Raw genomic sequence first — 57671 nt, forward strand, 5'->3', positions numbered from 1 at the left:
ATTAGCTAAACGACAGTTATATTATAAGACCAAAGATTTGATTCATAACTGCCTTAATACCTATAGTACTTTAAATAATTTGATTTTTAAATTTAGAAATTAAAATGTACCTGGGAATTAAAAATCTAAGTTGTTATGTATGGAGTATTTGGGAAAGTACTTTTAATCCTAAAAAATAATCAATAAAAACTTCACATAATATCTCTAAGTGATGAATAATTGTATTTTTTAAGAAAATATTAGGTTTATTAAAAACAAACTAAATATATAAATATTAAAAAGAAAGCATTTATTTTTATTAACTCAAAGGAGTTAGACTTAATAAGTAAAATAATTTTAAGAAAAATTGCCTGTTAAAGATCATCTAACTCAAATAACAAACGTTCTTGTCATAGGTTGTGGCGGAGCGGGTCTAAGATCAGCCATCGAGATAAAAAAGTCAGGTCTTGATGTCACTATTCTGGGAAAAAGACCAAAGACTGATGCTCATACCGTTTTAGCAGCAGGTGGAATTAATGCTGCTTTAGGAACTTTAGATAAAGAAGACACCTGGGAACAACATTTTATTGACACTTACTTAGAGGGATATGGAATAGGAGATCCTTTAAAGGTTGAAATAATGGCGAAAGAATCACCATCTTTAGTTAAAGAAATAGATAAATGGGGTGCTGATTTTGCAAAATTAAAAAATGGTGAACTAGATCAAAGGTTTTTTGGTGCACACAAATATCGTAGAACTTGTTACTCAGGGGATTTTACAGGATTATCAATTTTAAAAACTCTCCTAAAAAAATCAGATGAGTTAAAAATTCCTATTTATGATAACCAGTATGTAACTGAATTATTAATTAGAGAAAACACCTGCTTTGGCGCAATGTCATTTAATTTATCTACGTCGGAAAGGACTGTACACTTTGCTGATGCAGTAGTTTTATGTACAGGGGGGCATACAAGATTATGGAAAAAAAGTTCCTCTAGAAAAAATGAAAATACAGGGGATGGATATTATTTAGGACTTAAAGCGGGATGTGAATTAATAGATATGGAAATGGTACAGTTTCACCCATCAGGTATGGTTTCACCTGAAGAAATTGAAGGTACTTTGGTTACCGAAGCTGTAAGAGGTGAGGGTGGAAGGTTAATAAATAAAAAAGGAGAGAGATTTATGAAAAATTATGATCCAAAAAGAATGGAATTATCAACTAGAGATAAAGTAGCAATAGCTAACTACACAGAAATAATTGAAGGTCGAGGAACAAAAAATGGAGCGGTTCTTCTTGATATTAGCCACAAAAGTAGAGAGTTCATTATTGAGAAACTACCAAATATATATAGACAATTTCTTGAAACTCAAATGCTTGATATTTCAAAATCACCCATGGAAGTTTCGCCTACTGCCCACTATTCTATGGGTGGAATTTTAGTTAATCCAGAAGATTTATCTACTTCAGTAAAGGGCCTTTTCGCAGCAGGAGAAGTAGCAGGAGGACTGCATGGAGCTAATCGTTTAGGTGGAAATTCTTTGGCAGAAATTCTTATTTTTGGCAAACGTGCTGGTATTGCATCCTCAAAATATTCAAAAAGAATTGATCAACAATTAAGATCTAATGAAACTATTGCCTTTGCGCATGAAAACATTAATAAGTTCATCAAAAATGGAGATGAACTAGTCAGGCCTCTTCAACACGAATTACGATTAATAATGTGGAAATATTGTGGCGTAATCAAAAACGAAACTTTACTTAGAGAAGGATTATCAAAAATTGAAACTATCAAAACCAAAATAGATAAAATCGATATCAGAATCGATAAACATAATTGCGAAGATCTAGCTTTGATTTTTGACTTACAATCTTCTTTGATAAGTGCAAAAGCTACAATTCTTTCAGCACTCCAAAGAAATGAAAGTAGGGGGGCACATCAAAGAAGTGATTGCCCATCACTTGACCCTTCATTTAAATATAATTGTCTAGTCAGAATGGACGAAAATAATAATTTAATAATATCTAAATCTCCTCTAAAAGAATTAAACGAAAAGTTAAAGACAATTATTGTAAGTGAAAAAAGAGAAGAAGACATAAAGAATAAATTGCTTGAGTAATTTCAAAATTTAATATCAAATTGAAAGACACATATTACATACATCTTTTATAGAAAGGTATAATTTTTGACTTTAACTAAACCTTTCTCCAGACAGCTAATAATTTTCCTTGAAAAACCACCTCATCTAAATCTAGCTCAATAGGTTCATAAGCTGGATTAGCAGCTTCTAAGTAAATTTTTTGACCTTTTTTTGAAAAATATTTCAAAGTCGTACCTAGTCCTGGGACCATAGCGCTAACAATCATTCCATTTCTTAGCGAATAAGAATCTTTAATAGGTTCCATCAAAACCATATCTCCATGCGCAATACAAGCATTTATCATTGAATCACCATTTACAGTTAAGGCAAAAACATCTTTTTTTTGTAAAACTTCAGATAGATCCAAATTTTCATTAACATCAGAAAAAGTTTCAATTAAACCTCCTGCAGCGACAGAACCCATAATTGGAACTCCACCAGTAATTTCGTCTACTATTTGCATAGTTCTAGCTTTGCCTTCTTGCCAAGAAATGTAACCTTTTTCCTGCAAATGTTTCAATCTACTCTGAATTGGTGCAGGAGATTTTAATCCCATTGCCTGCATCATTTGTCTAATGGAAGGACTATGCTGAAAATTCTTCATATAATCCTTTATCCATACATAAAGCTCATTTTGAGCATCTGTAAGATTTTCCTCAGAATAATAATCCACTAAAACAAATGTACTCTAATACATTTGTACCTTTATTTAGAATATATTGCAAGTACTTTAGCTGAGCAAGCATGCTAAAAGAGCTTGCTGCGCATGCATTCTGTTTTCTGCCTGCTGAAAAATTCTACTTTTTTCACTTTCAAAAGCTTCATTTGTTATCTCCTTACCTCTATATGCAGGAAGGCAGTGGAGAATAATCGCATCTTTATTAGCTTTACTTACTAAATTATTATCGATAGTAAATTTATCAAAATTTTTATCTTTATCTTCTTTTAGATTTTCGTCTCCCATAGAGGTCCAAACATCTGTATAGAGAACATTTGCTCCTAATACCGCAGTATTAGGATCGTTAGTTATTTTTAGGAGATTACTATCTTTATATATTTCTAGAGCTTTTTTAATAACTAATGAGTTTGGCTCATAACCTTTAGGGCATGCAATTCTGATTTCTACTCCTAGTAAAGCCCCACACAAAATTATCGAGTTAGCAACATTATTACCATCACCTATAAATGTCAAAACCGTATTTTTAAAATCAACAAATTCCTCTTTAATCGTCATGTAATCAGCTAAAGCTTGGCAAGGATGTTCTAAATCTGTGAGTGCATTAATAACTGGCTTAGAGGACCATTTTGCATACTCTTCCAAATCAGTTTGTTTAAATGTTCTTATCGCAAGAACATCGCAGTATCTACTTAGCACTCTTGCTGTATCTCTAATTGGCTCTCCTCTCCCAATTTGTGAAGTAGTAGGATTTAGGTCAACTGTGGTGCCGCCAAGTCTTGACATTGCCACCTGGAAACTAACTCTGGTACGAGTTGATGACTTATCAAAAATTAATCCTAAAACTTTTTCTTTAAGTTTTATATTGAGATCTTTATTTTTAAAATTTTTTGCTATTTCTAAAATATGATGAAATTCTTCACACGAGGTATCCAAGCTTGATAAAAAATTTTTACTTGCAAGCTTGATTGGGTTTAACATCTAACTTTATAAGAAAACTTAAATTCTACTATGCAGGCATTTTACTCTCTGCTAAGAGGGTTTTAAGATCCTCACCTTCAATAACTTCTTCTTGGAGAATTTTTTGAGAAATAGATTCAAGAAGAGGTAAATTATTCCTCAAAATATTAAGTGCTGTTTCGTGTGCATCATCGACTAAATCTCTAACCTCTTTGTCTATTGCTTGAGCAGTAGCATCACTAACAGATCTTCTTGGATTGTTTCCATTTCCTAAGAACTGACCTCCACCTTGTTTGTCATAGGCGAGGGGACCAAGAATATCACTCATTCCAAATGTACCGACCATTTGTTCTGCTATATCAGTTGCTCTTTGCAAGTCATTTGAGGCTCCGGTAGTAATTTTTCCAAAAACCACCTCTTCCGCTGATCTTCCTCCAAGGAGTGTAGCTATTTGTCCTTTTAATTCCTCTTTAGAATTCAAAAATCTTTCTTCTGTTGGCAATTGAAGAGTATAACCCAATGCACTCATCCCTCTTGGGACAATTGAAATTTTTGCTACTTTAGATCCTCCCGGCATTAGATGGCCAACAATAGCGTGCCCTACTTCATGATAAGCAACTACTTTCTTCTCATCATCTTGAAGAACTCTACTTTTCTTCTCTAGACCAGCTACAACCCTTTCTATAGCCTCGCTTAAATCTTGTTGTTCAACACTTTTTCTTTTAGCTCTAGCAGCCAACAAAGCCGCCTCATTTACCATGTTAGCCAAATCGGCCCCAGCAAACCCGCTAGTAGCTTGGGCAATAGAGTCCAAGTCAATTGAATCAGCAAGTTTAACTTTTTTGGTATATATCTCCAAAATAGTTTTTCTACCAGACAAATCAGGTCTATCAACTAATACTTGCCTATCAAATCTTCCAGGCCTTAATAACGCTGCGTCTAGGACTTCTGGTTGGTTAGTAGCGGCAAGTACTATAACTGGCTTATCTGCGGAAGCAAAGCCATCCATTTCGGTAAGAAGCTGATTTAATGTTTGTTCTCTTTCATCGTTGCCGCCAACGACACCCATAGATCCAGAACGACTTTTACCAATAGCATCTAATTCATCAATAAAAATAATACATGGAGCTTTTTTCTTGGCCTGCTCAAATAGATCTCTAACTCTAGCTGCACCTGCACCTACAAAAAGTTCAACAAATTCAGAACCAGAAATAATAAAAAAAGGAACTTCTGCTTCGCCAGCAACTGCCTTTGAAAGAAGAGTTTTTCCCGTCCCAGGAGGGCCTACAAGAAGAACTCCTTTAGGGATTCGCGCACCGATATCTGTGTATCTCTCAGGTTTTTTTAAAAAATCAACTATTTCCGTTAATTCATCCTTAGCTTCATCAACTCCAGCTACATCAGCAAATGTTACTTTTGATTCATCATCGGGAACGTAAACTTTTGCTTTACTTTTAGTAAAACTAAGCGCACCCTGGGCACCTCCTCCACCCATACTTCTTCTAGCGAAGAACTGTAAAACAAGTATAAAGATTAAAGGAGGAACAACCCAACTCAATATAGTTGAGAAAAAATTAGGTTTTTTAGGGGGAGCGGCAGCGAATTCAACCCCTTTACTTTCTAACCTTTGTGGAAGGTCCATATCAAAAATTGGGGTTGTTGCTAAAACAGAAGGTGCGCCTTCTTCAGCTCCATTTAACTCATATCTAATCTGTTCTTGAGTGATATATGCACGCTTAACTTCTCCATCATTAACCTGATCTATAAATAATGAATAAGGAACCCTAGGGATTTGCATATTTTGATTAGGGAAAAGGCTGCTAAATAATAGTAATGCTCCAACTCCTATCAAAATGATATTTACTATTCCAAATCTTCTATTAGGTTGATTATCGTCTTGTCTTATTGGCATAGTTATGGTCAGGTTTGAACTTATTATAAACTAAACGAAGAGTTTCCGTATCTGTATTATTTTTTTTGGGTAAGAACCGTACGGTACTTTGACTCATATAAATTAGTACAAAAATTAATTTTTAAATGAACTTTTAACACATATATCATTTCCAATCAAACTAAACTGAGAAGCACTTAATTTAATAATTTCGTGCATTTCTTTAAATTCAAAATCACTTAGAGGATTCATACTATTTTCTCCACCTAAAATTTTTGGGGCAATAAAAGTAATAAGTTCCTGAATACAATTAGATTGAATAGCGGCAGTAGCCAATCCCGGGCCACATTCCCAAAGAACTTTATTACATCCTCTTTTTGCAAGTATTTTTGAAATTAACTCTGGATTATCTGATAATACCTTTTCAACCTCTACACATTTTGGAATTCTTGAGAGGTAGCTTTCATTTGCTGTAGAAGAATCATAAATAACTAGTGTTTTTGCCTTACTACAATCCCAAAGATTAGATTTTAAAGGGAGGTCTAAACTTTTTGTGAAAACAACTCGCAAAGGCTCGGGACTTTTGGAACCTCTAGTAGTCAAAAGTGGGTTGTCTCTTCTTAATGTGTTTCCCCCAATGATTATTGCATCAAATTCTGCTCTAAAAGAATGAACTAATGATCTTGATTCATCATTAGTAATCCATTTACTTTTTCCATTTTTTAAAGCTATTCTTCCATCTATACTCATTGCCCATTTAAGAACACCAAATGCCTTTTTAGTAATATTCCTATGAATGAAAGCTTTATTTAGATCTAAGGATTCTTTTTTACATAATCCTAAGTGAACTTGTATTCCAGCTTCTTTTAGAAGCTTAATACCTTTACCAGAAACTCTTTTATCAGGGTCTTCAATAGATATATATACCTTTTTTAACCCAGAAGATATCACCTTATCTACACATGGAGGTGTTTTACCTTGATGGCAACAAGGTTCAAGATTCACATACATTGTTCCACCTTTAGCATCCTTTTTTAAATTATTAAAAGCCATTGCTTCTGCATGAGGCATCCCTGCCTTGAAATGAAATCCTTCTGAAATAAGGCTTCCATTCTTGTCAAGTATCACAGCTCCCACCCTAGGGTTAGGACTCGTTGTATTTTTGCCTAAGGAAGCCAAAAAAATTGCTCTCTTCATCCATTTTGTATGGCTTACATTTATTTCAGACATCTCCAAAAATCAAATTCAGTTTATTGATCTCCACTCTTTAACAACGAAAGGCGGAACAGGTAACTCAGAAAAAACTCCTGACAAAGATAATCTTAATGGTCTATTTTTATCTAAATTTTTAATCAATTCATCAAGATCGAATTCTGCTGCAGCTTGTCTCCCATCATTTGCCAATTCCACATTAAGTGATGTTTTATCATCTAAAAGCCACTGTTTTCTACCTGATTCAACCTTCAAGTCAGTAGGATGATCAATTCTGAGATTTCCTGGATATCCTATTACTCTTAAGATCAATTTATCTTCAAAAAGAGTTGATTTATAAGCTACTAATTGCCAAGTTTCAAAGTCCAAGTCCCTTAAGAACTCACTGCTAGCATTAATTAATTCACCATTTATTTCTGTTTCTGCAACTTCTGCAGATACTTTTAATGGGTTAAAAATAAAGGAGATTAGTAAAAGTAAAGGTAATATTCCTTTTAAAAAAATATTTTTATTTGATTTTGTAATTTTCTTCATTTTCAGAATCCATCAGGGCATCAAGAGTTACAGCTGTTCTTACAATAGCTTGATATCTTTTGATTATTTTACGATTTTTTTCTATAACTCGAGATAAATTCAAAGTATCTTTTTCAGAATAGCTAGATGTTAAATCGCTAGAATCTTCTTCAATAAACTCAAATTCACTATCTTTATTAATTAGAGTTAACAATAAATCATGTAATCTCTTTCTCCTTTCAGACAATTAACTTACCATGATAGCTCGAATAATAATAAGATAACTTAATAAAACATTCAAACAATTTAGTTCCATTTCATTAAATATTGATGACTGAAGTTAATAGAAAAATTCATGTAATTGGGATTAATTCTTATAAATTTGAGCATCTATCTTTCAAATTACAAAATCTATTTTTAGAAACAGAAATTATAATAGCTCCAAATTCATATTTTGAAGAAATTAAATCATGGAGCGAAAATGGTTTATTAAAAAAGAAATTATTTATTTCGAGCAAAAGTAATAACGAACTTGTTAACTTGCTTAAATCTCAAAAAACTGATGTTATTTTAATTTCTAGAGGAGATCCCCTTTGGTTTGGAATTGGGAGAATATTACTAGAAAATTTTTCAAAAGATGAATTAAGTTTCTACCCTTCAAATACTTGCATTCAATTAGCATTTAGTAAGTTAAAGATTCCGTGGCAAGATACTGTTAATGTAAGTATTCACGGCAGAGATTCTAATAAGTTAGTCGAGGCTCTTAAAGCAAGGCCTTCAAGTTTGTCTATTATTACAGATTCAAATAATAAAAGTTTAGAAATAATCAAAAGGAACTTATCAGAATTAAATCTTATTGACTTCTATGATTTTTGGCTCTGTGAAGAAATAGGATTCGACAAAGAAAATATAAGAAAATTAAATCTTAACGAATCATTGCCCTCTGACATATCAAGTTTGAACATTGTTATTCTTACAAAAACAAAGGGAAATAACTCAATTAATAATCTCCCTCCTTTCGGAATTAGCGACCATATTTTTAAAACTTTTGATGATAGACCAAATTTATTTACTAAAAGAGAGGTTCGCATTCAAATCTTAGCTGATCTAGAGCTCCCTAAAAATGGTGTCATATGGGATATAGGAGCAGGTTGTGGATCAATTGGCTTAGAGGCATTAAAGTTGAGTCCTAATTTAGATTTGTTTTGTATCGATAAAAGGATTGGCTCAAAAGAATTAATAGTTGAAAACTCAAAAAGGCTTGGAGTTAAACCTAAATTTATTTGTGAAGAAGACATAAATAATATCTTGAAGACAAAAAATTTAAGTTCTTTTGAAAAACCTAATAGATTAGTAATTGGGGGATGTAGTAAAAAGACTAAACTTCAAATTATTAATTCCTTGGCTCAGTGGATGAGCATTGGAGATATTATAGTTATCCCAATAATTGATATTCAAACTATTAAAGACTTGAAAGAAGAATTAGAAGATAAAAAATTCATAACAAATTTAAATTTAATTCAGACCTATAAAAGCTTAAGTATCGCTGAAGGAATAAGATTAGAACCAAATAATCCTGTTTTTCTTTTAAAAGGGAAAAAATAAATTCAAATAATTGTTATTTGTTTGGTTTAGCCACATGGGGCAACCCCCAACCTAGTTTATTTCTTAAAACTTGGAAAAATTCATGATCTTCAAGTCGAATAAACTTTACTGAATGTTTGCTTTTTCTTATTAAAACTCTATCTTCAGGCCAAACATAACAACCAGCATTTCCATCAACAACCATTACCAACCTCTCAGGAGTTGCAGGGAAAACAGTTACTGGCTCTGAATCATTAAAAACTAATGCCCGAGACGCCAATGAATGTGGAGCAATTGGAGTTAATTGAACTACTGGGCAATCGGGGGTAATAACTGGCCCTCCAGCGCTAAGAGAATAGGCAGTAGATCCAGTTGGAGTAGATAAAATTACTCCATCAGCTGAAATATCTACAGGAGCATGTCGCCCTATAGAAATCTCAAAATGACACATGCTTGTTAGAGGTTCTCTATGAAGAGCCATCTCATTAAGGCAGAGAGACTCCCATCTCCTCTGATCATTCCTCATTACACTAATAATCAAGCATGTTCTTTCTTCAATATCCCAATTTCCAGAAATAATTTTATCTATTGCTTCATCAATATTAGATAAATAAGCTTCCGCAAGAAAACCTAAATGACCAGTATTTATTGTAAGGATTGGAATTTTTGCAGGTGCTGTTTGCCTTGCTGCAGAAAGAACTGTTCCATCTCCACCAAGAACAACAGCAAATTCCATGGACGCGTCAAACCCCTCAGGAACACAATTCTTATATCCCAAAGGACGAACATGTTGATCGGGATTAGCAAATCCAACCATTCCACCAGAGCTACTAACTCTCACAACTTCATAATTAGATTTTTCCAATTTTTTCTGCACAGAACTTGCAGTTTGAACAGCAAGTTCTTTCCCATCATTTACTATCAGCCCAGCTTTAAGTACCAATCAAACAAATAAAACTACTACTATCTTAAACTAATTTGCTAGACAATCCTAATTTAAAATTTCGATTTTATTAGAACTGTTCTAAGAATCTAAGATCATTTGTATAAAATTTTCTGATGTCGTCAATCTGATGTCTTACCATACAAAATCTTTCAACTCCCAAGCCAGCTGCGAATCCAGTCCATTTCTCAGAATCTATTCCTAATTTTTCTAAGACCTTAGGATCTACCATTCCGCATCCCATTACTTCTAACCATTTACCTTTCCATTGAACATCTACCTCCGCAGAAGGTTCAGTAAATGGGAAATAACTAGCTCTAAATCTTACAGGAATATCTCCAAAAAAGGTCTTTAAAAATGTAAGAACTGTTCCTCGTAAATGACTAAAGTTAATATCTTTATCGATACATAAAACCTCAACCTGATTAAATACAGGCGAATGGGTAGCATCTACTGCATCTCTCCTATATACTCTCCCGGGGGCAATGATTCTTACTGGAGGTGGATTTTTCTCCAAAAATCTTATCTGTACGGGAGAAGTATGTGTCCTTAAAAGTCGATTTTCATCTAAGTAGAAAGTATCCTGCATATCTCTTGCAGGATGATTTTTGGGTATATTGAGAGACTCAAAATTATAAAAATCTGTTTCTATTTCAGGGCCACTTTCAACTGAGTATCCTAAACCACAAAAAATATCTATTATTTCATCTTGAGTTGAAATCAAAGGATGTTTATTTCCAGGGGGGGTTCCAATTGGAGGAATAGTTACATCAATTTTTTCTTTCTTAATCTTTTCATCTAATCTTTGACTGTTTAGTTTATTTTTTCTTTCAGTAATTAATTCTTGCAAATTTATCTTTATTAAATTTGCCATCTTGCCAATAATCGGTCTATCAGTAGCAGATAATTGACCCATTGTTTTCAAGATAATTGACAAATCACCTTTTTTTCCTAGTAAAGAAACTCTCAATTGATCCAGTTCTTCATGAGTATTAGAATTATCTATATTATTTTTTGCTTTTAGAGAAAGATTATTTAGTTTTTCCTCAATTTGACCTAATGATTCAATTTCACTCACTGATATAGTAAAAATAAGTATTGCTTTATCTTACTTAATATCGTCCATAAATAAAATGTATTGATTAATGAAACCGTTAAATATTTTAATTAGCAATGATGATGGCGTTTTTGCAGCAGGTATAAGAGCTTTAGCAAAATCAGCCCAAAAGAGAGGTCACAAAGTAAAAGTCGTATGTCCCGATCAAGAGAGATCAGCTACTGGTCATGGTCTCACTTTGCAATCTCCCTTAAGAGTTGAGAAAGCGGACGAATTATTTGGGGAAGGAATTGAAGCTTGGGGATGTTCTGGCACTCCTGCTGATTGCGTCAAATTAGCACTATCTGAACTCTTGGATGATAAACCTGATCTAGTTTTATCAGGCATAAATCACGGACCCAATTTAGGGACTGATATTTTTTGTTCAGGCACAGTCGCAGCAGCCATGGAAGGTACTTTAGAAAATGTTCCATCCATGGCAATAAGTGTTGCCAGTTTTAAATGGAAAAATTTTGAATTTGCTGGAGAAATTGCAATGAATATTGCTGAACAAGCAATTATTGATAGTTGGCCAGCTTCACTCCTATTAAACTTGAATATACCGCCTTGCGAGAAAAGCAAAATAAAAGAATTATCCTGGACAAGACTATCGGTAAGAAAATATAAAAATCAATTTTCCAAAAGGGAAGACCCAAGGGGTGACGATTATTATTGGTTAGCAGGTGAGGTAGTTTTAGATTTACAATCAAAAGGTTATGGGCCAAGAAACTGGCCCAGTGACGTATCTCAAATACAAGACAATAAAATATCGCTTACACCTGTAGAGCCAGATTTATTTTGGAGGGGTAATATAGAAGACTTACCTAAAATTAATAATTCATTTGTAAATCCTTCTTAAAAGCCATAAAGAAAAACAAAGTCCAAAAAAATGAGCAGCAATAACTTGTGTGTTACTGAGAACTGATAATATTTCAAGTCCAGTAATTGGGATGTCAGATGTCGCTGTTATCAATTGTCCAGTTGTTTGAGAGGATGCTTGTATAAATAGGGCACCCATGAGAGCTTGATATCCAATTAATCCGAATAAAATTCCAAATAAATCAACTATTAGACCTCTTTTTATTAATTTACTGGTTTGTCCTCTTGAGGGTCTTGCGTTGCTTGCAATTGCTCTTCCTGTTCTGACTAGTAACCAACCTTGCCAAAGGCTAAAAAGTAGTAAAATCAAGGATATTGTTGTAAGTGATAATCCAGGCGCCAAGCCAAGCTGTCCTTCGCTATTATTTACAACATTTGAAAAAAGTAAAACAGCTGCAACTACAGCACCTAAAATGGATTGAACCCAAAAGCGTATCCATCCAATGCGCCTCATTCCAAATGAAAGGGACTGAAAATCAATTTTGTCAGACATTCATTTGATTGAATAAACTATAATCTATTTAAATTTGCCATCAAAATCATAAAATTGCACGTAATCTTTTGATCTCTTTAATATCGCCATCTGAAGTTAAAAATCCCACATCAATAGCTATTGGGAGTTTTGATGGACTACATGCTGGCCACAGAAAATTAATAAAAAGTGTCGTGGAAGAAAATCAATATACCCCAACAATTGCAAGCTTCTGGCCTCATCCCAGAGAAGTGTTATACAAAGAGACGCGTCTTAGACTCGATCTCCCTGATGAAAAATTACCCATTCTTGAAGATCTCGGGATTGAACAATTAGTTCTTATTCCTTTTGATGAGGAACTATCTAAATTAAGTGCAGAAGGATTTGTAAGAGATATTTTAATTAATCAATTACAAGCCAAAAACATTTCTGTAGGCGCTAATTTTAAATTTGGTTTTAAAAGAAGTGGAGACATAAACACTATAAAAAAGATGATTAAAGATACTGATATAAAATTAAAAATTACTCCAATTCTAGAAGACAAAGAGGGTAGACTAAGCAGCAGTAGAATAAGAGATTTATTAGAAAAAAGTGATCTGAAAAAAGCTTCCAAAATTCTTAAAAGACCTTACAGTTTTAATGGGAAGGTTGTTAAAGGTAAAGGCATTGGGGAAAGTATAGGATGGCCCACCGCCAATCTTGAAATAGATGGCAGAAAATTCCTACCTGGAGAAGGAGTCTACGCAGCTTGGACAACTTTAGAAAATTCCAACCAAAAATTTGAATCTGTTATGAATCTTGGCTCTCAACCAACAATAAATCCTTTATCGCCATCTGCAGTTGAAGTCCATTTAATAAATAAAGAAATCGATCTATATGGTTTAAATCTATCTGTAGAACCTGTTGAAAAGCTTAGATCTCAAATACAGTTCAAGAATACAGATCAACTTTCTAATCAAATAAAAAAAGATAGAGATAACACTCTAAAAATTTTAAAAAATTGCAAATGCTGAATTCCAATACTACAAACGCCGAAGATTTAAGAATTTATCAAATTATTGACGCCAATCTAGATCGAGCTAGAGAAGGTCTAAGAGTACTAGAGGATTGGGCTAGATTTGGCCTAGGCAATGAAAAACAAGTTGAAAGGATTAAAAATTTTAGACAAATTTTAGGTAAAAATCATTTAGAAGTTTATAAACAATCTAGGAATCATACTGAGGACAAATGCAAAGGAATAACTCATCAAGAGCAAAACAATAGAAAAACCTCTGAGCAAATCATAAGTTCTAATTCAGGAAGAGTTCAAGAAGCACTAAGAGTCATAGAGGAATTCTCAAGGATACATAATTATGAACTTTCAAAAATCGCATCGGGAATTAGATATGAAATTTATACTCTAGAGGTCGACTTATTAAGTTCAAGCAAGTGTAAGAATTTAGAAGAAATTTTAAAAGAAAATGACTTATATGTCATAACAGATCAAAAGGAGAACTTATTAGAGATAATTGAAGAGATATTAATTGCGGGAGTAAGAATTATTCAATATAGATTTAAAAAGGGAACTGATAAAGATCATCTTCAAGAAGCAATTCAAATAAAAAATCTATGTAAAAGATATAATTCGTTGTTCATCATTAACGATAGGGTTGATATAGCTTTAGCTTCTAATGCGGACGGGATACATCTTGGACAAGATGATTTAGACTTAAAAACTGCAAGAAAATTACTAGGATACTCAAAAATTATTGGTATAAGCGCAAATAATGAAATTGATATTTCAAATGCTCTGAAAGACGGTTGTAATTACATAGGCATAGGACCAGTATTTGAAACTGCAACAAAAAAAAACAAAAAACCTATAGGTATTGAAAAGATCAAATCATTAACAAAAAATTTAAATATTCCTTGGTTTGCTATCGGAGGAATTAAATCGAATAATATTTCATATTTAAAAAAAAATGGGTTTAAGAAAGTTGCCTTAGTTTCGCAGTTGATGAATTCAGAAGATCCTAAAGAAGAAGCTATTATGATTTTAAAAGAGTTGTCTCATGAAAATTAAGGTAAATGGAGAGGAAAAGAAAATAGAGCTTGACCAAGAAAATGCTCTACTATCTAAAGTACTTGATTTAATGGGATATAAACCCAATACAATAGTTGTCGAGTTAAATAATTTAATTATTAATTCAATCAATTGGGAAAAAGTAAAACTCAAAGATGGGGATAATTTAGAAATCGTTTCAATAGTTGGTGGTGGATAAAGGAGAATTTTTTGTAAATTAAAAATCTTCATAATATTTTAAGTTTAAGCTTGAAACAATAGCCTAATTTTTTATGTTTTCGTTTTATATTTTTAATACTTATACAGAAAGATGAAAGGAAAACCTGATAGCAACTCAAGTTCCTTAAAATGGGAACAAAATGGGGAGTTAGCCCACAAAGACCTCTCTGAGTTAATCGAAAGATTAAAAAATGTAGAAAGTGAACATGCCTCTTCTGAGCTGTCTAGATTGAGTACGAAATCAAATTTAAAAGATTAAATTTGTTACTTAGATCTTGTTTTTTTAAAAATTTGTACCAAATTATAATTACTGAATATAAAAATAAATGCCGAAGAGATTCCCAGAGTGGGTAAATACAGAAGTTGTTATTAAGGCAATCAAAATGAGAGAAGAAGGAATGCTTTCAAAACAACTGAATTTATGGATAGAAAACCTTTTAGAAATAGAAAAAAAGTAAATATTTAGGAAATACTTTTAACAATTCTTAGAGCCGCCATTGCTGCTCCGTAACCATTATCTATATTCATAACCGTAATACCTGGAGAGCAACTTGACAACATACTATTTAAAGCAGTTTCTCCATCCTTGCTAACACCGTAGCCGACCGAGACAGGTACTGCAATTATAGGTTGCGCCAACAATCCTCCCACAACTGTTGCCAAAGCCCCTTCCATTCCAGCACAAACTATTAATACATCATATTTATTAATTTCTTCTAACTGACTCATTAATCGATGAAGTCCTGCAACACCGACATCTATAAAAGATTGACAAGTCACTCCATATATTTCTAGCGCTAATTGAGCTTCGCGTGTTACTGCTAAATCACTTGTCCCTCCTGAAATTATGGCAACTTTTTTATTTGTATTTAATTTATTGAAGTTATCACCAATTATTAAGCATTGTGCTTCTTCATAGAATCTTGCGTGATTATACAAATCCAAAAGAAAATTGGCTTTTTCACTATTAATCCTAGTAATAAAAACAACCTCATTTTTATTTAATACATTTTCAGATAATCTCTTTAATTGATCGATACTCTTGTCTTGACCCCAAATTGCCTCAATAAGTCCTAGCCTTTCTCTCCTTTCGAAGTCAAACTTTATGTCAAAATTCATCTTTGCTTATCTAACTCTCCCTCATAAATTAATTCAAAAGGATTTTCACTTACATTTAAAGCAGTTTTAACATTGTCTTCAAACTTTTCTTGGATTACATTTACATCTGACATTGGTATACTTTTCCATAATTTTTTACTTTTCCAATTTACCAATATTAAAGCCTCTTCTTTTTCTTTATCCCAGAATAATTGTCTCCCCAAATAACCCTCTTTAGAAGATAACCATGGCTCCCAAATTTCTTTTTCGGCATTCAACCATGCTATTTTTGCATCGGCAGGGACTTTTAGCCTTAATTCTTCTATGACTGTTTCACCTGGATAATTATTCATAGAGAGAGCTCTTAAAATTTGAAAATCTGTTTGAAAAATTAAGATAAAAAAAAAGATTGTCAAAAAACAAAATCTCAATAAATTATGTTTGAAGCCAATAAAAAATTTCATCTCTTATAAAGCAATACTACAGAATGACAACTTATTCCTTCTTCTCTACCTTCTGGACCCAATTTTTCATTAGTAGTTGCTTTAATCCCTATCATATCTAAATCAATTTGTAAGATCTTAGAAATATTATTTTTCATTAATTCTACATAAGGTTTAATTTTTGGTCTTTCAGCCACAATAACACTATCAATGTTATTAACATCCCATCCTTCATCCCTGATTAATTCGATAACTTTAGATAACAAAAATAAACTATCGGCATTTTTCCATTTCCCATCAGTGGGGGGGAAATATTTACCGATATCTCCAAGAGATAGTGCTCCCAATAAAGCATCCATTATTGAGTGGCTTAAAACATCAGCATCACTATGTCCATCTAATCCTAAATCTTCTGGATGTGTTAGTTTTATACCACCTATAATTAAATTTCTACCTTTAACAAGTCTGTGAATATCGTATCCATTACCGATGCGGAACTTTAGTGTTTTGCTCATATCGACTGCCTCGCGACAGTTTTCCAACAAAGAATTATCATATTAAATTTGAAACTTATTTGTAATAGTAAGTGGCAATTAGAAGTTCGAAATATACCTAATTCATTCTACTAAATAATGACAAACATCAAATAACTTCTTTTATTTTCTATTTATTCTCCTATTTTTCAACTTTATCCATGTTTTTCTAAAAGTTTGATTGTCTTTTTTGTTTAATCCAAGGTCACTTAAAAGTAAAAAGCTAGTTATTTTTGATTCTAGTTAATATAAATCAATTCTAAAAATTATCTATTAGTTCTTTTGTGAAATATATTCCTTGAAGAGGAGCAGTTATTTCTTGTATTACACCACTAGTTTTCCCTAGAACACTATTAGTTACAGTTATTAGGTCACCTTCTTTAATGAAAGGATTTCTTTTTGAACCTCTTGGTGCTTTAGCAGAGTAAGAAATTTTTTCTTTTTGAATTGATCCATCACTTTTATATCTAATCAAAACAACCTTCCCTGATAATGGTTTTATTGGTCCAGTTATATCTATTGCATCAGATAATGTCCCTTCCAAAGGAAGTTTAAATGTTCCTGGATTCTGAACTCTTCCATAAACATTTACCTCTACAAAACGTGGAGACAAACCAGTAACAACTGATTTAGCAACTTGTTCTACATTTTTATTTTTTAGAGATGGAATAAATATCCTGTCCCCATCAAAGATTCTTAAATTATTGTCTGAAGCATGATCGCTGAGAAATTCATTTAGATTTAAGACAGCGACCTTTTTCCCTCCTCCTTTTCCTAAGGGAATTCTTCTTATAACTTTAACTCTAGACAAATCACTTGATGAAGTTATTCCTCCCGCTTTTCGAATAACATCTGAAATATTCTTAGTATTTCTAGAATCTTTTCCAACGGTATATTGATCATTAAGTATATTTTCATTTTGAAAATAATTTTTTCTTAATCTATTTGAATTTTTAAACTTTCTAAGATCCTCAGAATATTTGGATTCAATATCAATATTTTGAGATTCTTTTTCAGCATTCAAAAAGTTAGGAGCAGATGCAGATATGTACGAGGGGAATAAATAACTTCCAGGATATCTAACCTCTCCAGTAACAATTACTTTACTTTCTTTAAAGACTGCAATCTTAATTTTAACAGTTGGTGTAATAAGAAATTCTGCATAATTTTCCTCTAATAATTTTTCCAATTCTGATGTAGTTAAGCCACTTACATTTACTTCGTTAAGTCTTGGAAGATAAACTTCACCTTCCTCATTAACTGTGAATAAACCACTTAATTCTAAAGCAGGATAGAATTCGATAAAAAGCCCATCACCTGCCCCGATAATATAATCTTCCAATTCATTTTTGGAATCTAAATAAGAAGTAGAGATTTGTTTTTCGCTTATAAAAAAAGGATCATTTATTTCTGATTTTGCAACTTCAAGACGAAATAAGGCACTGCAAAAAAATAAAATCGACAAATATTTATAAAATCTTCCAGACAATAAAAACAAGTTTTTAAAAATTACTATAACTATAGTATATTGAATTGTTAAAATTCACTATTCCTAAAGTATATTATTTTGTCTATCAAGTTAATCGAAATCAAATTTTTTTATTTAATCACTTTGCATCAAATCTCCTCTTCTTTTATAAGTTCTTTTTAACTGCTGTTCTTTTCTCCAAAGTTTTATATCTTTATGATTACCATTTGTGAGGACATCAGGTACTTTCATATTTCTAAAAACTTGAGGTCTAGTGTATTGTGGATACTCTAAAAGGGATGAGTTATGACTCTCATTAATTAAAGAATCTGGATCACCAAGAGTACCTGGCAATAACCTCGAGACACCATTAATAATTGTAATAGCAGGAATTTCACCACCAGAAAGTACATAATCTCCTATCGAAATCTCTTCATCAGCTAAGCATCTAATCCTCTCATCAAAACCTTCATATTGACCACAAATAATTATTATTTGATCGAAAGTGGACCATCTCGCAAAATCCTTTTGCTTTAAGACTTTACCCTGTGGAGTCATCAACAAAGTTTTACTTTTAGGTGATTGTTTAATTGATTCATATGCCTTATAAATAGGCTCAGGTTTTAATACCATACCTGCTCCTCCCCCATAAGGCTTATCGTCTACTTGTCTGTAAGAGCCTTCTCCGTATTCTCTTAAATCATGTAAATTTACATCGATCAATTTCTTGTCTAGAGCTCTTGTTATAACACCTAAATTATTTATTAATTCAAAAGCTTTTGGAAACAATGTAATTACATCAAAATTAAAACAACTCATCTAGAACTCTTCCTCATAACCAAACTCAATTAACCTTGATTCTTTTTTTCTCCAATTTGGAACAACTTTCACAAACAATTCCAAATGAACTGGACCATCAATCAATTTTGACATATTTGATCTTGCTGACTGACCAATAATTTTTAACATTGAACCTTTCTTTCCAATGAGAATACCTTTTTGAGTTGTTCTTTCAACAATAATGGTAGCCAAAATAGCTGTAAAACCTTTGCCATTTTTTCTTTTCATTTCCTCTAGCTTTTCTATCTTTACTGCAACACTATGAGGTACTTCTTCTCTCGTATTTAGTAATACCTGCTCTCTTACTAAATCAGATAATAAATTATCTAATGGTTGGTCGCATATCGTCTCTTCGCCATAAAGTTTTGGTCCCTCGGGAAGAAAATTAAGTGTCTTATCCACTAGTTCAGAGCATCCTTCTCCTTTAGAAGCACTTACAATTTGAAAATTTCTTTTAATTCCAAAAAATCTTCTATATTGATCTAATCTTAAATTCCTAAATTCTTTATTAACCAAATCCCACTTATTTAACGCCACAATAAAATCAGTTTTATTGGCGGTTAAAAAGTTCAATATATATTCATCACCTCTGCCAGGTTCTTCACTTGAATCAATTACAAAAATCACCATATCAACTCCATTAATTGCAGCTTTTGCGTTTTTTACTAATATCTCTCCGAGTCTATGATGAGGTTTATGAACACCTGGTGTATCGACAAAAATTATTTGCCCATTGCTTGTAGTAAGTATTCCTTTTAATTTATTTCTAGTAGTTTGCGCTATTGGAGAAGTTATTGTTATTTTTTCTCCAATCAATTTATTAATTAAAGTAGATTTACCCACATTTGGTCTTCCTAGTAAAGTTACAAACCCAGATCTATAATTGGTCAAAGACTTTTAATGCATCAATAATAAAATTCTGATCAAAAATGGAAAAAAAAACCATAAATTCTCTAGAAGCTTCTTTCGCGCAAGCAATAAACATATCAGCACAATGGTGTAAGGAGTGGGGGGAAGATTTACTAAGCGAAGAGGTTTTAGCTGATAGAATTGCAGAGCTAATTAAAACGAGAGAGGGTCTCAGAGGTTTTTTTGCGTACGCTTTGTCAGATAAAGATTGTTTTTTGTTAGATAAACTTCCGTTTTCACTAATTTACAAACTTAACGAAAGTGGGGATGCTGTAACAGAAATAGTAGTAAAAAATTTAATAATGAGTTCTGCTCAAATCATTATTCATCGAAGAAATAATAAAAATGAATATGAGATAACATCAGAAAATATTTCAGAAAGATGTAAAGCTATTTTGAGACTGCTAAAAACTAATTCAGTTACGAAGTCTGTCAATCAAGTCCTTAAAGACTTAGATAATATGGGAAATAGTTTTGATAATTCAGTAAAATATGATTCAGAGCAAAAGGAATTTATAAAAAAACAAATTCTTGATATCTCCCAATAAAAAAGTGCAGAAATAATCTACACTTTAAGTTAGTTATTTAAGAAATTTGATTAATCCCTTCTCCCTCCTCCTTGAAGTGCAATCATTAATCTTAATATAAAAACAAAAAGATTTATATAAGTTAAATACATGCCCAAAGCTCCTGCAAGATATTGATCATCATTATATCTTCTTGGCATTGTATAGAAATCGACGAAAGACATTGCAACAAATAAGACAGTTCCAAATCCCGCAATTATCAATTCAAGCCCTGAACCTCCAAAAAATCCTGGAGCAAAGAATCCTCCAATTAGTTGGACAAACATTGCTATAAGCAGTCCAATCAATCCAAGACCAACTACCCCGCTTAGTGCTTGGCCAACACTATCACTCATTCTTTGGCCAGTGTAAGAAGCAATAACGAAAGTTATACCTGTAGCAAGAGCAGCCGTTCCCACTGAACCAATACCAATAGTTCCTATAGCTAAAGCAACTATTCCACTTAAGGTGAAACCGGTTAGCAAACTAAATCCTGTTAATAAAGGCAAGGCTTTTGCATTATTTGCACTATTTGCAGCGTTTGTGGCTATAAAAAACAATATCAATTCTGCTATTAAAGCAACAATTGAGAGAGGCTGGAAAAGTCCAGGATTTGTTGCTATTAGCGAGATACCTGCCAAAACGCCTAAAGAAGTTAGCACCATTCCTCCACCTACGTAAGGTAAAGCTTTTTGAACAACATTAGGTCCGACGATTGAACTTGTTTGTGCTTCACGAATAGCTTGATTAAAATTACTACTTGCTGGCATTTTCATAATATAAATATGATTTTATTCTACTTGATTTTTAAAATTTCAGGGTACGGATCACCAGAGTTATCAAATTATTGATACGCCTCAATAATTTTTTGAACTAAAGGATGACGAACTACATCTTCAACAGTTAAATAACAAAACTTTATGCCTTGAGTTTCAGAGAAAATTCTCGATGCTTCGATGAGACCACTTTCCTGATTTGTTCTTAAATCAATTTGTGTAATATCTCCGTTTACTACCATTCTTGATCTCTCTCCTAATCTTGTCAAAAACATCCTCATTTGAGAGCAAGTTGTATTTTGTGCTTCATCTAGGATAATCATAGAGTTTTCTAGGGTTCTTCCTCTCATAAAGGCTAAAGGTGCAACTTCAATAATCCCTTTTTCGATTAAAGAATTTGTTCTATCAACCCCGAAAATGCTATGTAAGGAATCAAATAGGGGTCTTAAATATGGATCTACTTTTTGCTGCAAATCTCCAGGTAGGAATCCCAAACTTTCACCAGCCTCAACGGCTGGTCTGGTTAAAACAATTTTTTCAATTTTTTTCTCGTTCAAAAGTCTTGCCGCGCAAACAGTTGCCAAAAATGTCTTACCAGTGCCTGCTGGACCAATTGCGAAAGTAAGATCAAAATTTTCAATTGATTCAACATATTCTTTTTGTCTTATGGTTCTTGGCCTTAAATATCTTCCTTCTTTTGAACGCGCAAGAACCTTTTTCCCAAGTTGAGCATGTGAAGATGATTCTCCCATATTTAGAGAACTTAAAGCCGCTTTAAGATCTACCTCCGGGACTTCTAAACCTTGTTCCCAAATTGGTCTTGTTAGTTCTACCAATGCTGAGGCTCTTTCAATTTTAGAAATAACTCCATTCATCTCAAGTTGTAAGCCTCTTATAGTTAAAGAAACTCCTGTTAAAGACTCAAACTTTTTTAAGAAAGAATTACCTGGACCAGATAATGCTGTAGCAGCATCAGAACTTGGCAAATCTATAGTGAAGTGACCAGTTTTGGAAACTTCCTTCATCTAGTTTTTTTATAAGAATAAAAATTTATCAAAGCACTAGCTTTCAGCTTCAGTACTATCATTTTCCTCGTCTTTAGTTTTCGACTTAGCTAATTTTTCCTTCTCTAACTTTGCTTTGCCAATTGCGATAGAGGGTCTTTCTATTTTTTCTAATAAACCTCCTTTTTCTAATAGAGTCCTCACAACATCAGTAGGCTGAGCACCCTGATTAAGTCTTGTTCTTAAAGCTTCCGTATCAAGCCTGGTTTCTTTAGTTCTTGGGTTATAAAAACCTAGTTCTTGTAGAGGTCTACTATCTCTTCTGGAAGTACTATTGCATGCAACAATTCTGAAACTTGCCTCTTTTTTCTTTCCAAAGCGCTTAAGGCGCAGCTTAATCATCTTAAATTAATACGTTTTTAATAATAATATCACTCAAAGGGAAAAATTTATAATCTATAAATCAGCAAACCCTTTTTTCTTCTTATTATTTTTTTGTTTTTTCATTGGTTTATTACCTCCCATTCCTGGCATTCCTCCCATTCCTGGCATTCCTCCCATTCCTGGCATTCCTCCCATTCCTGGCATTCCTCCGTTAGACATTTGTTTCATAAAACCTCTCATTCTTTGAAAATCAGCTAATACTTTATCTACATCTTTTGCTTTATAACCACTACCCTGAGCTATTCTTTGTCTTCTTGAAGGCTGTGCAGCAAGAACCTCAGGTTTTTGCTTCTCCTCAAGAGTCATTGAAGAGATCATAGATTCTATTTTCTTAAGTTGATCTTCTCCATCTTTTATCATCCCATCATCGATTTTATTCATTCCAGGAATTAATTTAATCAATCCACCAAGTGATCCCATCCTTTTAATTAATCTCATCTGCTTAACAAAATCATTAAAATCAAAAGTCGCTTCTTGAAGTTTCTTTTGCATCGCTTCCGCATCAGCAAGTTCAACTTCTTTTTGGGCTTTTTCAACAAGTGTCAATACATCACCCATGCCTAAAATTCTGCTAGCCATTCTCTCTGGATGAAATGGCTGCAGTGCCTCTATTTTTTCACCTACACCGATAAATTTGATTGGTTTACCACTTATCTTTCTTATTGATAAAGCGGCGCCTCCTCTTGAGTCTCCATCCAATTTAGTTAATATCGCCCCTGAAATTCCAACTTTTTCATGAAATGACTTTGTCAAATCAGCAGCTTCCTGCCCAATCATTGAATCAACAACAAGCAAAACTTCGTCCGGATTAGAAACTTCTTTTATTCGAACCATTTCAGTCATCATGGACTCATCAATTTGCAATCTTCCTGCGGTATCAATAATTATCGAATTAAAATCATTTTCACTAGCAAAACTCAATGCGTCCTTTGCTATCTCTTCTGGTTTACTATTTTTTTCTTTAGCTGAAAAAACTTCCAAGTCATATTGACTTCCCAAAGTTTTAAGCTGCTCTACAGCTGCCGGTCGATAAATATCTGCGGCAACCAAAAGAACTTTTTTATCTTTTTCCTTCAAATAAAGGCCTAATTTCCCTGTTGCAGTTGTTTTACCCGCACCCTGAAGTCCAGCCATTAAAATAACGGTGGGACTATTTTCATTTTCGTTTAATGGAGAATTTTCATTCCCCATGATGTTAATCAATTCTTTATTTACAATTTCTATAAATTTTTGACCTGGGTTTACACCCCTAACTACTTCTTCTCCGATAGCTTTATCTTTGACATCTGATATAAACTCTTTGACTACAGACAAACTAACATCTGCATCAAGTAGAGCTCTTTTTACTTCCTTTAAGGCATCGTTTATATTATTTTCACTAATTTTTGCTTCGCCTCTTAAACCCTTTACTGCGTCTTCAAAGCGTGACGAGAGTTCATCAAACATTATTAAAAAGTAATTTTAATCATTATAGATGATATTGAAGTTTGTAATTAGAAATTTGTATTTACAAGCCACTAACGAAATCAACCAATTTCCAAGAATTATTTGAAAAACCCAAAATATATTTTACTTTCAGAGGATTCAAAGACGTTTCATTAACTAATTCACCAGAATTCTTTACTATTCTTTCTAAATAATTTAATTCAACTAAAACAACTATCCGAGATGAAGATTGAGATTCAAAATCTATCTTAATTATTTGGGAATTAATTTCTTTATAAATTTCCTTCTTGTTATCCTTTCGTCTTTCTTCGATTGTTCGCGCAATTAAACCATTACTAGCAATTTTAGAAAGATTAATTTCACTTCTTCCTGCTAAATAATTACTTTTACTGAAAAGCCATCCATTAATTAAATTTCTTATTTCTTCCAAAGAAGGCGAAGATTTATCAAGTTCTTTGATTTCAAAGGAAATAAATTCAGTGGATTTATCAGTAATAGACTTCAATTTACTTGAGGAACCTTTTTTTATTTCTTGAATATTATCTTTCTTAATAAGCTTTTGATTTTTATCTTTAGAAATTAAAGGTATTTCAACAACAGACTTGTCCTGAATTAATTTTTTTGAATTATTTCTCAAAAATCCAATACCAATACCAAATGAAAATAAGATCAAAAAAGCATAAAAATAAATCAAATAAGGTGACCGATTAATAATCTCTTTATCCTTCAAGAGTTCACCAAAACTAAACTTTAATTCAGCAAATTTTTCAATTAAAAAATTATAAAACTCTATTGGTTTCTTCTTAAAGAATTCCTCATTGAATTCGTTTTCTTTGACCTCAAATTCTTCATAATTTTGTTTAATACCACCTGGCCAAGGTAATCTATTTTCATCAATATTGCCTAAATTATTATTAAGATTTTCAGTAGTTTTTATTGAAGATTCCTTTTTAATTTGTTGGTTCTGAAGATTTGATCTAATTGCGTTTTTATTTGATTTCTTTTCTAATTTTTCAATAAATTCTTGGATTTCTCTATCTTCAAACCAAGAATCTAAGTCCACCTCTTTAGAGTCAATATCTCTGTACCCAACTAAAACATCATTCTCCAACCAATTTTTACAGAAAATACATATCGCTTCTAACTTATTTCCAGGATAATTGTTAAGCCAATCTCGTAAATTCTCATCAGAACTACTTAAAAACCTTGCAGAGGCCTGGTCTAAATCAGCTAAAAGCAAGTCCAAACAACCAACTAGAGGCATTGAATCAAAACCAGACAAATTTAGTTTCTTTAAAATTCTCCTCGCTTCAAATAATTTTTCCGGCTTTCTTCTAGAGAAACCATTAGCTGTTAATGATAGAAAAGCTAAAAATCCTGCTTCTAATGATCCTCTTTTTTGTAATTCAAGAAACAACTCAATCTGTTCTTGAACTGTCAAGAATGGTCTAATTTGCTGAAAAAAAGCTTCAAACTCTTGCTGATTTAAATAATCTTTATATTCAGATTTATTATTACCTTCCAAACCACCTCTTTTGATAATTAAATTTTCCAACATATTTAAGCCTTTTTTATGAGACTCTTGATCATTTAGATCCCTACTAAGTAGATCTAGAATTCTGTAAGGAAGCAAAGCAACCAAGTCTTCTTCAAGTTCTTTTCTTATCTCTCCAAGCTTTCCCATTCTTTGTAGAAGTTGTATACCTTCATGTAAAAAGTCTGCTGCGGTCGAATAAGATCTAAGCTGTTGTTCTTGAATTGCAGAATCTCTAGCTGTTAAAGCGGCCAATAAAGTTAAATCAGCTTCTCTACTACTTCCTAAAGCTGGAGTTTGTGGGGGCTGTAATGCTTTCCTAGTTATTTTAAAAGCTTCTTTTGGTGAACCCGATTCCCAAAGAAGTATTAAACCTGCCACTTCTCTATTTGAGGAAAAATCGAGTCCAGATATCCCATTTAATAACAAATTTTCGTACTCTCTTCTGCTTTCAGGATCTGTAAGTAGATCAGCAGTGAGACGAAGCAACTCAGATCTTTGGGTTAAAACTTCATAAGTAAAACCTACATTTGGTGTTTTATCTAATCGCAATTGAAACGCCCTTAATATTTCCTCAGGAGTTGCAGAGGGGCTTACGCCAATTAAACGAAAATGGTCTAAAGGAAGTTCCAAACAAATATCCTAGTGAAAATTCTTAGACAAATTTTATCAAGTTAAAAAAATTTTTCACAAGGTCTAACAGACTTATTAAAAAAAATAATGAAAATCGCCCTTCGCAGCTTAGAATGTTAACAAATCAAAACTTCATTAAGGTATTTTTCTTGGAAACACACGTAGAGAGAATCTCAAATCTTCAAGATATAAAAAAAGCCGAATTAAATCGAGAAATCGGATTATTTCTTTATGAAGACATGACGCTTGGTCGAAGGTTTGAAGATAAATGTGCAGAAATGTATTACAGGGGTAAAATGTTTGGTTTCGTTCATTTATATAACGGTCAAGAGGCTATAAGCACCGGAGTAATCGGTGCCATGAAGAAAAAACATGATTGGTTTTGTAGTACTTATCGTGACCATGTTCATGCACTAAGTGCGGGTGTTCCCTCATTTGAAGTAATGAGTGAACTTTTTGGTAAAGCTACAGGTTGTAGCAAAGGCAGAGGTGGATCTATGCATTTATTTTCAAGAGAGCATCACTTACTCGGAGGATATGCATTTATTGGAGAGGGAATTCCAGTTGCACTAGGCGCAGCCTTTTCAAGTAAATACAAAAAGGAAGTTACTGGTAATAGTTCTAGTGATGCAGTAACTGCAGCATTCTTTGGGGATGGGACTTGCAATAATGGGCAGTTTTTTGAATGTTTAAATATGGCCCAGTTATGGAAATTACCTATAATTTTTGTTGTTGAAAATAACAAATGGGCTATCGGGATGGCTCACGATAGAGCTACTAGCAATCCTGAAATCTGGAGAAAAGCGTCTGCTTTTGGTATGCACGGCGAGGAAGTTGATGGAATGGATGTATTAGCAGTTAGAGGGGCAGCACAAAGAGCAGTTGAGCGAGCTAGAGCAGGAGAAGGGCCAACACTTTTAGAATGCTTGACTTATAGATACAGAGGGCATTCTCTCGCAGATCCTGATGAATTGAGGTCTGAAAAAGAGAAGGAGTTTTGGGGGAAAAGAGATCCTATAAAGAAATTAGCCAAAGAAATTATTGATGGTAAGTTCGCGACAGAAGAAGAATTAAAAATTATTGAAAAGAAAATTGATACAGAGATATCTGAGTCTGTTAAAAATGCTATTGAAGCACCCGAACCCCCATCACAAGAATTAACTAAGTATATTTGGGCCGAGGATTAAATTAAATACCGCTGGGTAATTTTCTAGTTAAATTTCTTAATTTTCTTAGGGCTTTAAGTTCCACTTGTCTTACTCTTTCTCTAGAAACTTCTAATAACCTTCCGATCTCAGCAAGCGTATGTCTCTCATTTGCATCAAGTCCAAACCTTAATTTGAGAACATGTTGTTCTTGCTCGCTTAAGTGACTTAACCACTTCCCTAGTTGCTCTTGATGCATTTTTTGTTCAACTTGATCTAAAGGTTCTTCATTATTGCTATCTGCAATCAAATCACCTAAAAAGCTCCTGCCATCATCACCATTTACTGGAGCGTCTAAACTGCTCGTAGATAACGCTTGTCTCAAAACAGAATCCAATTCTTCTACATCAATTTCCATTGCCTCTGCAATTTCAATTCTGCTTGGCATAGCACCAAGTTTATGAGCCAAATCTCTGCTAACTTTTCTAATGGTGGCTAACCTTTCACTTAAATGAACAGGTAAACGGATTGTTCTTGATTGACATGCGATTGCTCTGGTCATACTCTGTCTAATCCACCAAAAAGCATAAGTAGAAAACTTATATCCTCTTGTCGGATCAAATTTTTCAACAGCCCTCTCCAACCCAAGAGAACCTTCTTGCACTAAATCAAGAAGTTCTAGTCCTTTACCTTGATATTTTTTTGCCACACTGACAACTAATCTTAAATTTGCTTTCATCATTCTTTCTTTTGCTCTTCGACCAATTTTTATTGTTCTCTTTTGCTGAGTTGTAAATTCGTTAATCTTTTCATTCAATTGGCCATCTTCTGTAAGAATCATCATTTTCTGGACTTGATTACCCAATTCAATCTCCTCGGCGGGCGTTAACAAGGGGACTCTGCCGATGTTCTGCAAATACCAACTTATTGGATCATTACTCTTTCTTTTAGGTTGTTCTGCTTGTGTTGGTAACGATGAAACCATATTGTTGACCTAATTAGGTATTAAAACTTTCCTACACTTTTAAAGAAATAGCCAAATATTTAATGCGCGCTTCAGATTTCAAGTAATATTTGTACACTTATGTGTTTAAAACTATAAATAACTCTATTAAATTGTTTCTTTCAAGATATTTGTCTCGTTTTTATATTTCTAATTAATTTTGATAATTCGTCACCAATAGCGGAAGCATTTGAACCTTTTTTGCACTTTGATGCAGCAAATGAATGCAAAAGTACGTATTTAGCAAAAAAATCTGTTGTTATATTTCTACAAAAGTTTAAATCAATTGCAGAACTTCCAGCTATAAATCCAGATAAAAGATCACCTAGTCCAGCTCGAGCTGTCTGAGAATCGGTTCCAAAAAGTTGCCATACTCTCTTATTATCCGCAACTATGCTGTTAGCTCCCTTCAATAAAATACTAATGTTAAATTCTTTTGCGGCAAAATGAGCTAGCCCTAATTTAGTATCAGACGTGATATTAGGGAATAACCTTTGAAATTCTTTGCTATGTGGTGTAATCCATGTTTTAAATTTTCTCTCTAAAAAGAAATTTGCGCCTAACTTAGATTCCGAAATTCTATTAAGAGCATCTGCATCCAAAATCAATAATCCTCCAAAAGCCATAAGGTAGTCTTTTGATTTTTGCCAATCATCATTATCAATACCAATTCCTGGACCTACTACTAATGAGTCATATGCAGATAAGTTAATATTCTTTAATGCACTAAATAATGATGCATTTCCATTTTGTTTAGATTGCATAGTTTCTTTTAAAACTATTTCTGGGGCAACTTGCCAAATAGATTCAGCAACTATCTCAGGCAGGACCGCAGATATAAAACCGGCTCCACTTGATATTGCCCCTTTTAGTGCTAAATATGCAGCGCCAGGATATTTTTCACTTCCACTAATTATTAATGTTCTACCTCTTTGATATTTGTTGGAATTTTTTGGTAAAGAAGGTAAATCAATATTTTTTATATCTTTGTAAGTAACCTTAAAAATCCTTTTTTCAACTTTGGACAGCTTACTAGTAGGGATCCCAATATCTATATGGTGCAATTCTCCAATAAAAGGTAAAGCAGAATCTTGGGTCAACCCAATCTTATAAAGACCAATGGCCAAGGTATAGTCTGCCTTTACTGCGTCTTCTAAAAAAGGCTCTCCTTTATCAGGACATAATCCTGTAGGAATATCAATACTTATTACCTTTCCAGATTTTTTATGAAATTTTTGATTGAATAGTTTAATTAATTTATCATCAACTTTTCTTGTTTGATTATTACCAAAAACTGCATCAATCCAAAGATCTTTCCTATTTGCATCAGGAGGCTCTACTAATTTTGTGACACCAATAGATGTAAGATAATGAAGGTGATCATTTGTCAGTGTTTTTTTTATCGGGAATGGACACCATACCTGAACATAAAAACCTTTCAAAAAAAGCTCTCTAGCTATTACAGCACCGTCCCCGCCATTATGCCCAGGACCTATAAAAACAGTTATTCCATTCTTTAGAAGAGGTTTCTTTTTTAAGAGCCATCTACTAATTTGGATACCAGCTTTTTCCATCAATGCTTCTTGTGGCATTCCATCAGAAAACATTTCTTTCTCTACTATCAACATTTGCTTTGAATCAACAATTAAATGTTTAGAATCAATTGTTGGCCATACAATTTCGTTCATAATTAGTACAAAGCAATTGAAGAACTGTTCAAAAATTTAAACTTCCATGTTAAAGACACAAAAGGATAAAAAATTAGAGAACTTTTTTTCTTCTAATAATAAAACTAAAAAGAAGAAAAATATTATTGTAGGTCTTTCTGGTGGCGTAGATAGTTCCCTTTCAGCTGCTCTTCTTGTAGAAAGAGACTGGAATGTTGAGGGACTAACTCTTTGGCTAATGAAAGGACAAGGCTCCTGTTGTTCTGAAGGATTAGTAGATGCTGCTGGCCTTTGTGAAGATTTGGGAATTAATCATAAAATAATAGATTCAAGAGAAATTTTCGAAAGAGAGGTAATTAAAAAAACTACTGAAAGCTATGAGAAAGGATTCACTCCACTTCCATGTTCGATGTGTAACAAGAATGTGAAGTTTGACGAGATACTTAATTACGCAATAAGCAAAAAAGACTTTACTCATATTGCAACCGGACATTACGCAAGGATAAAAAAATCATCTTATGCTGAAAAATTTAATTGCAAGAGCTTTGTATTTAAAGACTTCCTTCTTCTCAGAGGTGCTGACGAAAACAAAGACCAAAGTTATTTTCTTTATTCTCTTTCCCAAGAAGTACTAAGCAGATTAGAATTTCCTCTTGGTGAAATGAAAAAAGAAGATACAAGAAGGGAAGCCCTCAGATTAGGTCTTAGAACTGCTCAAAAACCAGAAAGTCAAGATTTATGTTTAGTTGAGCATTATGGATCAATGCAGATATTTATCGACAAACACATAGAACCCAAAGAAGGAGAAATTGTGCATGTAAATGGGAAAGTCCTTGGGACGCACAGTGGAATTCAGCACTTTACTGTAGGTCAGAGAAAAGGGTTGGGCATTGCTTGGCAGGAACCTTTATATGTAAAAAGTTTAGACAGAAAAAAAAACATAGTTTATGTAGCAGGTAAAAGTGATCTCTTTAATAAAGAAGCAATAATTAGTGAGGTTAACTGGGTTTCAATCGAAGAACCTAAGCAAGAGATTGAAGTAGAAGCACAAATCAGATATAGAAGTCATCCAGTAAAAGGAACTCTAATCCCTTTGAAAAATAATGATAATCCTACTAAAACATTTAAATTAATTTTTGAAGATAGTCAAAGTTCGGTAACGCCCGGACAAGCTGCAGTTTTTTATAAAGGAGAAATTTTGTTAGGTGGAGGATTAATTAATTAATTTTCCAAAAGATATTTAATCCCATAAAAAATATAAACAAAAACAAAATAGGTTTATCTCCAAATTTTGTATAGAAAGTCTTTTCGGACGAAAAATTAGGGAACACTATTTCATTTCGCTCAACATCATAATCTAAAAGTTTAATTATTTTTCCATCATCTTGAACTAAGCCCGAAGGGCCTGTATTTGATACTAGTAAATTATCTTTCTTATTTTCAATACTTCTTAATCTAGCCAAAGATAGGAATTGATTATAAAGCTTAGCGGGATATGGATCTAAATTTGCTGCAGTTATTATTAGTTTTGCACCGCTATTGATAGCCTTTCTTATTTCTAGTCCATCACTAATTTCGTAACATATAGCTACTGCTAGTGGGGGTGTAAATTTAGTATCAAAAAATCTTGAATCAGAGCCTGGTTGAATCCCTCCTACTGCAGATAATCCTCTTGAAAAAATATCTAGAAATCTAGGTATTTTTTCACCTATTGGAACAAGTCTATTTTTATCTATAAATGAGGTAAAAGATTTATCTCCAATTTGAAATCCGAGTAAAGAACTTCTTAACTCATTATTTGAATTTCTGAAACCTCCTGACAAGGTATTAACCTTAATGCCTTTAGAAAAATAAAAATTATTAGATAGAATTCCTTCAGGAGCAACAAGAAGTTTCGCTTTGTTTGATAAAGCATATTTTTGAGCGATGGATAGCTTTTCTTCAATAAATTCATCATTTATTTTTAATTTTTCTCTTGTTGGTATATTAGTTTGCCAAATAGCTGCTGGATATTCATAATTTCTTTTTAATGGAGTTGTTAAACCTCCAAATAAATGTAATAAAATAAAAACCAAAAGTCCCAAAAGAAATATTTTTTTAAAGTGAAGTTTTCTTTCCCATCTACCTTGAATATAAAAAATCCAAAATCCAATCAATATTTGTAATACGCATAAACCACTTGCACCAATCCATCTTGCTAAACCAGCAAGATAAATATCACCTGGGATGAGACTCTCTCCTAAACCTATCCAAAAAAAAGGTGTTTGAGAAAGTATCAGTTCACCAATACCCCAAGTCAAGGATAAAAAAAATACTTTTACTGTTAAAGATAATATTTTCATTTTGAAAACATCCTCTTTCCAGAGAATAATTTCAACTAACAATCCCCATAAAAAAACTAATATCCCACCCAGAAAAGCGCAAAATAATAATATTAAAATGGCAATTATTAAACTTGCAAGCCATGAAAACCCAAGCCATGTCAATGGATGAAGATCATAAAGCCAAGAATGACTTATCAAGACAAAGAAAAAACCCCAACAAAAATTTGCTATTCTCCTTTCACTTCCCTTCCATAAAATAAATAAAGATATCGGCATTAAAATCAGCCAAAAATGAGTTGAAACTGAAATTCCTCCTAAAATCCCTCCTAAACAAGGGTAAAAATATTGTCTTAGACTTTTAATTTGAGTTGGGATTAACAATCTAAAATTACGAAATTAAATTTATAATCACTCATTTATTGTACCTTCATTCTGTAGACTAAGTTTTAGTAACTTTCAAAATTTAAGTGAAAGAAGTCTTTATTAGTTTTGCAGTTTTTGTTTTTTGCGTTTCATTAACTCTTTTCAGTCAATTTAATTCACCTCAAGTTGTTAATGCTGCTGAATCAGAAACTCAGTCAGTTCAAAGAACACCTGTTGCAAAATCATCAAATGTCTCAAATAATAATTTATTTGAACTAGACCCATCAGATCCAAATCCTATACTTTTCGCAATGGCAGAAGAAACACCATCAGACAACAATTCAAGGACTACAGAAAGTGGTCTTATTATTGCAGATATCGTCAACGGGGAAGGAGATGAAGCTAGTGCTGGGCAAACAGTTACTGTAAATTACACAGGAACTCTAGAGGACGGGACACAATTTGATACCAGTATCGGAAGAGCTCCATTCAGCTTTCCCTTAGGTGCTGGACGAGTAATAAAAGGTTGGGACGAAGGTGTAGCTGGCATGAAAGTTGGAGGCAAAAGACAATTAACAATACCTCCGGAACTTGGATACGGATCAAGAGGAGCTGGAAATGTAATACCTGCTAATGCGACTTTAATATTCGAAGTTGAATTATTAAAAGTCAATTAAATTAAGTAAGAAAAATATCTAAGACTTTTCAATTTAGTTAATCTCCAAGTAGTATATATACAACACCAAATATTTGAAATGTTAAGTAAATTCATCAATTCTTTTCTAGATAAAAAATCACCAATGACAGTCCATGCTCACTGCGATGGTCCTTGTGGTGTTTACGACCCAGCATCTACGAGAGTTGCAGCTGAAGCAGTTTTATCAATGACAAAAAAACTTATTGCTTTAGAAGCCCCTTCTAGCACTGATTCAGCAGAGTGGGCTGCATATAGTAATACATTTTCTAGATATGTTGCAGTTAAAGAAGAGCAAGCAAAAGAAACAAAGAAAGAGATTCTAATTTTGTGGACAGATTACTTTAAACCAGTTCACTTAGAAACTTATCCAGACTTACATGAAACCATTTGGAAGGCGGCCAAATTATGCAGTGCATGCAAAGTTAATATTGACTTAACCCAAGCTGAAGAACTCATGAGTTATGTAGAAAAAATTCATAATATTTTCTGGGCTTCAAAAGGAAGATCAGACGCTTTTGTAAAAGCTAGTTAACTCAGAGTTATTTTCAAAAGCTTTTTTGATTTTATTTTATTTTTTTTAGGTTTAAGAAAAACCGCGATTATTAGTGGTGAATCGATGTTTCCTTACCTAAAAGAAGGGGATATTGTATTTTTTAAAAAATATAAAAAGAATAAATCAATACTTAAAAATCGACAAATAGTTATTTTTAATCATCCCTTTAAAAATAAAAATCTAATAAAAAGGATAAATTCAGTAAATCAAAATAACGTCGAAGTTATTGGAGACAATATTGAATTTAGCGAAGATAGTAATAAATTTGGATTAATCAATAACGAAAAAATAATTGGGATTGTCACCTCTAAATTAATTATTCCTAAATTAAAAAATTTTTTAATTCAAAAAAACAGACGCACTTCTTTGAATCCAAAATAATCCCAAAGAAAAGGAAAGCCCTCCTGCTGCAGCTATTAATCTTTTAATAAATTTTTGACTTGCTTTAAAGGTGGTAAAAGATATTAAACAAGTAAAAAGATTCATACTTATGAGTGAACCAATCAAATATGAAATCAAATATAAGCAAGCGCTTGTTAGAGGTAGTGCTAAAGCAGGAAGAACTGCAAGAAAATGTGAACCTCCAGCTATACCGTGAAGCAAGCCTAAACCAGTCAAAGCATGAGAGTGCTTATTATTATTTTTTTGTTCCTTAACATGAAAGTGAAAGTGACGATGGGCAATTCCATTCTCATGCTTATGGGAATGCGAGTGAATACTTAATTGAAAAGAATTTTTTATAGCAAATACTCCAACAATTAGAAGTGAAATTCCAACTAAGAATTCGGCCATACTAGAAAATTTGTTTAATGGCGTAATATCCTTAATAAAAATCGCTAGAAAAGCTAACAAGAGGACTCCTGAAGAATGTCCCAAGCCCCATGAGAAACTATTTTTAAGAGCTTTTTGAGGATTAGTAATCGCTGCTGGTGCCATTGCAATTAGATGATCAGCGCCACTAACTACATGCACAAATCCTGCCACTATACCTGTTAAAATTACAGCCTGCATATATATTCAGTACAACTATGTTTATTCAATTTTATAGCACGATTTGAAGTCAATATTAAATTGAATTAAATAATTTCTTGAACGATTGTTCAATATCAGTTTCTCTCATAAAAGTTTCACCAATTAATACTCCCATGATTCCAATAGATCTAAGCGATTCTAAATCTTCGGCACAATTAATTCCGGATTCACTTATGGGAATAATATTTTGTTTTAAAAATATATCTGCATATGTATGCATCAATTCTATTGATGTTTTTAAATCCGTTTTAAAAGTCTTTAAGTCCCTGTTATTTATTCCAATCAAATTAAAAGATTTTAACTTTAGAATCCTTTCTAATTCATTAGAGTTATGGACTTCAACAAGAACACTCATCTTTAAATTATCAGCTATTTTCTTTAAATAAATTAAATCATCATCACTTAAAATCGCAGCAATTAATAATATTGCATCAGCACCAGATACCCTTGCTTTATAAATCTGATAAGCAGAAATAATAAAATCTTTGCAAAGAAGAGGGAGATTAGTTGATTTCCTTACAGTTTCGAGTATTTCATAACTACCTTGAAAAAACCTTTGATCGGTAAGTACTGATATACATGATGCACCTAATCCTTCATAACAAATTGCTATGTCTTCAGGATTAAAATCTTTTCTAATCACTCCTTTACTCGGACTAGCTTTTTTTATTTCAGCAATTACTCCTGGTTTTATTTTTGACTCCAAGATATTTTTATAAAAATCTTTGGGAGCAGGAAGGTTTTCAATCTTTTTTATGATGTCTTCTAAAGAAACTATTTTTTTAAAATTCTTAATTTCAATGTCCTTATGCCATACAATTTCTTCCAGAATGTTTTTTGCTTGTGCTTCTCTATGAGGTACAGCATATTCTAAATTTTCTACCCTTACTGTTGGATTAGGTGGCCTGCGTCTTATCTCCATTAATTTTAGATATTATTTTATTTGAGAAGCCGCCTGTTTATATGCGACCTCAACTACTTCACTAAGAGTAGGATGAGTATGAACTTCTTTAGATAATTCAATTACATCTTGGTTCCTTGAAATAGCGTTCGAAATTTCTTGAATTAAATCAGCTGCATGTAACCCAAAAATATGTGCTCCTAATACTTTCCCATTATCTTTGTTGAAAATCAACTTTAGCAATCCATCACTCTCTAATTCAGCCAATGCTTTTGAATTAGCCTTAAAGAAACTTTTGACAACTCCCAAAGTAAAATTTTCTTTTGTAGATATCTCTTTAGCTTCAACTTCAGAGAGACCAACTGAACTTATCTCTGGGTGAGTAAAGGTTGCTGCGGGGATACTTTTATAGTTAATTTCGACATTACCACCGCAAATATTATCAACAGCAATAGTACCCTGCGCTGCAGCTGTATGGGCAAGCATTAGTTTGCCCGTCACATCTCCAACAGCCCAAATGTTAGGTATTACTTCATCACCATTCTTAACTCTCATTTGATCATCTACAGGAATGAAACCTTTTACTGTTTCGATACCAACCGACTCAAGATTTAAGTTATTACTATTAGGACTTCTGCCAGTTGCGACTAGTACAGCGTCAACTTCTAAAGTTTCTACAACTTCCCTAGATTTTGCATCAGTCAGTTCTATTTTTACAGGGCATCCCGGTGTTATTTTTGTCGCAAAGACATTTGATTTTGTGTCTATATCTCTTGCTTGAATAAGGTTCTTCTTAGCAATTTTAGTGATGTCTGGATCAAATGTTGGCATAATATTCTCCAAAGCCTCGATCATGGTAACTTCACAACCAAGCGCGGTATAAACATCAGCAAATTCTAGTCCTATATAACCGCTTCCGATAATTGCTATCCATCTTGGAAGCCACTCAAGTTTAACCGCATCATCGCTAGTAAATACGGTCCTATTATCCAAAGTTATTCCTCGGGGCACAAAAGGAGAAGAGCCTGTTGCTATAACAATATTCTTACATGTGAAAATTTTATCAATTCCGTTTTTATCTCTTACACCTACTTTTTGATTTCCCTCAATCCTTCCAATGCCCAAAATAATTTCAACTCCACTCCTTTTAAGAGTTTTTGTTAAATTTTCTCTAACATTTAAAACTAAATTATTTGCATGATCTGCAATTTTTGATCTCTCGAACCTTACTGGGGAAGCATGAATACCAAATTTAGCCAAATGTTCATAATCAGCTATTTCTCTAACTTTTCCACTTGCAGCCAAAAGAGCTTTTGATGGAACACACCCCTTGTTAACACAAGTCCCTCCCATATCAGAAGACTCTACTATTGCAACTTTCAGTCCCTTACCAGCAGCATGTTTAGCGGCATCAAAACCTCCATATCCTGCTCCTATTACGATTAAATCAAAATCAAAACTTGAATCAGTCACTTTTTATTTATTTATTAGAGGTGTATGCGACTCTTTTTCGTTCTAGTAATAACGGAACTGCAACACAAGCCACATTCAATGATTCTACAAGCTCACTATGCGGAATTGTAATTGTTTCATTAAAAGCTTCTTGAATTTTTTTATGAATACCTCTACCTTCATTACCCAAAATCAAGACAGTAGACTTAGTCCAATCAATTTCCCAGTATGGTTTTGAAGGGTTTTTTGAGCTTTTATTAAAGCTACTAGTGGAAAAAATCTTAAACCCCTCATTTGATAATTCAGATAAAGACTTTAATAAAGAATTTATTATTTCTTCTTCAGTACCCTCATATCTTTGAAATGGAAGATTAAAGACCGCGCCAGTTGATGCTCTTAATACTTTTTGGCTTAATGGATGCGCACCTCCAGCTAAAAAAATTGCATCAACACCAGCAGCTAAAGCAGTTCTAAAAAGATTACCCATATTCCCAGGATCTTGAATCCTATCTAGAACAAGAACAAAATCATCATTACTATTGAATTGATAATTAGGTATCGATGAAATTTCTACTAATGCTGCGATGCCATCTGGATTAACTGTTGAAATCGCAGAAGCTAAAACCTCTTCTGAAACCAAAGTTAATAATGATTCATCAAACTGTTTACTAAGATTTTGGTTCTTTTTTAGCCATTTTTCAGTAACTAAAATTTTGGAGGGAGAATTTCCAGACTTCAGCAATTCCTCAATAAGATGCGTACCCTCTATACAAAAAAAATCTTTATCTTTACGAGAGGATCCGCTTTTAAATGATCTAAATCTTTTAACTAGATTATTGTTTTTACTAGTTATTTTTAAAAAAGTATTTTCTATGATTAATTTGAGAAATTCGTTATCAACTATATTTTAATTACATAAATATTTTGATCAATTATTTATTAAATTTTTATTTCTCAAGAAATCAAAAAAATACATTTTCACTTTTAATTAATATTCAAGACGTTACATAGGGTGGACTTAATAATTTTCCTTTGTCATCATGAATCTAATAAATTAAGTCTTAATGATTTGCGTAAGCAAAAAGAAGTCATATCTTAAATCACAAAATTTAAAGATTTTTGGCCAAGGCAAATTAAATGGAATCGTTGAAATAAGTGGTGCGAAGAATTCGGCCTTAGTTTTACTTGCTGCGTCATTACTAACTAATGAAAGAATAGTTCTTCAGAATGTTCCTCGCCTCACTGATATTGAAAAAATGGCTAATATCCTTAGAAATTTAGGGGTTAAAATAATAGAAAAAAACAATAAATTAGAGATAGATTCTCAAAATATTTCTATTAAAGAACTTCCATATGAACTTGTTAATGGACTAAGAGCAAGTTTCTTTTGTATCGGTCCACTATTAAGTAAATTTGGAGAGGCTAAAGTTCCTTTGCCTGGAGGGTGTAATATTGGTTCAAGGCCAATAGATGAGCACATTAACGGGCTTAAAGCACTAGGAGCGGAAATTCTTATTGAAGAAGAAATTGTAAAAGCAAATATAAAAGGAGATAAAAGCAGATTAATTGGTACACATATCAAATTAAAGTGCCCAAGCGTAGGAGCTACTGAAACTTTAATAATGGCCGCATCATTAGCGGATGGAAGAACTACGATTGAGAATGCTGCAAGAGAACCTGAAATTCAGGATTTATGCCAAATGCTAAATAAAATGGGGGCAAAAATTTACGACTCTGGCAAAGAAACAATAATTATTGATGGTGTTAATAAGCTGTGTGGTTGTACTCATAAAGTAATTCCAGATCGAATAGAAGCTGGCACTTTTTTAATAGCGGCTGCTGCGACTTCCTCTTCGATAACAATTTCTCCTGTAATTCCTAATCATCTTGAAGCTGTCACGAATAAGCTTCAAGAGAGTGGAAGTAAAATTACGATTAAAGGAAATTCCATTACAATCAAGGGAAATAAGATCAAAGGGGTAGATATTAAAACAGCTCCTTTCCCAGGATTTCCAACTGACTTGCAAGCACCATTTTCAACTTTAATGGCAATCGCAAATGGTCAATCAAAGATAACTGAAACAATTTTCGAAAACAGAATGAACCATGTTCAATTACTTAACAAAATGGGGGCAAATATAAAATTAAATAAAAATACAGCTTATATCAAAGGTGTAAAAAAAATTAAGGGGATGGATCTAGTTGGATCTGATTTGAGGTCTTCAGCTGCATTAATAATTGCTGGGATTATAGCAGAAGGCACTAGTATAATTTATGGTTTAGAGCATTTGGATAGAGGTTATGAAAATTTTGAATCAAAACTAAAAATATTAGGTGTAAAAATAACCAGAGAGTTTAACAAAAAAACTTTGACAAGTAAGGAATTTAAAACAAGTTCAGACCCTGCAGACATTCCTCGATATAAAGCGGCTTAAATCTCAAAAATCACGAAAAGTATAAAGTATTTAAACGTAAGCAATATTAATGAGTGAAATACAACCTAATAATATGAAGAATAACACCAAGAAACGACTAGACCAAACTTTATTTAAGCCACTAATCTTGAGATCATTCATGCCCATGTTCCACTATTGGATCCAAATGCCGTCAAAATAGTGACTACAACGAAGAGATAGGGAATGAATTGTAAAGATAATTTTTTTGCTTTAATTTTTGTCATTTAATTTTTTTTAAAGTATAACATAATATTACTGAATGTGAAGTTTACTTCTCGTAAATAGGTTTTAATTGTACATTTGCTACAAAATTGTAGCATATATGTCAAATAATGCATTCAAATCTTATTTGTTGTCAGCAAATTCAATGATTATGATTCTATGTTTTTAACGAAAAGATTAGCTATTAACAAGCGTTATCTTGATCCCCATTCCATGGCCAAAAACAATAGTCAATCAGTTGATTTTTGTTATAATAAAAAAGTCATTTTTGCAATAGCCTTGGGAGCGTGGTGGAATTGGTAGACGCACCGCACTCAAAATGCGGCACCTTCGGGTATGTCGGTTCAAGTCCGACCGCTCCCACTTTGATGAATACTTATAGTAGATTCGATATATCCTTCAAAAAAGGTAAAGGTTGTTGGCTATGGGACAAAAAAGGTAAAAAGTATCTCGATGCAGTCGCTGGTATAGCAACTTGTAGTCTTGGACATAGCGATAGAGTTTTAAGAAGAAGGCTATCAACCCAACTAAGAAAGATTCAGCACATTTCCAATCTCTACAACATTGAAGAACAAGAACAATTAAGCAGAACTTTAACGAATATGAGTTGTGCTAAAAGTGTCTTCTTCTGCAACAGTGGTGCGGAAGCAAATGAATCAGCAATTAAATTAATTAAAAAATATGGTAATACAATAAATAAGGGTAAAGAATCAATTATTCTCGCAGCAGAATCCAGCTTTCATGGAAGGACGCTAGCGGCATTGAGTGCTACTGGACAGCCCAAATATCAAAAAGGCTTCGAACCATTAATTAAAGGTTTCAAATTTTTTAAATTTAACAATTTTGATTCGGTAAAAAAATTATTTGAAGAGTGTGAAAATAATGATCAAAAAATTTCAGGCGTTTTAGTTGAACCAATACAAGGAGAAGGTGGCGTAATTCCTGGAAGTAAAATATTTTTTAAAAACCTGAGAGATATATGTGATAAATATAATTCTCTTCTAATTTTAGATGAGGTTCAAAGTGGAGTAGGTCGAACTGGGAAAATGTGGGGTTATGAAAATTTAGGAATTGAACCTGATGGATTCACCCTTGCTAAAGGATTAGGAGGAGGTCATGCAATTGGCGCTTTATTAGTAAAAGAAAAAGCCAATATTTTTAGTCCAGGAGATCATGCAAGCACATTTGGGGGGAACCCTTTCGCCTGTAAAGCTGCCCTAACTGTATTAGAAGAAATAAATAGAAGAAATCTTATCAATAATGTTTACCTAAGAGGGGGACAATTAAGTGCTGGATTTGAAGAATTGTCAAAAAAATTTCCAAATATTATTACCGGGAAAAGAGGTTTAGGTTTAATACAAGGTCTTGTGATCAATGAAGATTATGTTGATGCAAAAAAAATTACATTAAAAGCTTTTCATAAAGGGTTACTGGTAGTTCCGGCAGGAGGAAACGTTGTAAGGATTGTTCCACCATTAGTTATATCTCGAAGAGAAATTAATATTCTTTTGGATAAGCTGAATTTAATTTTTGGAGAGTTATAGCAATTTAAATTTTGAAAAATGCAAATTTAAAATTTTTTGAATTATTATCACCTAAATATGAAAGGGATAATATCAAGTTAGGTTTATCAAGAATTAAAAAAGCACTTCAAAAACTTGGTAATCCTTGCGAGAATATTCCAGCGATACAAATTATTGGAACCAATGGGAAAGGATCAATCGCAGCATACATAGAAAGTATACTTTTTGAAGCTAAAAGTAATTTTGGCGTTACGACATCGCCTCATCTTTTGGACGTATGCGAGAGAATTAGAGTTAATAAAAAAAATATCAACAAAACTGATTTTGAAAAAATCTATAGCTTAATAGAAAAGAATTTTTCAACATTTGAATTAACTCCTTTTGAAAAAATAATTTGCTGCGCACTAAATTTTTTTGACAATAAAAAAGTTGAATTGCTCATTCTTGAAGCTGGCTTAGGGGGAAGATTAGACGCGACAACAGCCCATAAATCTAGACCAATAATTGCTATTGGGAATATTGGCTTAGACCATAAAGAATTTCTTGGAGATACGATTGAAAAAATTGCCAAAGAAAAATTAGCAGTTATTGAAAAAAACTCAATTGTCATCTCATGTAACCAAAATAGTGAAGTTGAAAATTTAATAAACGAAAAAGTTAAAGAGGTTGGAGCGGAAATTATCTGGAAAGATTCAATTTCAAAAAGCTATGAGCTTGGATTAAAAGGGATTTTCCAAAAGCAAAATGCTTCAGTGGCTGTTGGAGCAATTGAAGCGCTGAATAATTTGGGATTTAATATAAAAGAAAAACACATATCTGAAGGTCTTAAAAAGACAGCTTGGAAGGGAAGACTAGAAATAATAAATTATTTGAACAAAGAAATTCTTGTAGATTGTGCGCATAATTATCCCGCTGCAAAAGCACTCTCTGATGAGCGAAGCTATTGGGAGAATGAAGAAAATGGAATTTATTGGATTTTAGGTGTCCAAAGACAAAAAGATATTTACGCAATGTTAAAAACACTTCTAAAGGAAAATGATCACTTATTACTTGTGCCAGTGCCAAACCAACCTAGTTGGCAATTAAATGATCTCTGTCAGATTAAAGAAATTGACTTTCAAAAAATAATTGAATTTAAAACATTTGAACTTGCCATTAAGTATTTATTTTCCCTAGAAAAATGGCCACCTAATCATCCTGTTTTAACAGGTTCTATTTTTTTAGTCGCTGAATTTATTAAGTTTGCTAAAAAATAGAAATCTTAAATATTAAATTGTTCCTTTATTTCCCAGCCTGCCAATTTACCTGGATTTAGTAGCCCTTTAGGATCAAATTTTAATTTCGTTTTAACTTGATCTGCGTCAACCACTCCTAAGCCTCCGCCTTCGACAGTTAAAACATGGGGATTAAAAATAAACGCGCCAAGTTTTTTACAATCTTCCATTATTTCATTTAATTCATCTATCCCATTCCATTTTAATACAGGCAAAGCCGCTAATCGCGGTGATCCTTGTTGAGAAACTGCCTCTAAATGCCAAAGAACTTTTTTACCCCATTTTTTTCTCAAAAAATTAATTAACTCTAGCTCATTATTAAGTGGCAAAAGCATCTGTAAATAAGTCCAATTTTTATCCCTAGACCTCATATGAAGAGTTGTATGGTTCCATACGACTTCAGAAATTCCATTAACGAGTTTTTCTTCTTCCCCAAGGAGCGTAAATTCAACTTTGAATTTTTTACAAATCAACTCGATTGTTTTTGTTCCTCCAAGAGTAGATTGAATTAATATCTTGTGGCTTCTAGAATTACTTTTAAACCATTTTGGCATTTGATCTACAATTTCTTCTTCAAGAATTGCTCCTAGTTTCAGATCAATTGCGGCGCTTGTAAGAGTTTTTAATATTTCTATTGTTTTTTCAAATTCAATACAGTCAATAACTATTGAATACCACCTACGTTTGATATCAGTAGAAAGTAATAAAGAAGTAATTATTCCATTAGTCCCATAAGCATGATTTAAAGGTTCTGATTCTTCAGCATCAAATTTTAATAAATCAGGTTTTTCATTCATCGTCACTGCCTCTAAACCGATAAGATTCCCTGGATCTCTTAAAAATCCCCACCTAATGGAACCAATACCTCCTGACCCACCTGCTATAAAGCCTCCAATTGTAGCGGTTTTCCAGGTACTAGGAAGCAACCTTAATTCTCTTCCATATTTTTCTAATTGTTTATTCAAATCTCCCATGACACATCCAGACTGTACTTTCACAAAACCTGTATCTGGATCAAATTCTTCTAACTTATTAAAGTGAATCATCTGCATTACAACTCCTTTAAACAATGGAACAGCTTGTCCATAATTGCCTGTACCTGAACCCCGTAAAGTAAGAGGGATAGAAAATTCCCAACAAATTTTTGCTACTTTCTTCACAGCATTATGATCAGTAGGTCTTACCACCAAATCAGCGATACATTCGTCTAATCTTTCAGTAAGGATTGGAGAGTAGTTATAAAAATCTTTTGAAAGTCTTTTAACGTCGGATTGGCTTTCAATAATCTCTAAGTTTTTTACTTCCCTAAATTTGTCTAAAAATTTAAGACTATTTGATGTCATTAATAAAATTTCTTGTGTTTTATATATAAATTAGTCGATTAGCAATATAAATCGCCTTTTATATATACTTTTCTCTTTAAGGTAGTCGAAAAAACATCTGCCCATCTTTGTGCATCTAGAATTATAAAGTCAGCAGGACAACCCTTTTTAATTAAACCATCCCATTTTAAATTTAATAATCTGCTTGGAGCTAAAAAAATAGATGATATAGTCATTCTCTCCCAGGGATTTAGTTGAAGCATAGGTATCGAGCAAGACAACATATAAAAAGGGTCAAAATTACTAAATGGATACCAAGGGTCTTGAACATTATCACTACCCAGAGATACATCCACATGTGATTTTTGTAATTGCTTTATTGGCGCAACTGGTCTTTTTAATGATGTAGTTTTATTACTTCGATTGAGCAACCAAAAATTTGTTAGGGGTAAAGCAATAACCTTAATGTTTTTCTCAGCCATTTTTTCTCCTAAATTTAAAATCTCTCTATGACTTAAAGAAATAAGACTACTCAAATGACTACAAGTAATAGGAATACTATTAATTTTTAAATTTTCCATTGTTTCTAATAAAACTTTTATTCCTGCTCCAGGCTCAATAATTGACTCATCTATATGCAAATCAATTTCTAATTTATATTTACTCGCAAGAAGAAGCATCTTTGCAAGAAATTTGCTTGTATTTTTTTTATTGAAAGGGGGTACAATAACACCTCCTAAAATGCCTCCATTAGAGGAAAATATTTTTGCCAATTCTTCTCCTCTAGAAGTATCCCAAAATTCCAATGGAGCTAGAGCAACGAATTGTAAAGTCAACTCAGATGAAAATTTTTTTTGTAATTTAAACAGTTCAATCCAAATATCAATAGATTGACTTTTGTATGTATCAATATGACTTCTAATAGCTCGGTATCCATTTTGTATTGCGAGTTTTAATGATTTCTCAACTCTTTCAAGAACCTTATCTGAAGTTCTAGTTTTATGTTCTTCAAGATTTACTGATAATGCTCCACCATAGTTTGATTCAAGATTAGGGAAGTCTGCCCATGTAAATGATTTATCAAAATGCGAATGCGTTTCAACAAATCTTGGGAATAAAATATTTTTTGGTTTAGTAACTTTATTTTCTAAAGGCTTTAATTCAGAAACAAATCCATCCTCCCAACTAATGGAAACTGAACATAAATCCTCCACATCAATAATGAGGTTGTCTATATCTTCTATTAAACAAAGGCTTCTGGGAATAAGAACCTCAGCTGTGCCAGAATTACTCAATTTTTTAAATTTTCTTTTATTTTAAATCATAAGAAAACTTTACTGAATTAGAAAATAATTCAAATTTCGCCAAAAGATAAAAATAACTATGAAAAATTACCCTTGAGTTGTTAAATTTATAAATGTGAGGCGGGCGTCGCCAAGTGGTTAAGGCAGCGGCTTGTGGCGCCGCTATTCGGGGGTTCGAATCCCCTCGCTCGCCCTCAAAAAAATTGCAGCAAAATTATTTAACTTGTAATTTTGAATTAAAGAATCATAAAAAATTCCTAGCAAAGTGCTAACAAAAACAAAACCAGACGAAAAAATTTTTCAAAAGAATTCAACTACTGGCAGTTATTGGATAACTACATTTGGATGCCAAATGAACAAGGCTGATTCTGAGAGAATGGCTGGTACATTAGAGAAAATGGGATATACCAGAGCAGATAATGAATTAAATGCCGATTTGGTCTTATACAATACATGCACAATCAGAGATAATGCTGAGCAAAAAGTTTATAGCTTTCTAGGAAGACAAGCAAAAAGAAAGCACAAAACACCCAGTTTAAAACTTGTTGTTGCAGGTTGCCTTGCTCAGCAAGAGGGAGAGTCCTTACTGAGAAGAGTCCCAGAACTTGATCTGGTCATGGGGCCTCAACATGTAAATAATCTTGAGAATCTTTTGGGTAAAGTTGATTTAGGAAATCAAGTTGCTGCAACAGAAGAAACATTCATTTCTGAAGATATTACAAGTGCAAGAAGAGAAAGTTCTATTTGTGGCTGGGTAAATATCATTTATGGATGTAATGAAAGATGTTCATATTGTGTAGTCCCTTCAGTAAGAGGGAAAGAGCAATCAAGATATCCAAATGCAATTAAAAGTGAGATCCAAAAATTAGCTGATGATAATTTTAAAGAAATTACTCTTTTAGGTCAGAACATTGATGCTTATGGTAGAGACCTTCCAGGAACTACAAAAGAGGGGAGAAAAGAGAATACCCTAACTGATCTTTTATATTATATTCATGATGTTAAAGGAATTAGCAGAATAAGATTTGCTACTAGTCATCCAAGATATTTTTCAAAAAGGTTGATACAGGCTTGTTTTGAACTTGATAAAGTCTGTGAACATTTCCATATTCCCTTCCAAAGTGGAAATGATGAAATTTTAAAGCAAATGTCCAGAGGATACACTGTTAAAAAGTATAAAAAGATTATCGAGAATATAAGATCATTAATGCCAGATGCATCAATCACAGCTGACGCAATAGTTGCTTTCCCAGGAGAAACCGAACAACAATATCTAGATACATTAAAGCTAATATCAGAAATTGGCTTTGATCAAGTGAATACAGCAGCATACTCTCCAAGACCAAACACTCCTGCAGCAGTTTGGTCAAATCAACTTTCGGAAGAAGTAAAAAAAGCTAGATTACAGGAAATTAATGATTTGGTAGAGAAAACTGCTAGGAGTAGAAATCAAAGATATATCAATAATATTGAAAGCGTTTTAATTGAGGGTTTAAATCCAAAAAATTCCTCGCAAATTATGGGCAGAACCAGAACAAATAGATTAACTTTCGTAGAGATTCCCAAGAACATTGACTTTACTTTTTCATTAGGTGATGAGATAGATGTCAGAATAAATAAAGCAAGACCTTTTTCTTTAACAGGCGAACTTTATTTATGACTTTTTTTCTAAATGATCAGGGGTAAGAAAAAATGTATTGGGTTAATATTTGGCGGAAATTCCAATGAACATGAAGTATCAATATCCTCTGCGAAAACAGTTTATCAAGCATTTAATTCAGAAATAAACAAAGAACGCTTTAAAGTTAAAGCCTTTTACATAAACAAATATGGAGATTGGCTTGATAGTGATAGTTCAGAAAAAATCCTAATTGGTGAAATTGAAAACAATAAAATAAAAAAACAAGAAATTTTTAATCAAGAAAAAATTAACTTCCTTGACGGAATTGAATTTCAAAATGTTGATGTTTGGTTTCCTCTTTTACATGGATTTAATGGAGAAGACGGATCAATTCATGGCTTACTGAGATTTACAAAAAAACCCTTAGTCGGATGTGGAATTTTAGGCTCTGCTTTAGGAATGGATAAAATAATGATGAAATCAATTTTCTCTAATCTTAAACTTCCACAAGTTAATTATCTAGCTGTTCAAAATGAAGATCTAAATGATAATGAAGTAAAAAATAAATTAACTAGAGAGATTTTAAATAAATTTAATTTTCCTATTTTTGTTAAACCATCTAACTCTGGATCATCTCTTGGCATCTCAAAAGTAATAAATGAATCAGAAATATCACAAGCCTTAATAAAAGCCTGGGAAATAGATCCAAGAATTTTAATAGAGGAAGGTTTAGGAGTAAGGGAGATTGAATGCGGAATAATTGGCAATTCAAAACTCTTAACATCAGAGATAGGCGAAGTAAAGTACGAAAGTGATTGGTATGATTATGATTCAAAATATTACTCCAATAATAAAATAACTATCCCAGCCGAAATAGATTCTAAAATTGCAAAAGAAATTAAAGAAATTGCTATTAAAAGTTGTAGAGCACTAAATATTTTCGGTTTTGCAAGAGTAGATTTCTTTTTAGAAAAATCTTCAAATAAAATTTTGCTAAATGAAATAAATACAATTCCTGGTTTTACAAAAAACAGTATGTTTCCAATTCTTTGGGAAGCTTCAGGTTTAAAAATTGAACAACTTGTGGCTAAACTAGTAGATATATCTTTAGATTTGTAATTTAAATCAAATGTTGCATGGATTACTTTGGTTACCGTTACTTATAATCTTCATTTTATTAACTGCACTAGGATGGTTAGAAAGAAGAAGGCAAAATCTTTTTAGAAGTTGGGCGAGTGATTCTGAACTATGCAAGTTAGATAGTTCAGGTGCAGCGTCCTTAAAAGATGGGGAGTTAAAGTGGAGCGCATTTGAAGCTGGTAAATTTGAAGAAAAAGACTGTTTTACAATAAAGAAACTGGAATTAGTTGAATTAATGGCACTAACTTCAGGAGAAGCTCCTTTAACCAGTGAATCTCAGGGTAAGTGCAGATTGAGATTAGTAGGGGATGGTAAAGAGATGGATGTACCATTTTCAGATGCAGAGCTAGCGAGAAAATGGATGTGCCAACTTATGGAAAAAGCTCGATGTGATTTGTGAATAATAAAAAAGTAATCAAAAATAGAAGCTTTTTTTTTCTAATTTCATTTTTATTTTTAACAAGCTTATTAAGCATAAAAACTTTCAAAAAAGTTAATGCTCACGACATTAGGATTTCTGGTAGTAAATTATTTTCGCAGAATGATGTAGTAAAAAATTCATCTTTAGATTTTCCGAGCCGACTAATTTTTGTTGAAACTAATTTGTTAGAAAAAGAATTAAAACAAAATTTATCTCTTAAGAATGTTTCAGTAAATAGAGAATTATTTCCTTTTGGTTTGAAAGTTCATATTGATTCAAGAATTCCAATAGCTTACGGTGAGAGAATATCAAACGGCGAAAAAATATCTGGCTTTATTGATAAAGAGGGAATTTTTATTGACAAACAAAATGCAGACGAAAAAACTTTGAAAAACTTAACTATGGAAGTTTTTGGATGGAAAGAAAAATTTAAAAAAATGTTATCTGAAATTTTTATCGCTATAGAAAATTATGAATTAGAGATAGTTAAAATAACTTTCTCATCCGATGGGTTTCTAACTGTTGAGGAAAAAGATTTAAAAACAATATTCTTAGGATTTAAGCCAAATTTAATCAACTATCAATTACAAATCATGAATAATCTAAAAAATGAATTTAAGAAAAATAAATTTTCAAAAAAAATAGATAATATTGATCTTACTAATCCAGATAAACCAAAAATAAAAGTGTTCAAACCCTAATATTCAAAAAAGGATTTTGAGTAATTTTTTTTAATTATTGTAGTGTTGATATGGGTTTTGCATTCAAAACAAAATATTTAATAAATAAATATTTTTAGGATTTTCCTCAACAAATGCCTACAGATGAGCTCAGTAAGTTCATAATGCACCCAATACTAGTATTAGATCCTTATTAAGAGATGAGCTTCGGTAACAATCCAAACTTTGATCAATCGAGAGAAATTCTTCCAAGCCAAAACGCCAAAATAGAAGTTATTGGCGTTGGTGGTGGTGGAAGTAATGCTATAAACAGAATGATTGATAGTGATCTAGAAGGAGTATCATTTCGAGTTCTCAATACAGATGCACAAGCATTATTACAATCTTCAGCAGAGCGAAGGGTGCAATTGGGTCAGAACTTAACAAGAGGGCTTGGAGCGGGAGGTAACCCAAGTATTGGTCAAAAGGCCGCGGAAGAATCTAGAGAGGAGCTTCAACAATCACTAGAGGGATCTGACTTGGTATTTATAGCTGCAGGAATGGGTGGAGGTACCGGCACAGGAGCAGCTCCAGTTGTTGCTGAAATAGCAAAGCAAAGCGGTGCATTAACTATTGGCATAGTAACTAAACCTTTTTCTTTTGAAGGAAAAAGAAGAATGCGTCAAGCAGAAGAAGGGATTGCGAGATTAGTAGAAAATGTTGATACTCTTATTGTGATCCCAAATGATCGTTTAAAAGAAGTTTCTGCAGGTGCCTCTATTCAAGAAGCATTCAGGAATGCTGATGATGTTTTAAGAATGGGAGTTCAAGGTATAAGTGAAGTAATCACACGCCCTGGCGAAGTTAATCTTGACTTTGCTGATGTCAGATCAGTTATGACAGAAGCTGGTACAGCACTTCTTGGAATGGGGATTGGATCTGGTCGATCTAGGGCTATGGAGGCAGCTCAAGCTGCGATTAATAGTCCGTTATTAGAAGCAGGGAGAATTGATGGAGCAAAAGGTTGTCTTGTAAATATAACTGGAGGAATAGATATGACTCTTGACGATGTGACTGCAGTTGGTGAAGTTATTAGTGATGTCGTAGACAAGGATGCAAATATAATCGTTGGTCAAGCTGTTAACCAATCAATGGAAGGTGAGATACAAGTTACTGTTATTGCCACTGGTTTTGAAACAAATCAACCTTTAAATCAACAAAGAATTAAAAATAGATTATCAAATCAAACCTTATATAATTTTTCCGACAATAAAGAATCAGGAGCTAGTATCCCTGAGTTTTTGAGATTAAGGCAAAATAAAAAAGATATAGATTAAAAGGTAAAATAAAGTGACTCGGTTATCTCGCCTGCCTCAAGCATCCCTTGTGGCTGCTACCTTCCGGTCCTGACCAGGTTTAGGCGTTAAAACCGCGAAAGGCCGAGTCAGAAACATTTTAGCAATTCTTGATTAAAAAAGATACTGAAATAATTATGTTACCTTCAGACCTCGTTAAATATAAAGAAAAATCTCAAAAAATAATTGCATTAACTGCATGGGACTCTATATCAGGATCTATTGCAGAACAAGCCAATGTTGATCTCGTCCTAGTGGGAGATTCCTTAGCAATGGTCTGCTTAGGATATAAATCGACATTACCATTAACTCTAGAAAACATAATTTATCATACTAACGCTGTTTCAAGAGGATTTAAAAAGAAAATTGAAGATCAACCTTTGGTCGTTTCAGATATGCCTTTTCTGACTTACCAATGTGGAGAGGATAAGGCAGTTGAGTATGCAGGGAAAATCATTCAGAGCACTTATGCAAAAGCTGTAAAGGTAGAAGGAGCTGAACCAGAAATACAAAAAGTTATTTCTAGATTGATAAGAATGGGAATCCCTGTTATGGGTCATATAGGTCTTACACCACAAAGCTATTTAAATATTGGATTAAAGAAACAAGGAGAAAGCTTAGAAAGCCAAGAAAAAATAAAGAAAGAGGCTTCAATTCTTGAAAAATTAGGATGTTTTTCAATAGTTCTTGAACATATTCCTGATTTGCTTGCAAAAGAAATACAAAATTCTTTATCAATTCCCATAATTGGTATCGGTGCAGGAAATTATTGCGATGGGCAAGTAAGAGTAACTGCAGATTTGTTAGGCCTCAACGATGATCAACCACCATTTTGCCAACCGATTATTCAAGGGAAGAAAATATTTAAGGATAAACTAAAAGAATGGGTAGATTCTGAAAGACTTAATTAATTTTGTCCCACCACTTAAACATAGAAATAAGAACTTGATTACTTAATTCCATTCCTTTAGGCTCACTTAGAAAGAATCTATTCCCCTTTCTGACTAATAAGCCACTTTCAAGAAATCTTTCCCATTCTTCAAGCAATTTATTAAAATTGCTTTCAAATTTTTTGATTTCCCAGTTTTGTTCTTTAAACACTTCTTTGAGATCTACACCCTCTCTGAGTCTTAATCTCAACATTATTTTCTCATCAAGTTCTTTGTAAAAAAAATCCTTATTGTTTAGGGATGAATCTAAATTAAGTTCGCATTGTCTAATTACCCAATCTTTATATGCTTTACTAACTCTTGGTCTAGTTAACTTTTCCCCCCAAGGTGAACTAGTGGAACCTTGACCAAAACTCCACCAGCCTGAACCACTCCAATAAACTCTATTATGTCTCGATTGATGCCGCGGGAGGCAATAGTTTGAGATTTCATATCTTGCATAACCTAAGTTTTTTAAAATTAAATGAGTTGATTCACTATTTCTAAAAGCTTCTTCATCACTTGGAAGTTTTAATTTTCCTAAATTAACTAATTTGTTAAAAACAGTGCCATTTTCAATATTTAAATCGTAGATAGATATATGTGGCGGTGAAAATGTCATAGCTTTTTTCAAGTCATCTTGCCATTCTTTATATCCACTAAGTGGTAAGTTTTGAATTAAATCTAAGCTCCAGCTTTTTATTGCCCCAGCTTCATATTCTCTTTTCAACCATAAACAAGATTTTTCAGCATCTTCTTTCAAATGTCGCCTTCCCGACTTTTGAAGTATCTGATTATTAAAACTTTGTACTCCAAGACTAAATCTATTTATCCCAGCATTTATAAATCCAGAAAGATCATCATTATTAAAGCTAGCTGGGTCAACCTCCATAGTAATTTCAGCACCATAGTCAATTCCGTAATTTTCTCTAAAAAGATCAATTAATTCTTTTATCTGGATAGGATCCAAAATAGATGGAGTACCACCTCCTACATAAATTGTCGATAGGGGTGATTTATGCTTAATTGACAATATTTCTTTATATAAAAAGTGCAAATACTCTTTAACAGTTTTACTTCCATAACCTTGTGTAGTTTCAACCTTGTTTCCTAATGGAATAACTGCAAAATCACAATAAAAGCATCTTCTGTGGCAAAAAGGAATGTGCACATAAGCACTTCTTGGAAACTTATTCATAATCTAAATTCATTTTAAGCTCCAAAAAAAGTTTTAAGGATCGAAAAAAATTAAATCCTTATTTACTCAATTAATAAATCCTAGTAGATTATAGATATGACAGATATCTTAGTATTAATTTTATTTGTATTGTCTGGGGCTGCTTCAGGATGGCTTGGTGTTGATTTATTGCCAGTAGACGTACTTAAACAGGTTTCTAATGTAGAAGGTTTTAGAATTGTTTTAGCAATAATAGGTTTTTTTGTAGGATTAGCGGCTGGTTTTGTATTCCTTCAACTTAGAAAGACGTTTCTTGATCAAATAAGAACCATGCCTACAGACTTACTAATAAGTAGGTCGGTTGGATTAATTTTGGGATTACTAGTTGCGAATCTCCTACTTGCTCCAATACTATTAATCCCCTTCCCTAGAGAGGTTTTTTTCGCAAAACCCTTAGCTGCTATATTAAGCAACATTTTCTTTGGCGCGCTTGGTTATAAGTTAGCAGATACCCATGGAAGGACATTATTGAGATTATTTAATCCAAATAATACTGATGCTTATCTAGTCAATGAAGGAATCCTTCCTGCCGCAAGTCCAAAAATTCTAGATACTAGCGTGATTATTGATGGAAGAATCAATGGCCTATTAAGTTGCGGTTTATTGGAAGGGCAATTAATTGTTGCTCAAAGTGTAATTGACGAATTACAAACTTTAGCTGACTCAAGCAGTAATGAAAAAAGGTCGAAAGGCAGAAGAGGTCTCAAGTTATTAAAAGAATTAAGAGATTTATATGGAAGAAGACTTGTAATAAACCCAACAAAGTATGAAGGCAATGGGGTAGATGAAAAACTCTTGAAAATTACTGAAGATATGACAGGAACTTTAATTACGGCTGATTATAATCTTTCTCAGATTGCTGAAGTTAAAGAATTAAAAGTTATGAATTTGAGTGATTTGGTTATTGCTTTAAGGCCAGAAGTACAACCAGGAGAATCACTTAATATTAAAATCGTGAGAGAAGGCAAAGAAAAAATGCAAGGTATTGGATATTTAGACGACGGAACAATGGTTGTTATTGATGAGGCAAAGAATTTTGTAGGAAGCAGATTAGATATTATTATCACAGGAGCATTACAAACTCCCACCGGAAGAATGGTCTTTGGGAAACTTATAAATAATCCCGAGTCGAACAAATCTTTTAAATCACCAGCGACACAGGGCTAAATCTAGCTAGAATCAGTTCAATCTTAATTCGGTGATACAAATGACTGTATCTGCTCCTTATTACGGCGAAAATACCGTTATGAGGACTCCTCCCCCTGATCTTCCCTCTCTTTTACTTAAAGAGAGAATTGTCTATCTTGGTTTACCATTATTTTCTGATGATGATGCAAAAAGACAATTAGGAATGGATGTTACTGAGCTAATAATTGCTCAACTTCTTTATCTAGAGTTTGAAGATCCAGAAAAACCAATCTATTTCTATATAAATTCAACTGGGACAAGTTGGTATACTGGTGACGCAGTTGGGTTCGAAACAGAAGCTTTCGCTATTTGCGATACCATAAGCTACATTAAGCCCCCAGTACATACAATCTGTATTGGACAAGCTATGGGTACAGCTGCAGTTATTCTTTCTTCTGGTACTAAAGGGCAAAGAGCTGCTCTGCCGCACGCCTCTATTGTTTTACATCAACCTATAAGCGGAGCAAGAGGTCAAGCAACTGATATCCAAATAAGAGCTGAGGAAGTCTTGAAAAATAAAAAATCAATGCTTGAGATTCTCTCTCGTAATACTGGGAAAACTATAGAAGAACTCTCTAAAGACTCTGATAGGATGAGCTATCTTAACCCACAAGAAGCTCTCGATTATGGAGTTATAGATAGAATACTAAATAGCCAAAAAGATTTACCAAATAAAATTTAACTCACACAAACAACTACTTTAAAATCATGCCAATAGGAACTCCAAGCGTGCCTTACAGACTTCCCGGAAGTCAATATGAAAGATGGGTTGACATATATACAAGACTAGGTGTAGAAAGAATTCTTTTTCTGGGACAAGAAGTTAATGATGGTATTGCTAATAGCCTAGTTGCACAAATGCTTTATCTTGATTCAGATGACAACTCCAAACCTATCTACTTATATATAAATAGTCCAGGAGGATCAGTAACTGCTGGATTGGCTATTTACGATACTATTAAATATGTAAAAAGTGACGTGGTGACAATCTGCGTAGGGCTTGCAGCCTCCATGGGAGCGTTCCTTTTGGCCGCTGGCACAAAAGGTAAAAGAGTTGCTTTACCACACAGTAGAATAATGATTCATCAACCCCTAGGTGGAACATCTCAACGACAAGCAAGCGATATTGAAATTGAAGCTAAAGAAATTTTAAGAATTAAAGATATGTTAAATATGTCTATGGCAGATATGACAGGCCAATCATTTAAGAAAATTGAAAAGGATACTGATAGAGATTATTTTCTAAGTGCGGAAGAGGCAAAAAACTATGGCTTAATAGATAGAGTAATCACCCATCCAAGCGAAGCAAATCAACCTTAAATTTTCTAAATAAATATTTTAAATTTCAATTTTAAATTAATAATTTTTTGGTTAATTTACACCTTTAATGTCTAAAATATTAACTATCAAATGCAAAGAAGCTACAACTAATGACCCAACTCTTTTACGACACAGATGCAGATCTAAGTCTTTTAAATAATAAAACAATAGCAATTATTGGATATGGTTCACAAGGACATGCACATGCCCTAAATCTCAAAGATAGTGGTATGGATGTGATTGTAGGATTATATAAAGGAAGTAAGTCTGAAAGCAAAGCTATTAGCGATGGTCTAGAAGTTTTCAGTGTTTCTGAAGCTTGCGAAAAAGCAGACTGGATTATGATTCTCCTTCCAGATGAGTTTCAGAAAGATGTTTATCTTAAAGAAATAGAACCAAACTTAAAAGAAGGAAAGATATTAAGTTTTGCTCATGGCTTCAATATAAGATTCGGACTTATCAAACCTCCTAGTTTTGTAGATGTTGTAATGATTGCCCCAAAAGGACCCGGACACACTGTTCGTTGGGAATATCAGAATGGTCAAGGAGTTCCAGCATTGTTTGCAGTAGAGCAAGATTCTTCTGGGAGTGCAAGATCATTGGCTATGGCTTACGCTAAAGGGATTGGCGGAACGAGAGCAGGAATTCTTGAAACAAACTTCAAAGAAGAAACAGAAACTGACTTATTTGGCGAACAAGCTGTCTTGTGCGGAGGATTATCAGAACTCGTCAAATCAGGCTTCGAAACTCTTGTAGAGGCAGGATATCAACCTGAACTGGCTTACTTCGAATGCTTACATGAAGTTAAACTTATCGTTGATTTAATGGTGAAGGGAGGCTTATCTCAAATGAGAGATTCCATTTCAAATACTGCAGAATATGGAGATTATGTAAGTGGTAAAAGACTAATAAATAGTGATACAAAAAAAGAAATGCAGAAAATTCTAAAAGATATTCAAGATGGAACTTTCGCTAAGAATTTTGTGGAAGAATGCGATAAAAACAAACCCTTAATGACAAAATTAAGAGAAGAGAACTCAAAACATGAAATTGAGAAAGTAGGTAAAGGTTTGCGCTCGATGTTCAGTTGGCTGAAATAAATTTATTTTTAATATTCCTTGGATCGATTGGTTTTGATTTATTAATTGGAGATCCAAGATTCTTAATCCACCCTGTTCAAGTAATTGGCTTTTACATAAAAAAAATATCTGATTACCTCATAAATAATTTTGGGGAAAATAAAAATATATTGTTTTGGGGAGGCTTAATAGTAGCTATATCCACCATAGGAATGAGTTTTGGTTTAGGTAAATCGATAGAACTCAGTTATGTACAATCAAGTAATAATTTTTTTGGTGGATTGCTAATTTTTTTTGGACTTTCAAGTTGTATTGCTACTAAGGGACTTATTTCAAGTGTGAAAGAGATTGCAGAGCTAATAGAACGCGAAGAGATTAATGACCAAAATAAGAGAATAATCAAAGAGAAGGTACAAAGGATAGTTAGTAGGGATGTAAGTTCATCTTCTTTAGAACATCTTTTGAGATCAAGTACAGAGAGTCTTGCCGAGAATTCTGTTGATGGAATATTTGGGCCATTATTTTGGATTTTTATTGGAATTTTTTTTATGAAATTTTCAATTTTTCTGCCAGGGCCTTTATCACTTGGTTTTTCTTATAAAGCCATAAGTACTTTAGATTCAATGATAGGTTACAGATATGATTATTTTAAATATTTAGGTTTTTTCAGTGCAAAAATCGAAGATATTTTTACGTTTGTTCCTTCAAGATTAGTTTTAATTACATTACCTTTAGTTAGTCCCAAAATTAATGAGTATGGATCAATCATAAAAAAAAGCTATCTTGATGGTAAAAAATATGATTCGCCTAATGCTGGGATTTCAGAAGCTATATTTGCTTATATTTCTGGAATAACATTGGGTGGAAAAAGTAAATATAAAAATGAGATTATTAAAAAGCCAAAGATCAATGCGAATGGAGATAATTGCACTGGAGAGAAAATTAAATTAATTTGTCAATTAATTTTGAGATTACAATTATTATGGATAATAATTTTTGTCTTAATTTTTTTTATAATTTCAACTTTAATTGAATAATAAACTAGTTTTAAAATTACTAGAATAAGTTATAAAAACTCTATGAAAGAAAACGGCTCTTCAATAGAAAATCAAAATGATGATTTTACTGATGCATCATCAACTGATAATGAATACTCAAAAT

At 32.9% G+C, this 57671-nt stretch carries 59 protein-coding genes, 2 tRNA genes, 1 other RNA gene and 1 pseudogene (1 of these 63 running past the window's edge); 32 read left to right on the forward strand and 31 right to left on the reverse strand.

What is annotated here, in order from left to right; translation table 11 throughout:
- The first annotated feature begins 346 nt into the window (after positions 1–346).
- Positions 347–2101: an FAD-dependent oxidoreductase gene (locus EW14_RS07280; RefSeq protein ID WP_081925755.1), complete on the forward strand. Its 1755-nt coding sequence runs from the start codon at positions 347–349 to the stop codon at positions 2099–2101.
- A gap of 76 nt (positions 2102–2177) precedes the next feature.
- Here the strand turns inward: EW14_RS07280 and lexA are convergent, their stop codons facing one another.
- The 6 genes from lexA to EW14_RS07310 all read right to left on the reverse strand — a co-directional run bounded on the left by lexA (position 2178) and on the right by EW14_RS07310 (position 7621).
- Positions 2178–2795, reverse strand: coding sequence for a transcriptional repressor LexA (lexA, locus tag EW14_RS07285; protein WP_042850815.1), 618 nt, complete (start codon positions 2793–2795; stop codon positions 2178–2180).
- Positions 2796–2852: 57 nt separating this feature from the next.
- A complete protein-coding gene (gene argF, locus EW14_RS07290; RefSeq protein WP_042850816.1) occupies positions 2853–3779 on the reverse strand; it encodes an ornithine carbamoyltransferase in 927 nt (308 codons plus the stop codon).
- Positions 3780–3807: 28 nt separating this feature from the next.
- On the reverse strand, positions 3808–5670 hold the full coding sequence (gene ftsH, locus EW14_RS07295; protein ID WP_025900755.1) for an ATP-dependent zinc metalloprotease FtsH: 1863 nt from the start codon (positions 5668–5670) through the stop codon (positions 3808–3810).
- A gap of 114 nt (positions 5671–5784) precedes the next feature.
- Positions 5785–6879, reverse strand: a complete 1095-nt coding sequence (gene ribD / locus EW14_RS07300) for a bifunctional diaminohydroxyphosphoribosylaminopyrimidine deaminase/5-amino-6-(5-phosphoribosylamino)uracil reductase RibD (protein ID WP_042850818.1) — start codon at positions 6877–6879, stop codon at positions 5785–5787.
- Between the two features lie 15 nt (positions 6880–6894).
- Positions 6895–7395: a DUF3122 domain-containing protein gene (locus EW14_RS07305; RefSeq protein WP_042850819.1), complete on the reverse strand. Its 501-nt coding sequence runs from the start codon at positions 7393–7395 to the stop codon at positions 6895–6897.
- Positions 7370–7621: a hypothetical protein gene (locus EW14_RS07310; RefSeq protein WP_011863384.1), complete on the reverse strand. Its 252-nt coding sequence runs from the start codon at positions 7619–7621 to the stop codon at positions 7370–7372. The genes EW14_RS07305 and EW14_RS07310 overlap by 26 nt, the downstream gene beginning before the upstream one ends.
- A gap of 83 nt (positions 7622–7704) precedes the next feature.
- Here EW14_RS07310 and EW14_RS07315 point away from each other — a divergent pair, with 83 nt between their 5' ends.
- A complete protein-coding gene (locus tag EW14_RS07315) occupies positions 7705–8979 on the forward strand; it encodes a bifunctional cobalt-precorrin-7 (C(5))-methyltransferase/cobalt-precorrin-6B (C(15))-methyltransferase (protein WP_042850820.1) in 1275 nt (424 codons plus the stop codon).
- Positions 8980–8992: 13 nt separating this feature from the next.
- Here the strand turns inward: EW14_RS07315 and EW14_RS07320 are convergent, their stop codons facing one another.
- A complete protein-coding gene (locus EW14_RS07320) occupies positions 8993–9901 on the reverse strand; it encodes an NAD(+) kinase (RefSeq protein ID WP_042850821.1) in 909 nt (302 codons plus the stop codon).
- A 70-nt stretch (positions 9902–9971) separates the two neighbouring features.
- Positions 9972–10979, reverse strand: coding sequence for a phenylalanine--tRNA ligase subunit alpha (pheS, locus tag EW14_RS07325; RefSeq protein ID WP_042850822.1), 1008 nt, complete (start codon positions 10977–10979; stop codon positions 9972–9974).
- A 67-nt stretch (positions 10980–11046) separates the two neighbouring features.
- On the opposite strand from pheS, the gene surE reads away from it, so the two are divergent.
- Entirely contained in the window at positions 11047–11856 is an 810-nt protein-coding gene (surE, locus tag EW14_RS07330) for a 5'/3'-nucleotidase SurE (RefSeq protein WP_042850823.1), read from the forward strand.
- On the opposite strand, the gene EW14_RS07335 is transcribed toward surE, so the two are convergent.
- Positions 11836–12369, reverse strand: coding sequence for a DUF3611 family protein (locus EW14_RS07335; protein ID WP_042850824.1), 534 nt, complete (start codon positions 12367–12369; stop codon positions 11836–11838). The two genes, surE and EW14_RS07335, sit on opposite strands and share 21 nt — an antisense overlap.
- A gap of 68 nt (positions 12370–12437) precedes the next feature.
- Here EW14_RS07335 and EW14_RS07340 point away from each other — a divergent pair, with 68 nt between their 5' ends.
- From EW14_RS07340 to EW14_RS10640, 5 genes are all read left to right on the forward strand, one after another.
- On the forward strand, positions 12438–13361 hold the full coding sequence (locus tag EW14_RS07340; RefSeq protein ID WP_042850825.1) for a bifunctional riboflavin kinase/FAD synthetase: 924 nt from the start codon (positions 12438–12440) through the stop codon (positions 13359–13361).
- Positions 13355–14410 (forward strand): thiamine phosphate synthase, encoded by a 1056-nt coding sequence (locus EW14_RS07345; protein ID WP_042850826.1) that lies wholly within the window; start codon positions 13355–13357, stop codon positions 14408–14410. The genes EW14_RS07340 and EW14_RS07345 overlap by 7 nt, the downstream gene beginning before the upstream one ends.
- Entirely contained in the window at positions 14400–14609 is a 210-nt protein-coding gene (gene thiS, locus EW14_RS07350; RefSeq protein WP_042850828.1) for a sulfur carrier protein ThiS, read from the forward strand. The genes EW14_RS07345 and thiS overlap by 11 nt, the downstream gene beginning before the upstream one ends.
- A 111-nt stretch (positions 14610–14720) precedes the next feature.
- Positions 14721–14888, forward strand: a complete 168-nt coding sequence (locus EW14_RS10415; RefSeq protein ID WP_197049571.1) for a hypothetical protein — start codon at positions 14721–14723, stop codon at positions 14886–14888.
- 67 nt (positions 14889–14955) lie between these two features.
- Positions 14956–15087, forward strand: a complete 132-nt coding sequence (locus EW14_RS10640) for a hypothetical protein (RefSeq protein ID WP_011376917.1) — start codon at positions 14956–14958, stop codon at positions 15085–15087.
- Positions 15088–15091: 4 nt separating this feature from the next.
- Here EW14_RS10640 and larB read toward each other — a convergent pair whose 3' ends face one another.
- From larB to era, 6 genes and pseudogenes are all read right to left on the reverse strand, one after another.
- Positions 15092–15748: a nickel pincer cofactor biosynthesis protein LarB gene (gene larB, locus EW14_RS07355; protein WP_042850829.1), complete on the reverse strand. Its 657-nt coding sequence runs from the start codon at positions 15746–15748 to the stop codon at positions 15092–15094.
- Positions 15745–16080, reverse strand: coding sequence for a TIGR03792 family protein (locus tag EW14_RS07360; protein WP_225866631.1), 336 nt, complete (start codon positions 16078–16080; stop codon positions 15745–15747). The genes larB and EW14_RS07360 overlap by 4 nt, the downstream gene beginning before the upstream one ends.
- A 107-nt stretch (positions 16081–16187) precedes the next feature.
- A complete protein-coding gene (ispF, locus tag EW14_RS07365; protein ID WP_042850831.1) occupies positions 16188–16685 on the reverse strand; it encodes a 2-C-methyl-D-erythritol 2,4-cyclodiphosphate synthase in 498 nt (165 codons plus the stop codon).
- A gap of 277 nt (positions 16686–16962) precedes the next feature.
- On the reverse strand, positions 16963–18168 hold the full coding sequence (locus tag EW14_RS07370) for a polysaccharide biosynthesis/export family protein (protein WP_225866632.1): 1206 nt from the start codon (positions 18166–18168) through the stop codon (positions 16963–16965).
- 141 nt (positions 18169–18309) lie between these two features.
- A pseudogene (gene trmD, locus EW14_RS07375) lies at positions 18310–18990 on the reverse strand (tRNA (guanosine(37)-N1)-methyltransferase TrmD); the annotation flags it as partial.
- A complete protein-coding gene (gene era / locus EW14_RS07380) occupies positions 18991–19902 on the reverse strand; it encodes a GTPase Era (protein WP_042850834.1) in 912 nt (303 codons plus the stop codon).
- Positions 19903–19940: 38 nt separating this feature from the next.
- Between era and EW14_RS07385 the strand changes: the two genes are divergently transcribed.
- Positions 19941–20468 carry a hypothetical protein gene (locus EW14_RS07385; RefSeq protein WP_042850835.1) on the forward strand — a complete coding sequence of 176 codons (528 nt, stop codon included), beginning with the start codon at positions 19941–19943 and terminating at the stop codon, positions 20466–20468.
- Positions 20469–20518: 50 nt separating this feature from the next.
- On the opposite strand, the gene EW14_RS07390 is transcribed toward EW14_RS07385, so the two are convergent.
- From EW14_RS07390 to EW14_RS07410, 5 genes are all read right to left on the reverse strand, one after another.
- Entirely contained in the window at positions 20519–21256 is a 738-nt protein-coding gene (locus EW14_RS07390; RefSeq protein ID WP_042851362.1) for a Bax inhibitor-1 family protein, read from the reverse strand.
- Between the two features lie 74 nt (positions 21257–21330).
- A complete protein-coding gene (locus EW14_RS07395) occupies positions 21331–22287 on the reverse strand; it encodes a PhoH family protein (protein ID WP_042850836.1) in 957 nt (318 codons plus the stop codon).
- 36 nt (positions 22288–22323) lie between these two features.
- A complete protein-coding gene (gene rpsP, locus EW14_RS07400; RefSeq protein WP_042850837.1) occupies positions 22324–22668 on the reverse strand; it encodes a 30S ribosomal protein S16 in 345 nt (114 codons plus the stop codon).
- Between the two features lie 54 nt (positions 22669–22722).
- Positions 22723–24156 (reverse strand): signal recognition particle protein, encoded by a 1434-nt coding sequence (gene ffh / locus EW14_RS07405; protein ID WP_042850838.1) that lies wholly within the window; start codon positions 24154–24156, stop codon positions 22723–22725.
- Between the two features lie 61 nt (positions 24157–24217).
- Positions 24218–26323, reverse strand: coding sequence for an IMS domain-containing protein (locus tag EW14_RS07410; RefSeq protein ID WP_042850839.1), 2106 nt, complete (start codon positions 26321–26323; stop codon positions 24218–24220).
- Positions 26324–26436: 113 nt separating this feature from the next.
- Here EW14_RS07410 and pdhA point away from each other — a divergent pair, with 113 nt between their 5' ends.
- A complete protein-coding gene (gene pdhA, locus EW14_RS07415) occupies positions 26437–27510 on the forward strand; it encodes a pyruvate dehydrogenase (acetyl-transferring) E1 component subunit alpha (protein ID WP_042850841.1) in 1074 nt (357 codons plus the stop codon).
- Position 27511: 1 nt separating this feature from the next.
- Here pdhA and EW14_RS07420 read toward each other — a convergent pair whose 3' ends face one another.
- Positions 27512–28453: an RpoD/SigA family RNA polymerase sigma factor gene (locus EW14_RS07420; protein WP_042850843.1), complete on the reverse strand. Its 942-nt coding sequence runs from the start codon at positions 28451–28453 to the stop codon at positions 27512–27514.
- Positions 28454–28593: 140 nt separating this feature from the next.
- Positions 28594–30159, reverse strand: coding sequence for a bifunctional ADP-dependent NAD(P)H-hydrate dehydratase/NAD(P)H-hydrate epimerase (locus tag EW14_RS07425; RefSeq protein WP_042850844.1), 1566 nt, complete (start codon positions 30157–30159; stop codon positions 28594–28596).
- A 46-nt stretch (positions 30160–30205) separates the two neighbouring features.
- Between EW14_RS07425 and mnmA the strand changes: the two genes are divergently transcribed.
- Positions 30206–31363, forward strand: coding sequence for a tRNA 2-thiouridine(34) synthase MnmA (gene mnmA / locus EW14_RS07430; RefSeq protein ID WP_042850845.1), 1158 nt, complete (start codon positions 30206–30208; stop codon positions 31361–31363).
- On the opposite strand, the gene EW14_RS07435 is transcribed toward mnmA, so the two are convergent.
- Positions 31356–32843, reverse strand: coding sequence for an acyltransferase (locus EW14_RS07435; RefSeq protein ID WP_042850846.1), 1488 nt, complete (start codon positions 32841–32843; stop codon positions 31356–31358). The two genes, mnmA and EW14_RS07435, sit on opposite strands and share 8 nt — an antisense overlap.
- A gap of 86 nt (positions 32844–32929) precedes the next feature.
- On the opposite strand from EW14_RS07435, the gene EW14_RS07440 reads away from it, so the two are divergent.
- The 3 genes from EW14_RS07440 (at position 32930) to sodX (ending at position 34456) form a co-directional block, all read left to right on the forward strand.
- The gene (locus EW14_RS07440; RefSeq protein ID WP_042850847.1) at positions 32930–33502 is read left to right on the forward strand and encodes an FKBP-type peptidyl-prolyl cis-trans isomerase; all 573 of its coding nucleotides are present in this window, start codon (positions 32930–32932) and stop codon (positions 33500–33502) included.
- 78 nt (positions 33503–33580) lie between these two features.
- The gene (sodN, locus tag EW14_RS07445) at positions 33581–34054 is read left to right on the forward strand and encodes a superoxide dismutase, Ni (RefSeq protein ID WP_042850848.1); all 474 of its coding nucleotides are present in this window, start codon (positions 33581–33583) and stop codon (positions 34052–34054) included.
- 9 nt (positions 34055–34063) lie between these two features.
- Positions 34064–34456 (forward strand): nickel-type superoxide dismutase maturation protease, encoded by a 393-nt coding sequence (sodX, locus tag EW14_RS07450; RefSeq protein WP_071840808.1) that lies wholly within the window; start codon positions 34064–34066, stop codon positions 34454–34456.
- Here sodX and EW14_RS07455 read toward each other — a convergent pair.
- The 4 genes from EW14_RS07455 to EW14_RS07470 are packed head-to-tail and all read right to left on the reverse strand — an operon-like array spanning position 34415 to position 38364.
- Positions 34415–35086 carry a hydantoin utilization protein A gene (locus tag EW14_RS07455; RefSeq protein WP_042850850.1) on the reverse strand — a complete coding sequence of 224 codons (672 nt, stop codon included), beginning with the start codon at positions 35084–35086 and terminating at the stop codon, positions 34415–34417. The genes sodX and EW14_RS07455 overlap by 42 nt on opposite strands.
- Positions 35087–35141: 55 nt before the next feature.
- Positions 35142–36029 (reverse strand): indole-3-glycerol phosphate synthase TrpC, encoded by an 888-nt coding sequence (gene trpC / locus EW14_RS07460; protein ID WP_042850851.1) that lies wholly within the window; start codon positions 36027–36029, stop codon positions 35142–35144.
- Between the two features lie 12 nt (positions 36030–36041).
- Positions 36042–37481: a dihydrolipoyl dehydrogenase gene (gene lpdA, locus EW14_RS07465; RefSeq protein WP_042850852.1), complete on the reverse strand. Its 1440-nt coding sequence runs from the start codon at positions 37479–37481 to the stop codon at positions 36042–36044.
- A 7-nt stretch (positions 37482–37488) separates the two neighbouring features.
- Positions 37489–38364, reverse strand: a complete 876-nt coding sequence (locus EW14_RS07470; protein WP_369794282.1) for a TrmH family RNA methyltransferase — start codon at positions 38362–38364, stop codon at positions 37489–37491.
- Between the two features lie 160 nt (positions 38365–38524).
- Here EW14_RS07470 and murA point away from each other — a divergent pair, with 160 nt between their 5' ends.
- The 5 genes from murA to EW14_RS07490 all read left to right on the forward strand — a co-directional run bounded on the left by murA (position 38525) and on the right by EW14_RS07490 (position 42917).
- Entirely contained in the window at positions 38525–39895 is a 1371-nt protein-coding gene (murA, locus tag EW14_RS07475) for a UDP-N-acetylglucosamine 1-carboxyvinyltransferase (protein WP_042850854.1), read from the forward strand.
- 402 nt (positions 39896–40297) lie between these two features.
- Positions 40298–40441 carry a hypothetical protein gene (locus EW14_RS10420; RefSeq protein WP_197049572.1) on the forward strand — a complete coding sequence of 48 codons (144 nt, stop codon included), beginning with the start codon at positions 40298–40300 and terminating at the stop codon, positions 40439–40441.
- A tRNA-Leu gene (locus EW14_RS07480) sits at positions 40420–40501 on the forward strand. Before EW14_RS10420 ends, EW14_RS07480 begins: the two co-directional genes overlap by 22 nt.
- 5 nt (positions 40502–40506) lie before the next feature.
- A complete protein-coding gene (locus tag EW14_RS07485; RefSeq protein WP_042850855.1) occupies positions 40507–41682 on the forward strand; it encodes an aspartate aminotransferase family protein in 1176 nt (391 codons plus the stop codon).
- An 11-nt stretch (positions 41683–41693) separates the two neighbouring features.
- A complete protein-coding gene (locus tag EW14_RS07490) occupies positions 41694–42917 on the forward strand; it encodes a folylpolyglutamate synthase/dihydrofolate synthase family protein (protein WP_042850856.1) in 1224 nt (407 codons plus the stop codon).
- A gap of 5 nt (positions 42918–42922) precedes the next feature.
- Here EW14_RS07490 and EW14_RS07495 read toward each other — a convergent pair whose 3' ends face one another.
- Positions 42923–44278: an FAD-binding oxidoreductase gene (locus EW14_RS07495; RefSeq protein WP_042850857.1), complete on the reverse strand. Its 1356-nt coding sequence runs from the start codon at positions 44276–44278 to the stop codon at positions 42923–42925.
- 38 nt (positions 44279–44316) lie between these two features.
- A complete protein-coding gene (locus tag EW14_RS07500) occupies positions 44317–45552 on the reverse strand; it encodes an amidohydrolase family protein (RefSeq protein WP_042850858.1) in 1236 nt (411 codons plus the stop codon).
- Between the two features lie 129 nt (positions 45553–45681).
- Between EW14_RS07500 and EW14_RS07505 the strand changes: the two genes are divergently transcribed.
- The 6 genes from EW14_RS07505 (at position 45682) to ftsZ (ending at position 50739) form a co-directional block, all read left to right on the forward strand.
- Positions 45682–45754: transfer RNA gene (locus EW14_RS07505), tRNA-His, on the forward strand.
- A 72-nt stretch (positions 45755–45826) separates the two neighbouring features.
- Positions 45827–47221, forward strand: a complete 1395-nt coding sequence (gene miaB / locus EW14_RS07510; RefSeq protein WP_042850859.1) for a tRNA (N6-isopentenyl adenosine(37)-C2)-methylthiotransferase MiaB — start codon at positions 45827–45829, stop codon at positions 47219–47221.
- Between the two features lie 12 nt (positions 47222–47233).
- Positions 47234–48301, forward strand: a complete 1068-nt coding sequence (locus EW14_RS07515) for a D-alanine--D-alanine ligase family protein (protein ID WP_042850860.1) — start codon at positions 47234–47236, stop codon at positions 48299–48301.
- A gap of 10 nt (positions 48302–48311) precedes the next feature.
- Complete coding sequence (locus EW14_RS07520) at positions 48312–48722, forward strand: hypothetical protein (RefSeq protein ID WP_042850861.1); 411 nt, start codon at positions 48312–48314, stop codon at positions 48720–48722.
- Positions 48719–49444 (forward strand): cell division protein FtsQ/DivIB, encoded by a 726-nt coding sequence (locus EW14_RS07525; RefSeq protein WP_042850862.1) that lies wholly within the window; start codon positions 48719–48721, stop codon positions 49442–49444. Before EW14_RS07520 ends, EW14_RS07525 begins: the two co-directional genes overlap by 4 nt.
- 179 nt (positions 49445–49623) lie before the next feature.
- The gene (gene ftsZ, locus EW14_RS07530) at positions 49624–50739 is read left to right on the forward strand and encodes a cell division protein FtsZ (protein WP_042850863.1); all 1116 of its coding nucleotides are present in this window, start codon (positions 49624–49626) and stop codon (positions 50737–50739) included.
- 12 nt (positions 50740–50751) lie between these two features.
- Here the strand turns inward: ftsZ and ffs are convergent.
- Positions 50752–50848, reverse strand: an RNA gene (ffs, locus tag EW14_RS09895) — signal recognition particle sRNA small type.
- 46 nt (positions 50849–50894) lie between these two features.
- Between ffs and panB the strand changes: the two genes are divergently transcribed.
- A complete protein-coding gene (panB, locus tag EW14_RS07535; protein ID WP_042851363.1) occupies positions 50895–51668 on the forward strand; it encodes a 3-methyl-2-oxobutanoate hydroxymethyltransferase in 774 nt (257 codons plus the stop codon).
- Here the strand turns inward: panB and hemW are convergent.
- A complete protein-coding gene (gene hemW / locus EW14_RS07540) occupies positions 51661–52884 on the reverse strand; it encodes a radical SAM family heme chaperone HemW (RefSeq protein ID WP_042850864.1) in 1224 nt (407 codons plus the stop codon). The two genes, panB and hemW, sit on opposite strands and share 8 nt — an antisense overlap.
- Before the next feature lie 96 nt (positions 52885–52980).
- On the opposite strand from hemW, the gene EW14_RS07545 reads away from it, so the two are divergent.
- The 6 genes from EW14_RS07545 to EW14_RS07570 form a co-directional block, all read left to right on the forward strand.
- A complete protein-coding gene (locus EW14_RS07545; protein WP_042850865.1) occupies positions 52981–54090 on the forward strand; it encodes a PIN/TRAM domain-containing protein in 1110 nt (369 codons plus the stop codon).
- Between the two features lie 40 nt (positions 54091–54130).
- Complete coding sequence (locus EW14_RS07550) at positions 54131–54793, forward strand: ATP-dependent Clp protease proteolytic subunit (protein ID WP_042850866.1); 663 nt, start codon at positions 54131–54133, stop codon at positions 54791–54793.
- A 26-nt stretch (positions 54794–54819) separates the two neighbouring features.
- Positions 54820–55431, forward strand: a complete 612-nt coding sequence (locus EW14_RS07555; protein WP_042850867.1) for an ATP-dependent Clp protease proteolytic subunit — start codon at positions 54820–54822, stop codon at positions 55429–55431.
- Positions 55432–55541: 110 nt separating this feature from the next.
- A complete protein-coding gene (ilvC, locus tag EW14_RS07560) occupies positions 55542–56531 on the forward strand; it encodes a ketol-acid reductoisomerase (protein ID WP_042850868.1) in 990 nt (329 codons plus the stop codon).
- Positions 56519–57547, forward strand: a complete 1029-nt coding sequence (cbiB, locus tag EW14_RS07565) for an adenosylcobinamide-phosphate synthase CbiB (protein ID WP_042850869.1) — start codon at positions 56519–56521, stop codon at positions 57545–57547. Before ilvC ends, cbiB begins: the two co-directional genes overlap by 13 nt.
- A 42-nt stretch (positions 57548–57589) precedes the next feature.
- Positions 57590–57671, forward strand: the 5' end (the start) of a protein-coding gene (locus EW14_RS07570; RefSeq protein ID WP_042850870.1) for a chlorophyll a/b-binding protein. It continues 164 nt past the right edge of the window; the window shows 82 of its 246 coding nt (coding positions 1–82); it begins with the start codon at positions 57590–57592; the stop codon falls past the right edge of the window.

The sequence above is a fragment of the Prochlorococcus sp. MIT 0604 genome (assembly GCF_000757845.1).
Taxonomy (GTDB): Bacteria; Cyanobacteriota; Cyanobacteriia; order PCC-6307; family Cyanobiaceae; genus Prochlorococcus_A.

What these genes read in the sequence shown, in the direction of transcription:
- argF (WP_042850816.1), bottom strand. Translation starts at nt 3,779, where the DNA reads ATGTTAAACCCAATCAAGCTTGCAAGTAAAAATTTTTTATCAAGCTTG.
- ftsH (WP_025900755.1), bottom strand. Translation starts at nt 5,670, where the DNA reads ATGCCAATAAGACAAGACGATAATCAACCTAATAGAAGATTTGGAATA.
- ribD (WP_042850818.1), bottom strand. Translation starts at nt 6,879, where the DNA reads ATGTCTGAAATAAATGTAAGCCATACAAAATGGATGAAGAGAGCAATT.
- EW14_RS07305 (WP_042850819.1), bottom strand. Translation starts at nt 7,395, where the DNA reads ATGAAGAAAATTACAAAATCAAATAAAAATATTTTTTTAAAAGGAATA.
- EW14_RS07315 (WP_042850820.1), top strand. Translation starts at nt 7,705, where the DNA reads ATGACTGAAGTTAATAGAAAAATTCATGTAATTGGGATTAATTCTTAT.
- surE (WP_042850823.1), top strand. Translation starts at nt 11,047, where the DNA reads ATGAAACCGTTAAATATTTTAATTAGCAATGATGATGGCGTTTTTGCA.
- EW14_RS07335 (WP_042850824.1), bottom strand. Translation starts at nt 12,369, where the DNA reads ATGTCTGACAAAATTGATTTTCAGTCCCTTTCATTTGGAATGAGGCGC.
- EW14_RS07345 (WP_042850826.1), top strand. Translation starts at nt 13,355, where the DNA reads ATGCTGAATTCCAATACTACAAACGCCGAAGATTTAAGAATTTATCAA.
- thiS (WP_042850828.1), top strand. Translation starts at nt 14,400, where the DNA reads ATGAAAATTAAGGTAAATGGAGAGGAAAAGAAAATAGAGCTTGACCAA.
- EW14_RS10415 (WP_197049571.1), top strand. Translation starts at nt 14,721, where the DNA reads ATGAAAGGAAAACCTGATAGCAACTCAAGTTCCTTAAAATGGGAACAA.
- EW14_RS10640 (WP_011376917.1), top strand. Translation starts at nt 14,956, where the DNA reads ATGCCGAAGAGATTCCCAGAGTGGGTAAATACAGAAGTTGTTATTAAG.
- larB (WP_042850829.1), bottom strand. Translation starts at nt 15,748, where the DNA reads ATGAATTTTGACATAAAGTTTGACTTCGAAAGGAGAGAAAGGCTAGGA.
- EW14_RS07360 (WP_225866631.1), bottom strand. Translation starts at nt 16,080, where the DNA reads ATGAATAATTATCCAGGTGAAACAGTCATAGAAGAATTAAGGCTAAAA.
- ispF (WP_042850831.1), bottom strand. Translation starts at nt 16,685, where the DNA reads ATGAGCAAAACACTAAAGTTCCGCATCGGTAATGGATACGATATTCAC.
- EW14_RS07385 (WP_042850835.1), top strand. Translation starts at nt 19,941, where the DNA reads ATGGAAAAAAAAACCATAAATTCTCTAGAAGCTTCTTTCGCGCAAGCA.
- EW14_RS07390 (WP_042851362.1), bottom strand. Translation starts at nt 21,256, where the DNA reads ATGCCAGCAAGTAGTAATTTTAATCAAGCTATTCGTGAAGCACAAACA.
- EW14_RS07395 (WP_042850836.1), bottom strand. Translation starts at nt 22,287, where the DNA reads ATGAAGGAAGTTTCCAAAACTGGTCACTTCACTATAGATTTGCCAAGT.
- rpsP (WP_042850837.1), bottom strand. Translation starts at nt 22,668, where the DNA reads ATGATTAAGCTGCGCCTTAAGCGCTTTGGAAAGAAAAAAGAGGCAAGT.
- ffh (WP_042850838.1), bottom strand. Translation starts at nt 24,156, where the DNA reads ATGTTTGATGAACTCTCGTCACGCTTTGAAGACGCAGTAAAGGGTTTA.
- pdhA (WP_042850841.1), top strand. Translation starts at nt 26,437, where the DNA reads ATGTTAACAAATCAAAACTTCATTAAGGTATTTTTCTTGGAAACACAC.
- EW14_RS07420 (WP_042850843.1), bottom strand. Translation starts at nt 28,453, where the DNA reads ATGGTTTCATCGTTACCAACACAAGCAGAACAACCTAAAAGAAAGAGT.
- EW14_RS07425 (WP_042850844.1), bottom strand. Translation starts at nt 30,159, where the DNA reads ATGAACGAAATTGTATGGCCAACAATTGATTCTAAACATTTAATTGTT.
- mnmA (WP_042850845.1), top strand. Translation starts at nt 30,206, where the DNA reads ATGTTAAAGACACAAAAGGATAAAAAATTAGAGAACTTTTTTTCTTCT.
- sodN (WP_042850848.1), top strand. Translation starts at nt 33,581, where the DNA reads ATGTTAAGTAAATTCATCAATTCTTTTCTAGATAAAAAATCACCAATG.
- EW14_RS07455 (WP_042850850.1), bottom strand. Translation starts at nt 35,086, where the DNA reads ATGCAGGCTGTAATTTTAACAGGTATAGTGGCAGGATTTGTGCATGTA.
- trpC (WP_042850851.1), bottom strand. Translation starts at nt 36,029, where the DNA reads ATGGAGATAAGACGCAGGCCACCTAATCCAACAGTAAGGGTAGAAAAT.
- murA (WP_042850854.1), top strand. Translation starts at nt 38,525, where the DNA reads ATGATTTGCGTAAGCAAAAAGAAGTCATATCTTAAATCACAAAATTTA.
- EW14_RS10420 (WP_197049572.1), top strand. Translation starts at nt 40,298, where the DNA reads ATGTTTTTAACGAAAAGATTAGCTATTAACAAGCGTTATCTTGATCCC.
- EW14_RS07485 (WP_042850855.1), top strand. Translation starts at nt 40,507, where the DNA reads ATGAATACTTATAGTAGATTCGATATATCCTTCAAAAAAGGTAAAGGT.
- EW14_RS07495 (WP_042850857.1), bottom strand. Translation starts at nt 44,278, where the DNA reads ATGACATCAAATAGTCTTAAATTTTTAGACAAATTTAGGGAAGTAAAA.
- EW14_RS07515 (WP_042850860.1), top strand. Translation starts at nt 47,234, where the DNA reads ATGATCAGGGGTAAGAAAAAATGTATTGGGTTAATATTTGGCGGAAAT.
- EW14_RS07520 (WP_042850861.1), top strand. Translation starts at nt 48,312, where the DNA reads ATGTTGCATGGATTACTTTGGTTACCGTTACTTATAATCTTCATTTTA.
- ftsZ (WP_042850863.1), top strand. Translation starts at nt 49,624, where the DNA reads ATGAGCTTCGGTAACAATCCAAACTTTGATCAATCGAGAGAAATTCTT.
- panB (WP_042851363.1), top strand. Translation starts at nt 50,895, where the DNA reads ATGTTACCTTCAGACCTCGTTAAATATAAAGAAAAATCTCAAAAAATA.
- hemW (WP_042850864.1), bottom strand. Translation starts at nt 52,884, where the DNA reads ATGAATAAGTTTCCAAGAAGTGCTTATGTGCACATTCCTTTTTGCCAC.
- EW14_RS07545 (WP_042850865.1), top strand. Translation starts at nt 52,981, where the DNA reads ATGACAGATATCTTAGTATTAATTTTATTTGTATTGTCTGGGGCTGCT.
- EW14_RS07550 (WP_042850866.1), top strand. Translation starts at nt 54,131, where the DNA reads ATGACTGTATCTGCTCCTTATTACGGCGAAAATACCGTTATGAGGACT.
- EW14_RS07555 (WP_042850867.1), top strand. Translation starts at nt 54,820, where the DNA reads ATGCCAATAGGAACTCCAAGCGTGCCTTACAGACTTCCCGGAAGTCAA.
- ilvC (WP_042850868.1), top strand. Translation starts at nt 55,542, where the DNA reads ATGACCCAACTCTTTTACGACACAGATGCAGATCTAAGTCTTTTAAAT.